A 52,777-nucleotide genomic window follows, 5' to 3' on the forward strand; every position below is an offset into this window, starting at 1 on the left:
CGGCGCTGTGGGCCGTCGGCGGGCTCGTCGTGCTGGTCCTGCCGTTGTCGCCGCTGCTGTGGCGCAAGCGGCTGCGGGCGGTTCGGCTGGGCGGGCATGCCCGCACCGAGGAGGGCGCGGCGGCGCATGCGCTGGCGGCCTGGCAGGAGCTGACCGACACCGCGTGGGACTTCGGGATCCTGCCGGACGAGTCGCTGACGCCGCGCCGGGCGGCGGACCGGATCGTCCGGCTCGGGCACCTCGATGCGGCGGCCGGTGCCGCGGTGCACCGGGTGGCGGACGCCCTGGAGCAGGTCCTCTACGCGCCTCGGCCGCGGCCGACGGCCGGACTCGCGGAGGATGTGCGCCGGGTGGCCGGGGCGCTGAGCGGCGCGGTCAGCCGCGGTACGCGACTGCGCGCGCTGTTCGCGCCGCGCTCGGCCGTGCGCGCGCTGTGGGCGGTGTCGGCCTGGTCGGCGGCGCTCAGGGCGCGGGTGGCGGCGGCACGGCCGACCCTGCGCAAGCCGTCCGGCCAGCAGAGCTGAGGCGGGGCCCCCGGCTGTCCAGGACAGCCGGGGTGGGCTCCCCGGAACAGCCAAACCGGTGGCCGCATGAGACATGACTGAGGGGTGACCACCCGTGACGGGTGGTCACCCCTCAGTCATGTCCGTATGGGGGCCCTGCTCTCCCTGTGGCGCCTCTAACGGCCGCCCTGCTCGTCGCGGCGGCGCTGCCAGCGCTGTTCGATACGGTCCATCAGGGACCGCTTCGACCGTGCCTGACGCCGCGTGTGCGGGGCGCCCGCGGCGGGCTGCTCACCCGGCTTGGGGGCCTTGCGCCAGCCCGTGACGGCGAGTACCGCACAGCCCAGCATGACGAGGAAGCCCACCACGCTGACCCAAATCTGCTGCGCGACCATTCCGGCCATGAGGAGCGCGATACCTACGAGGAAGCCTGCGACCGCCTGGTAGACCCGTCGCCGGGTGTACGTACGCAGCCCGTTTCCCTCAAGCGCTGTCGCGAACTTGGGATCTTCGGCGTACAGCGCTCGCTCCATCTGCTCGAGCATGCGCTGCTCGTGCTCCGAGAGCGGCACGGAGTCCTCCTCATCGTGCAGTCGCCGGGGCGACCCGGGGGGTCCCTTCAGGATAGGCAGGGAATCGCCCCCGTGAAACCCGCCCCTCTAGGCCAATTGGCCAACCGGAACCCGCCATGGCCGTCCCGGCTCGCTGAAGCTTCCATTCCCCAGCGGCCGACCCGTCATGCCGGGCGGTCTCCCTCGATCATACGGCGCGAACCCCGCGATCGGGGGGCCTGTGGCGTACTCCATCTGCTGTCGCGTCGCTGATCAGCGGTGTGGCCCTGAAGGCCGCTCAGGTCTCGTCGGCCCCGTGGGTCTCGCCGAGCACATGCAGCTGGGTGGCCACGGAGTGGAACGCCGGCAACTCGGCCGCCGCCGCCTCCAGCTTCAGCAGGGAGTCGAGCGCTCCGGGCTCGGTGTCGACGAGGACTCCGGGTACCAGGTCGGCGAAGATCCGCACGCCGTGCACGGCGCCGACCGCGAGACCCGCGCCCTCGACCAGCGCGGTCAGCTGCTCGGCGGTGAAACGCCGGGGCATCGGGTCGCCCGCGCCCCAGCGGCCGTCGGGGTCGGCGAGGGCGTGCCTGGCCTCCGTGAAGTGTCCGGCCAGGGCGCGGGCCAGCACGGCACCGCCGAGTCCGGCCGCGAGCAGGCTGAGCACGCCCGCGGGGCGCAGGGCGGCCACCGCGTTGCGGACGCCCTCGGCCGGGTCGTCGGCGTACTCCAGGACGCCGTGGCACAGCACGACGTCGAAGCCGCCGCGCGCCACGACGTCGAAGAGGCCGTGGATGTCGCCCTGGACGCCCCGGACCCGGTCGGCGACCCCGGTCTCGCCGGCCCGCCGCTCCAGCGCGAACAGCGCGTTGGGGCTCGGGTCGACCACGGTGACGCGGTGCCCGAGGCGGGCCACGGGCACCGCGAACTTGCCGCTGCCGCCTCCGGTGTCGAGGACGTCCAGCGAGTCCCGCCCCGTGGCCTTGACCCGGCGGTCGAGGGCGTCCTGAAGGACCTCCCAGACCACGGCGGTACGGAGGGAGGCGCGGGGGCGCATCGGGTCCGACACGACAGTTGACTCCTCGGCGCGGCACCGCCTGCTGACCGGCGGCGCGAACGGGGTCCCTCCCCCGCCCGGGACGCGGGAGGAGGGAAGGCTTCAGGCGCTCTCCACCCTATTGCCTCCGGCGCCGTACCTGGTCATCGTGGGGGCGCGCGGCCTGCGCGTCCCCCGGGGCGGACCGGTCCCGGCGTCCCCCTCCCCGTGCGGGGCGGGCGCGGCCGCACGGCGCGGGGCGGTCATCCCGCGTCCGGCATGTCCCGGTCAGTGAGGTCCGTGCCGGTGGTGCGGACGGCCGGTTCGGCGGTTTCCTGACGGGGCTGCGGCAGGACCGGCTGGAGCACCAGCATCCGCTCCACGATCCGGACGAACATCGCCACGTCCCGTATCAGATCGTCGGCGTCGCGACGGCCGGCCGCATCCCGGATGCCCGCCTCGGCGCGGGCGCGGCGGGCCGCGCCGGAGGCGAACAGGGCGCTCCACTCCGTGAGTTCGGGTGCGATCTCGGGAAGCACCTCCCAGGCGCTGCGGATCCGCGCCCGGCGCCGGGCGGTCGGCTCCGGGCGGCCCCGGGCGGCGAGGACGGCGGCTGCGGTGCGCAGGGCGGCGAGATGGGCCGTCGCATAGCGCTCGTTGGGCGTTTCGAGGACGGCGGCCTCGTCGAGTCCGGCACGGGCCTGGGCGAGCAGGTCGAGGGCGGCGGGCGGGGCCGTGGCCCGGCGGAGCACGGGGTGCACATCGCTCGCCGGGCCGGTCAGTGAGGGGGCAGGGCCGGTGGCGCGGCGCCGGTGGGCGGCTGCTGCGGACGAGCTGGCCATGACGAACCTCCTGTCGTCTGTTGACGGCACACCCGCTACGAGGTGCCGTATGCGCCCATCGTGCGGTATGCCACTGACAATCCGTTCTGACCTGGTCATTTGCCTCGATCGACCGTTCGATCGCAGGCCGGTCCGGTGCGTGGCCTGCGTCCGTCGCGGTCACCGGCGCCGGGGCCGCGGTGCGCCGGTACGGCCCGGCGCTGAGCCCGTTGCTGTGAGAATCGGCGCCATGGAAAGCAGCAGTGCCGCGCGCGGCGGCAGCACCCGCCGCGAGGTCACCCGGCAGCGGCTCTTCGAGGCGGCCGTCACGCTCATCGCCGAGCAGGGCTTCTCCGCCACGACGGTGGACGAGATCGCCGAGCGCGCCGGGGTCGCGAAGGGCACGGTCTACTACAACTTCGCCAGCAAGTCGGTCCTCTTCGAGGAGTTGCTGCGGCACGGCGTGGGCGTGCTCACCGCCTCCCTGCGGGAGGCCGCCGAGCGGACGGCGCGCGAGGGCGGCGGCACGGTGGCCGCGCTGGACGCGATGATCCGCGCCGGTCTCGTCTTCATCGACCGCTACCCGGCCTTCACCCAGCTGTACGTGGCCGAGCTGTGGCGCACCAACCGCGCCTGGCAGTCCACCCTGCTGGTGGTGCGGCAGCAGGCCGTCGCGGTGGTCGAGGGGGTGCTGCGCGCGGGTGTGGCGGGCGGCGATTTCGGCGCGGAGATCGATGTGCCTCTGACGGCGGCGGCCCTGGTCGGCATGGTGCTGGTGGCGGCGCTGGACTGGAAGTCGTTCCAGCCGGAGCGGTCCCTGGACGACGTGCACGCCGCCCTGTCCCGGCTGTTGCAGGGCCGGGTGAGCGGCATGGGCTGACGGCAAAGCGCCGGTCCGCCGTGGCCGCGTCCCCCGCGGGCCACCTCGGACCGGCGCTTCCCTGTGCTCCCCCGTGTTCCCCCTGGGAACCCCCGTTGTGGTCTTCCCCCTGGGCTCCCCCGTGTCCTCACTTCCGCCGACGAGTCGGCGGAAGGAGCGGCAAAGGACGGTCGCCGTTCCGCCGCCCCGTGTCGGCGGTGCCGGTCCCTGTCCTGCTGCCGTGCCTCCACTTTCCCGTTCCCGCAGTTCGGAGCCCATCCGCGCACGTACTCAACTCACCGCCTAGGTACGCCTACTCAGCCGTCCGCGCGCAGGCACAGGACGCGGCGCCGCCCGCTGGCTACGATCACCTCCGTGTCCGTACTCCCCCTGGTGTTCACCAGCGGCTGGGCCAGCGGTTTCAACGCCTACGCCGTGGTGCTGCTGCTCGGCCTGTTCGGTGCGACCGGAGTGAGCGAGGACGTTCCGCAGACGCTGCAACGCCCCGAAGTGCTCATCGCGGCCGGCGCGCTGTTCCTGTGCGAGGCCGTCGCCGACAAGATTCCCTACGTCGACTCGGTGTGGGACGCCGTGCACACCGTCGTCCGGCCGCTCGCGGGCGCCTGGGTCGGGGCGCTGCTCGCCGGGCAGAGCGGTTCGCTCCCGGACGTGGCGGCGGGCCTGCTCGGCGGTTCGACGGCGCTCGCCAGCCATGCGGTCAAGGCCGGGACGCGGATGGCGGTCAACGCCTCGCCGGAGCCCTTCAGCAACATGATCCTGAGCACGGCCGAGGACGTCGGCGTGGGCGCCGTCGTCTCCTTCGCCGTGTTCCATCCGAAGGCGGCGGCGATCGTCGCGGCGGCGCTGCTGGCCGCCGGTGTGGCGGCGCTGTGTTTCCTGGTCTCCCGGATCCGGCGGTTCCTGCGCCGCCGGGCACGGCGCCGTGCGGAGCGCCGGCCGGCCGTCGGGGCGGCCCGGCCGCCCGACTGACCGCCCGTGGCCCCGGCTGTCAATGGCGGTCGATAAAGTCGCAGGCATGGCACGGATTGCGGTGATCGGCGCCGGGATGGGCGCGATGGCGGCCGCCGCCCGGCTGGCCGTCGCGGGCCACCGGGTGGTGGTGTACGAGCGTACGGAGACGTACGGCGGAGCGGTGCGCCGGTTCGAGCGGGACGGCTTCGGCTTCGACACCGGCCCGGGTGTGCTGCCGCTGCCCGCGGTGTGGCGCGATCTGTTCCTCAAGACCGGCAAGGAGCCACTGGAGGACCAGGTCCGGCTCACCCAGGTCGACCCGTCCTCACGGCACGTGTTCGCGGACGGCACGGAGGTGTCGTTGCCGAACGCCTCGCGCGCGGGTGTCGTCGCCGCCCTGGACGAGGCGCTGGGGTCCGGCGCCGGGCAGCGCTGGGGCGACTTCCTGGTGCGCGCCCGCGAGACCTGGGACCGCACCCGCCGGCCCCTGCTGGAGGAGCCGCTGTGGCCCAACTGGTCGGTGCTGGCCGGGCGCGAGCCCTATCCGGCGGTCCCCCACAAGCGGCTGCTGCGCACCCGGCGGGCCGGCACGCTGGCCGAGATCGGCGCGTGGGAGCTGCGGGACCCGCGGCTCGCCGCCCTGCTGGCGGGGCATGCGCTCGGGTACGGCCTGGACCCCGGGACCGCTCCGGCCGCCGCGGCCGTGCTGCCGTACATGGAGCACGCCTTCGGCGTCTGGTATGTCGGGGGCGGCATACGGGAGTTGGCGCGCGCGGTGTACGAGCGGTGCGTGCGGCGCAGGGTCGAGTTCGTCTTCGGGGCGGAGGTCACCGGGATCCTGGAGAAGGACGGCCGCGTGGCGGGCGTGGAGTGGGCCGAGGGCGGCTCGGGGGGCGGGACGGCCGCGGAGGCGGACGCGGTGATCGCCACGGGCCCCTGGCGGTTGCGCGGCCTGCTGCCCGGCCGGGAGCCGTACGGGCCGGGCGCCGTCACGCCGACCGCCGAGGGGCTGTTCCCTGGCCGGGTCGTGGTGTGCCTCGCGCTGCGCGGCGGCCGGGAGCCGGGGGCCGCGCACCGCACGGTGGTGCACTCCCCGGACGCGACGGCCGAGTTGGATCTGTTCACGGCGGAGGGGGTGCCGGAGCGGCCCACGGTCCGCGTCGACCGGCCGGACGACCCCGCCCTGCGCCCGGACGCGGCGCACGAGTCCGTGGTGGTGACGGCGACGGTGCCGTCCGCGGCCGGGTACGACTGGAGCGCGCCGGGCGCCGCCGACGCCTTCGCGGACCGGATGGTCGCCGCCGCCGAGCGGGCGGTGCCGGGGCTGCGGGAGCGCGTGCTGTGGCGCGAGGTGCGCACACCGGTGCACACCGAGCGGGAGACGGGGGCCGAGGGCGGTGCCGTGCCCCCGCCTGCGCTGGCCGCGGCCGAGGGAACCCTGCGTCCGTCCAACAGCACCGAGATACCGGGCCTGTTCGCGGTCGGCGGCTGGTCGCATCCGGGGGGCGGGCTCGCGCACGCCGGCATGTCGGGCGCGCTGGTCGCCGGGCTGATCGTGGAGGGGCCGGACTTCCGGGGCTCGCGGTGAGCGGGGCGCTCGGCTCGCGGTGAGCGAGGGTTCGGTGCGGTGAGCCGGGGCTCGGCGCGCGAGCGGGGCGCTCGGCTCGCTGGGGCCGGGGCTCGGCGTGGGTGACGGCGTCGCGGGAGCGGCCCGTCAGAAGCGGTAGTGCTCGTCGTATCCGGTGCCGGTGCCGTTGCCCTGCTGCTGCCCGTTGTTCTGGTACGGGTAGGGCTGTTCCGGCGGGAGTTGGCCGCCGTAGGTCTCGTCGGTGCGCTGCTGCGGGACCCAGACGCCGCCGGGCGGGGTCTCGCCGTAGCCGCCGGTGCCGTACTGGTCCTGGCCGTAGGGCGGTTGGCCGTACTGCTGACCGTCGTAGCCGGGATCGTACGAGGCGTCTCCGTGGCCCTGGGCGCCGACGTACGGGTCGGAGTAATTGGCGTACTGCTGCTGGCCGTTGATGTCGTAGCCGTACTGCTGCTGGCCGTAGCCCGGGTAGTCGTAGGCGTAGCCCTGGTCGGCGCCCTGGGCGGCCGTCGCATAGGTCGGGTCCTGGTGCTGGGCGGCGGCCGCGTGGGCCGCGTCGCCGTATATGCCGTAGGAGCCGGTGTCGTCGGGCAGGGGCTGCGGTTCGTAGACGGCGGTGGCCTCGGCGGCGGAGTGCTCGGCCGTGCGCGGGGCCGGCGCGAACACGTCGTCGCGTTCGTAGTCGCCGTCACGGCCGTACGGGGTGCCGTCGCCGCCGTAACCGGCGTCCTGACCGTACCCGCCGTCCGGTCCGTACCCGCCGTCCTGGCGGTAACCGTCGTCGGGCCGGCCGTGGCCGGTCCCGGCCGGCTCCGGGTCCAGGGCCTCCGGCGTGGGCTCCGGGTGGTCCGGCTGCTCGCCCCGGCGCTTGCCGCCGCCCTCGCCGCGGCGGCTGACCGCCCAGCCGTCGGTGAAGCCACGGCGGAACGACAGCGTGACGTACGTCTGGCCGACCGCGAAGGCCACCGCGCCCAGTGCGATGACGACGACGGCGGAGATCAGCACGCCGAGCACGACGCCGACGAAGCCGACGAACGCCAGCAGCCGCCAGCGCAGCCGCGCCTTGTACTGCAGCAGCACCTCGCCGAGCAACCACAGCGCGACGATGCCGAACGCGATGTAGAGGACCGTCCAGCCCATGTACGCCCCTCTCCCAGTGACCGCTACGCAGTGTGTCGTATACCGGTTGGCCGGTCTAGGCCCGCGGGGGGTGGTGCAGGCCCAGGTTCTCGTAGATCTCCAGCGTCGCCGTGGAGTTGTTGAGCGTGATGAAGTGCAGGCCGGGCACTCCCTCGGCCAGCAGCCGCGCGCAGAACTCCGTGGCGAACTCGATGCCAATGGAGCGTACCGCCGCCGGATCGTCCTTCGCTGTGAGGATCCGCTCTTTCAGCACCTCGGGGAAGCAGGCGTTGCTGAGCCGGGGCAGCCGCTCCAGCATCCGCACGCTCGTGACCGGCAGGATCTCGGGGATGACCGGGGTCTCGCAGCCGGCAGCCGCGACCCGGTCGCGCAGCCGCAGATACGACTCCGGCTCGAAGAACATCTGCGTAATGGCGTAGTCGGCGCCCGCACGGCACTTGTCGACGAAGTGTGTGACGTCCGTGTCCCAGTCACTGGAGCGCGGATGCATCTCAGGGAAGGCGGCGACACCCACGCAGAAGTCACCGGACTCCTTGATGAGCGCGACGAGTTCGGCCGCGTAGGTCAGGCCCTTGGGGTGCGGCACCCACTCGCCCATCGGGTCGCCGGGCGGGTCGCCGCGGACGGCGAGCATGTTGCGGATACCGGCGTCCGCGTACTGGCCGATGATGTTGCGCAGTTCCGCGACGGAGTGGTTGACGGCGGTGAGGTGGGCGACCGGCGTCAGCGTGGTGTCCACGACGATCTGCTGGGTCTCCTTGACCGTGGTCGCGCGGGTGGAGCCGCCGGCGCCGTAGGTCACGGACACGAAGTCGGGAGCCACCGCCTCGACCCTGCGCAGCGCGTTCCACAGGGACCGCTCACCCTTGGGCGTCTTCGGCGCGTAGAACTCGAACGAGTACGTCGTCTTGCCGGTACGCAGGATGTCACGCACAGTGCGCGCGCGGTCGGTCCTGGTGGACGCGGTTCCAAGGGCCATACCCGCAGGTTAGCCAGGGGCGGCCGGTCCCCCAACCGAGGACCGGAAATTTGCCCGATTTGCCGATTTCTTGTCCACTCCTTGGACAGCCTGGGCTCTAGGCCCGCCGCAGCCGCCCGGCGAATTCGGCCGCCGCCGCTCCCGGGTCGTCGGCCTCGGTGATCGCACGGACGACGACCACCCTGCGGGCACCGGCGTCGAGCACCTGGTCGAGGTTGCCCAGGTCGATGCCGCCGATGGCGAACCAGGGCCGGTCGGTGCCCAGGGCGGCCGTGTACCGGACCAGGTCCAGGCCGGGCGCGGGCCGGCCCGGCTTGGTGGGGGTGGGCCAGCACGGGCCGGTGCAGAAGTAGTCCACGCCGTCCTGGACGGCCGCGGCGGCGGCCTCCTCCGGGGCATGCGTGGAGCGGCCCATCAGCACGTCGGCGCCCAGGATGGCGCGGGCCGCGGGCACCGGGAGGTCACCCTGGCCCAGGTGGAGCACGTCGGCACCGGCGGCGTGGGCGACGTCCGCGCGGTCGTTGACCGCGAGCAGCTTGCCGTGCCGGGCGCAGGCGTCGGCGAACACCTCCAGGCGCGCCAGTTCCTCGGCCGCCTCCATGCCCTTGTCCCGCAGCTGCACGATGTCGACGCCGCCGGCCAGGACCGCGTCCAGGAACTCGGCGAGGTCGCCCTGGCGCGTGCGGGCGTCCGTGCACAGGTAAAGCCGCGCCCCGGCAAGCGCCACACGCGCGGCGGTGTAGCCGTCGCTCACGGAATCAGACATACGGTGCGTCCCCCTGAGTACGGTGCGATGGGTGTCGGTTGGTCCGCCGTGGCCTCGGTGCAGCTGTGGCCCACGCGGCTAACGGTGCCACAGGTATTGGCGGTGCCATGCGGGCAGACCCGAAGGAACCCACGAGCCACGCCCCGGGGGCCCGGTGGGGTTCTCGGCTGCGGGTGCGCTCTGGCCGGGGCCGTTCTCCGGCTGGACTTCGGCCGCGGGTGCTGTGACTGGGGCGGGTCCCGACGGGGGTTCTCGGCTGCGGGTGTGCTGTGGCTGGGGGGTGGTTTCCCGGAGGGGTTTCGGCCGCGGGTACGTTGTGGCCCGGGTCCGCTTCCTGGTGGGGCTTCGGCCGCGGGTTCACTCCCCCGCGGCAGCTTCGCCTGTGGGCGCGCTGCGGTCCCTGGCGGGGTCCTGGGCCGTGGGTGTGCTGTGACTGGGGCGGTGCCCGGCGGCGCCTGGGCTGTCGGTGCGCTCTGGCCGGGGGCGGACCGGGGCCATCCCCGGCCCGGCCGAGCCTACTGCTCCGTCACTGGACCAGCTCCACCTGGCCCACGGGTTCGAGTACCCACAGCCACCGACCTGGCGGCGTCTCTTGCCTTGCGGGTCCGGGGCAGACGTGTGCGCACGGCCGGCCGCGGCGCCCCCACGGCCGAAGCCCCGCCGGGGGCGGCCCCGGCCCACGGCACACCCGCGGCACGAGCCCCACCGGAGACCACCCCCGGCCACGGCGCAGCCGCGGCCCCGCAGGGAAGCGGCTGCGCCGGGGAGCGGGTCCGGGCGCAGTGGGCCCGCGGTTGAAGCCCCGCAGGGGGTCGTGGGGTCAGACGGCGAGGGCCTGGGCTCGGCGTTTCACCTCCGTGCCGCGGTTCTCGCTGAGGGCCTGCGCCGGGGTGCCGGGCAGGGTGGGGTCGGGGGTGAACAGCCACTCCAGCATCTCTTCGACCGTGAAGCCGTCGTCCCGCAGCAGCGTCAGGGTCCCGGACAGGCCCTTGACGACCTTGTCCCCGTCGATGAAGGCGGCGGGAACGTGCAGCGCGCGGTTCTCGCCACGGCGTACGGCGATGAGCTGGCCCTCCTTGACCAGCTGCCGCACACGTGTCACCTCGACGCCGAGCTGTTCGGCGATGTCGGGCAGGGTGAGCCAGGCGGGGACGAGAGCATCGATCTTTGCGTCAATCTCGGTCACGGAACCAGCCTGCCATCTGGGACTGACAGTCGGAAGCCGGGACGGTCCGACCTGGGGTGTCCGCGCGTCACGCGGTGGCCTCCTTGAGGGGCCGCGCCGGGTCCGCGAGCAGCTCCGGAGCCATCGGCGTGCCCGCCTCGATCAGCCGCCGCCCCTGCGCCAGGTCACGCGGACGGCCCACGGCCAGCAGAGCGACCAGCCGGTTCGCACGCAGCCAGCAGACGGTCCAGGCGGGCCCCGTGGGGTCCCCGCGCCACAGCAGCGTGTCGGCCGCGGGGTGATGGCCGACGTACTGCACGAAGCGGCCGAACTGCTCGGACCAGAAGTACGGCACCGGGTCGTAGACCGCCGGGGCCTCGCCGATGATGTTCGCGGCGACCGTGCGCGGCCCCTGGAGGGCGTTGTCCCAGTGGTGCACGAGCAGCCGCTCGCCGTAGCGGGCGGAGGGGAAGGAGGCGCAGTCGCCGACCGCGTACACGTCCGGCGCGGAGGTGCGCAGGTACGCGTCGGCCACGACCTCCCGGTGGGCGCCCAGTTCGATGCCGGAGCCGGCCAGCCACCCGGTGGCGGGGCGCGCGCCGATGCCGACGACCACGGCGCCCGCGGGCAGCCGCGAGCCGTCGGCGAGCAGCACCGCGCCGGGCTCGACGCTCGCCACGCGCGCGTTGGTGCGCAGTTCGGTGCCGCTGTCCGCGTACCAGCCGGTCATCGGCGCCGCGACCTCGGCCGGGAGGGCGCCCGCGAGCGGGCGGTCGGCGGCCTCGACCACCGTGACCGCGCAGCCCGCCTCGCGGGCCGCCGTGGCGAACTCGGCGCCGATCCAGCCCGCGCCGACGACCACGATGTCGTGCTGCCGGGCGAGCACGGGCCGCAGCCGTTGGGCGTCGTCCAGGGTGCGCAGCAGATGCACACCGGGGACACCCTCGGCGCCGGGCAGCCGCATCGGTTCGGCGCCGGTGGCGAGGACCAGGACGTCGTACGGCACGGGTCCGGCGGCGGTGTCCAGCTCGTGCTCGCCGGGGCGTACGCCGGTCGCCTCGCGGCCCAGTCGGAGATCGATACCGAGTGCCGTGAAGTCGACCTCGAAGGCGGAGCCCTCGGCCTTGCCGAGCAGTACGGCCTTGGACAGCGGCGGCCGGTCGTAGGGCCGGTGGGGTTCGGCGCCGACCAGGGTGATCGTGCCCCGGTGGCCCTGTTCCCGCAGGGCGACCGCGGTCTGCACCCCGGCCATGCCCGCGCCGACGACGACCACGCGCCGCCCCGGTGCCGGGCTGGGTTGCTGCGTCTGCTGGCTCACGTGATCACCATAGTCACCTGACAATTTGTCAGTCAGGGGGCGTGCTGGGTGACCTGTTGCACAACAGGATCACCGGTGACCGCCGGGGTCCGCGCGACCTGCTCGACGACGCTCGTCCCGCTGCCGGCCTGCGATTCCCACTCCCACGTCTCCGTGAGCCGCACCCGGCCGTCGGGCAGCTCGCCGACGGTCGACACGCAGTGCCCACAGGACGTGCCGCCGTCGTGCTTGAGCTGGACGTACCGGAAGTCCAGCCGGTCGCCGCGGCGGGTGCCGACGAGATACCCGCGCACGATGTCACCGCCGGCGTACTCGGCCCAGATCTCGCCGTCCTTCTCGTGGTACGTGAACCGGGTGCCGGTACCCACCTGACCTGGGGCCTGGTCCGTGACGGGGGCGAGGACGAGACCGTCGAGCGAGCGGGCCATGAACGGAGGCTCCCTTACTGAGGCGGGCGGTGGCGGGCTAGGGTGGCCACCGTACAAGCACTCGCGGGAGCCCGGACGCACCGGGCTGAGAGGGAGGCTGGCGGCCTCCGACCGTACGAACCTGATCCGGGTCATGCCGGCGAAGGGAGGGGCTGGACGCCCATGTCGTCACGTACGTCGGACGTTCTCGTCATCGGGGGCGGAATCATCGGCCTGGTCACGGCCTGGCGGGCCGCGCAGCGCGGGTTCACCACGGCCGTCGTGGACCCCGAGCCGGGCGGCGGGGCCGCGCAGGTCGCGGCCGGGATGCTGGCCGCGGTCACCGAACTGCACCACGGCGAGCAGACGCTGCTCGGCCTGAACCTGGCCTCGGCCCGCCGCTACCCGGACTTCACGGCAGAGCTGACCGAGCTGACCGGCCTGGACCTCGGCTACCGCCGGTGCGGCACCCTCGCCGTCGCGCTGGACGCCGACGACCGGGCGTACCTGCGCGATCTGCACGCGTTGCAGCAGCGCTCCGGGCTGGAGTCCGAGTGGCTGTCCGGCCGGGAGTGCCGCCGCCTGGAGCCGATGCTCGCGCCCGGCGTGCGGGGCGGGCTGCGGGTGGACGCCGACCACCAGATCGACCCGCGCCGGCTGGCCGCCGCGCTGCTCGCGGCGTGCGAACGGGCGGGCGTGGTCCTGCACCGGGCGTGGGCGGAGCGCTGCACGGTGCGCCGGGACCGGGCCGTCGGGGTGACCACCGGGGACGGCACGGAACTGGGCGCGGATCGGGTGGTGCTCGCGGCCGGCAGCCTGAGCGGACGGCTGGCGGGCCTGCCGCGGGACGTGCTGCCGCCGGTGCGGCCGGTGAAGGGGCAGGTGCTGCGGCTGACCGTGCCGAAGCGGTACGCGCCGTTCCTGAGCCGCACCGTGCGGGCCGTGGTGCGCGGCAGCCAGGTGTACCTGGTGCCGCGGGAGAACGGCGAACTGGTCGTCGGGGCGACCAGCGAGGAGCTGGGCTGGGACACGACGGTGACCGCGGGCGGCGTGTACGAGCTACTGCGGGACGCGCACGAGCTGGTGCCGGGGATCACCGAGCTGCCGCTGACCGAGACCCGGGCCGGGCTGCGGCCCGGATCGCCGGACAACGCGCCGCTGCTCGGCCCGACCGCGCTCGACGGGCTGTTCGCGGCCACCGGGCACCATCGCAACGGCGTGCTGCTCACCCCGGTCACCGGGGACGTCATGGCGCACGCCCTGGCCACCGGGGACCTCCCCGAGGTGGCCCGTCCTTTCACGCCCGAGCGCTTCGGCGCCGCCGCCCGCACGGAGCAGCCCGCATGATCATCTCTGTCAACGGGGAGCGCCGGGAGTTCGCGCCCGGCACGGCCCTCGACACCGTCGTCCAGACCCTCACCAGCGCGCCCGGCGGGGTGGCCGCGGCCCTCAACGAAACCGTCGTCCCGCGCGCCCAGTGGCCGTCCACCGCCCTCAGCGAGGGCGACCGCGTCGAAGTCCTCACCGCCGTCCAAGGAGGCTGAGCCATGGCCGACGATCCCTTCGTCCTCGGCGGTACGTCCTTCACGTCCCGGCTGATCATGGGTACGGGCGGTGCGCCCAGCCTCGATGTGCTGGAGCGTGCGCTGGTCGCCTCCGGCACGGAGCTGACGACCGTGGCGATGCGGCGGGTCGACCCCGGTGTGCACGGCTCCGTGCTGTCGGTGCTGCAGCGGCTCGGCATCCGGGTGCTGCCGAACACCGCGGGCTGCTTCACCGCGGGCGAGGCGGTGCTGACCGCGCGGCTGGCCCGGGAAGCGCTCGGCAGCGATCTGGTGAAGCTGGAGGTGATCGCCGACGAGCGGACGCTGCTGCCGGATCCGATCGAGTTGCTGGACGCGGCGGAGACCCTGGTCGACGACGGGTTCACGGTGCTGCCGTACACGAACGACGACCCCGTGCTGGCGCGGAAGCTGGAGGACGTGGGGTGCGCGGCGGTGATGCCGCTCGGCTCGCCGATCGGTTCGGGGCTCGGGATCCGCAACCCGCACAACTTCCAGCTGATCGTGGAGCACGCGCGTGTGCCGGTGATTCTGGACGCGGGAGCCGGTACGGCGTCCGATGTGGCGCTGGCGATGGAACTCGGGTGCGCGGGGGTGATGCTGGCGTCGGCCGTCACCCGGGCGCAGCAACCGGAGCGGATGGCTGCCGCCATGCGGCACGCGGTGGACGCGGGGCGGCTGGCGCGGCTGGCGGGGCGGATTCCGCGGCGGCATTTCGCCACGGCGTCGTCTCCTGCGGAGGGCTTGGCCGTGCTCGACCCGGAGCGGCCTGCGTTCTGAGCGTGGGGCGGGCGCCGGTCCTTGTGGGGGTGCGGGAGCGTCGGCGGGTGCGGGTGGGTGGGGGTGCGGGTGGGTGTTCTCCCACCCGCGCACCGCCCGTTTGCTGTCGGCCGAGTGGTGGACGTTTCCTGTGGGGGCCGAGCGCCGTCGGCGGGTGCGGGTGGGGGGTGGCGGGTCCGGCCGAGTGGTTGGCGTCTCGGGTGGGGGCCGAGCGCCGTCAGCGGGTGCGGGTGGGGGGTGGCGGGTCCGGCCGAGTGGTTGGCGTCTCGGGTGGGGGCCGAGCGCCGTCAGCGGGTGCGGGTGGGGGTGGGGTGCGTCACAGGTTGGTTGTAGTCGTGCTGTTGCGACGGTGGAACCAGGGGCGCTGTCGGTCCCGGATCGTAAACTCACCAGCGTGGATACGACCCTTCAGGACCCTCTCGTCGGGCAGGTGCTCGACGGACGTTATCGCGTCGAGGCGCGGATCGCGGTCGGCGGGATGGCCACGGTCTACCGGGCCCTGGACACCCGCCTCGACCGCATCCTCGCCCTCAAGGTGATGCATCCGGCGCTGGCGGCCGACGGGTCGTTCGTGGAGCGGTTCATCCGGGAGGCGAAGTCGGTCGCCCGGCTCGCCCACCCCAACGTCGTCCAGGTGTTCGACCAGGGCGCGGACGGGTCGTATGTCTACCTGGCCATGGAGTACGTCGCCGGCTGCACCCTGCGCGACGTGCTGCGGGAGCGGGGCGCGCTCCAGCCGCGGGCCGCGCTGGACATCCTGGAGCCGGTGCTGGCCGCGCTCGGCGCCGCACACCGCGCCGGGTTCGTGCACCGGGACATGAAGCCCGAGAACGTGCTCATAGGCGACGACGGGCGGGTCAAGGTCGCGGACTTCGGCCTTGTGCGGTCGGTGGACACGGTGACCAGTACGACGGGGGCCGTGCTGGGGACCGTGGCGTATCTCGCGCCGGAGCAGATCGAGAACGGCACCGCGGACCCCCGTGTCGACGTGTACGCGTGCGGCGTGGTCCTGTACGAGATGCTGACCGGGGCAAAGCCGCATGAGGGTGACTCCCCGGCGGTGGTGCTCTACAAGCACCTCCACGAGGACGTGCCGCCGCCCTCGGCCGCCGTGCCGGGGCTGCCGTACGAGCTGGACGAGCTGGTCGCCTCGGCCACCGCCCGCACGGCGGCGGTCCGGCCGCATGACGCCGTGGCGCTGCTGGCCCAGGTGCGGGAGTGCCGCGCGGCGCTCAGCGACGAGCAGCTGGACGCGGTGCCGCCCCAGGCGCTCACCGCGGAGCACGACATCGCCGAGGACCGTACGAGCGTGATTCCGCGTTCGCTGACGGTGCCCCGGCTGCTGCCCGTCAACGAGGACGACGATCCCGGCGCGGGCGACAACCGGACGGCCCGGTTCGAGTCCCCGGCCGTGCCGCCTCGGCGGCGGTCCGTACGGCCCGGGCGGGGACTGGTCACGCTGGTCGTCGCCGTGCTGGTGGTCTTCGGCGTCGGGGCCGGCGTCTGGTACATCAACTCCGGGCAGTTCACGAAGGTGCCGCCGCTGCTGTCGAAGACCGAGGCGCAGGCGCGGGAACGGCTCAAGGAGGCCGGGCTCGACGTCAAGCGGGTCGAGCACGCCTACAGCGACACGGTGCGGCGCGGCACGGTCATCAGTACCGACCCGGAGGCCGGCGCCCGCATCCGCAACAACGACTCGGTGACGCTGACCGTCTCCGACGGCCCGGAGACCGTGAAGGTGCCCGATCTGGCGGGCCGCGGGCTGGCCGACGCGAAGGCGCTGCTCAGGAAGGGCGGGCTGGAGCCCGGCATGGTCACGCGCGCGTTCAGCGACAGCGTGCCGAAGGACGCGGTGATCGGCACCGATCCGGCGGCCGGCACCGAGCGGCACGCGGGGTCGGCGATCGCGCTCACCGTCAGCAAGGGCAGCCCGATCGACGTGCCGGACGTCACCGGTGAGGACCTGGACAGCGCGCGGACGGAGCTGGAGGACGCCGGGCTCAAGGTGGAGGTCTCCGCGGAGCAGGTGAACTCCGAGTTCGACAAGGGCGAGGTCGCCCGGCAGACCCCGGCCGGCGACAGCGAGGCGGCCGAGGGCGACACGGTGCGGCTGACGCTGTCCAAGGGCCCGGAGATGGTCGAGGTGCCGAACGTGGTCGGGGCCAGTGTCGGTGACGCGAAGAAGCTGCTGGAGGGCTCCGGCTTCAAGGTCTCGGAGGACCGCGGGCTGCTGGGTCTGTTCGGCGACACGGTGAAGAAGCAGTCGGTCGACGCGGGTGAGACGGCCCCGAAGGGCTCCACGATAACGATCACCATCCGCTGACTCCCGAGCGGACTGCCTGCCGCAGCCGTACGGCGATCGGGCGTGCCCCCGCGTCCGCCGGGCTGCCATGGCCGGATTCGGGGCCCGCCGACGTCGCCGTTCGGCAGCGGGGGCCCGCAACCGGTGTCGCGGCCTTCTCGCACCCGCCCTGACCCGGGCGCCGCAGAGCCGGGCCGCCCCGCCCCTCCGCCCCAGGGGCGTGGGGGTGTTTTTCGTGGGGGCGGTTGGCGTGGCAGGGTGAACGGGTGATGAGTCAGCAGTCCGGTTCCGTCGTGCCGCCCGGTCCCTCCCGTAACCCGATCGGCGGTCATGTGCCCGTGGCCGGCGGGCTGCACTCCGTGGGCCTGGCGTACGCCCGTGCGCTGAAGGCGGAGACCGTGCAGGTCTTCGTCGCCAATCCGCGCGGCTGGGCCACCCCGGCCGGGAACCCCCGGCAGGACGAGGAGTTCCGCGCGGCCTGTGCGGAGGACTCGATCCCGGCGTATGTGCACGCCCCGTACCTGATCAACTTCGGCTCGCACACCGAGGCGACCGTGCAGAGGTCGGTGGAGTCGCTGCGGCACTCGCTGCGCCGGGGGCGGGAGATCGGCGCGCTGGGCGTGGTCGTGCACACGGGAAGCGCGACCGGCGGGCGGGCCCGGGAGGTCGCGCTGAAGCAGGTGCGCACGCACCTGCTGCCGCTGCTGGACGAGCTGACCCATGACGACGATCCGTTCCTGCTGCTGGAGTCGACCGCCGGGCAGGGTGCCTCGCTGTGCTCGCGCACCTGGGACTTCGGGCCGTACTTCGAGGCGCTGGACGCCCATCCGAGACTGGGCGTGTGCCTGGACACCTGCCATGTCTTCGCCGCCGGGCACGACCTGACCGGCCCGAGCGGCATGCACCAGACCCTGGACCTGCTGGTGGACACGGTGGGCGAGGGCCGGCTGAAGCTGATCCACGCCAATGACTCCAAGGACGTGGTGGGCGCCCACAAGGACCGGCACGCGAACATCGGCGCCGGGCACATCGGCGAGGATCCGTTCCGGGCGCTGATGACGCATCCGGCGACGGCCGGTGTGCCGCTGGTGATCGAGACGCCCGGCGGCAGGGAGGGACACGCGGCGGACGTGGCACGGCTGAAGGGCCTGCGGTCTCCCGGCTGAGCATCGGGCGGAATACCCCCGCGGGGTATACGGTTTCCCCTACTCGTCGTACGCGGAACCATCACTCGACACCGGGGGCACCCATGGACCACGAGGCACACCTTCACACCCACCACGGCGACCACGGCCACGGGCACGCCGACGCGCCCGCGGCCGACTGGGCGATGGCCGTCCAGGCCACCCTGCACTGCCTCACCGGCTGCGCCATCGGCGAGGTGCTGGGCATGGTGATCGGCACCGCGCTCGGCTGGGGCAACCTGCCGACCATGGTCCTGGCGATCGTGCTGGCGTTCTTCTTCGGCTACTCGCTGACCCTGCGCGGGGTGCTGAAGGCCGGCGTCGGCCTGCGCACCGCCGTACGGGTGGCGCTGGCCGCGGACACCCTGTCGATCGCCGTGATGGAGCTGATCGACAACGGCGTGATCGCGCTGTGGCCGGACGCGATGGACGCGCACCTCGGCGACCCGCTGTTCTGGTCCTCGCTGGCGATCTCGCTCGCCGCGGCCTTCGTGATCACCACCCCGGTCAACAAGTGGACGATCGGGCGGGGCAAGGGGCACGCGGTGGTGCACCAGTACCACCACTGAGGCGCGGGTCAGAGTTCCGGGCCGTCTCCGGGCCGCTCCTGGTAGGAGTAGCGCTGCTCCTGCCAGGGGTCGCCGATGTTGTGGTAGCCGCGTTCCTCCCAGAAGCCGCGGCGGTCGGCGGTCATGTACTCGACCCCACGGACCCACTTAGGGCCCTTCCAGGCATACAGATGGGGGACCACGAGCCGGACCGGGAAGCCGTGCTCGGCGGTGAGCAGTTCGCCGTCCTTGTGCGTGGCGAAGATGGCGCGCTCGGCGGCGAAGTCGTACAGGCGGAGGTTCGAGCTGAAGCCGTACTCGGCCCAGACCATCACATGGGTGACATTCGGCGCGGGCGGAGCGATCTCCAGGATGGTGCTCGCGGGGACGCCGCCCCACTCGGACCCGAGCATGCTGAACTTGGTCACGCAGTGCAGGTCGGCCACCACGGTGGTGTACGGCAGGGCCGTGAACTCGTCGTGGTTCCAGCAGCGCTTGTCGCCGTCGGCGGTGGCGCCGAAGACCCTGAACTCCCAGCGCTCGGGCCGGAACTTCGGCACCGGCCCGTAGTGCGTGACCGGCCAGCCGCGCTGCAGCCGCTGCCCCGGCGGAAGCTCGGACCCTACACCTTCTCCCGACACTCCAGACCTGCGCTCCACCGGATGACCCATGTCTCCATCCTGACAGACCCGGAGCGGTGCACCTGACCAGCGATCCCCAATGGGACAAAAAAGACGATGCATGCGCTTAACGGCTAAGTACACACTTACTGGACGATCTTCCGAACCGGTGCAATCATGCCGCCGCAACCTCCCGCCATCCCCCGTCCGGAAGGAGCCTCTGCGATGCAGGGCGACCCCGAGGTCATCGAGTTCCTCAACGAGCAGCTCACCGGCGAGCTCACCGCGATCAACCAGTACTTCCTGCACGCGAAGATGCAGGAGAACTTCGGCTGGTACAAGCTCGCCGAGTACACGCGGCGCGAGTCGTTCGACGAGATGCGGCACGCCGAGGTGCTGACCGACCGGATCCTGTTCCTGGAGGGGCTGCCGAACTACCAGCGGCTGTTCCATGTGCGGGTGGGGCAGACCGTCAGGGAGATGTTCGAGGCGGACCGGCAGATCGAGGTGGAGGCGATCGACCGGCTCAGGCGCGGGATCAAGGTGATGCGCGACAAGGGTGACATCACGTCCGCGAACATCTTCGAGTCGATCCTGGCGGACGAGGAGCACCACATCGACTACCTGGACACCCAGCTGGAACTGGTGGACAAGCTCGGCGAAGCGCTCTACATCTCGCAGCTCATCAAACAACCGAAGGACTGAGCGAAGCACCCCGGAGGGGCGACAGAGCCGAGTGCCTACGCCGCTTCGATGCGGGCCGGTGCGGGCACGCCCCGCTCGGCCGGTTCACGCCGCGGGCACGCGCCGCGCCCCAGCAGGGCCTGGATCCGGCGCACGCACGAGCCGCAGTCGGTGCCCGCCTTGCAGGCGGAGGCGATCTGGCGGGGGGTGCGGACACCGTCCCCCGCGTGCTCCTTCACCTGCTGCTCGGTGATGCCGAAGCAACTGCAGACGTACACGCGGTTCACCTCCCACCGGGATCGGTCATGTGCGCCATCCCGTGATTCGGTGAGGCAAACCTAACCTTACCCATGGCGCAGGGCCCGGAAAAGCGCGAGGGGCGCGGATCGCATGTGATCCGCGCCCCACCTCACATCCCGGGGATGTGCCCGTGCGTCACTGGTCCCGGTACATCTCGGCGACGAGGAAGGCCAGGTCGAGGGACTGGCTGCGGTTCAGGCGCGGGTCGCAGGCCGTCTCGTAGCGCTGGTGCAGATCGTCGACGAAGATCTCGTCGCCGCCGCCCACGCACTCGGTGACGTCGTCACCGGTCAGCTCCACGTGGATGCCGCCCGGATGCGTCCCCAGCGACTTGTGGACCTCGAAGAAGCCCTTGACCTCGTCCAGCACGTCGTCGAAACGGCGCGTCTTGTGCCCCGAGGCCGCCTCGAACGTGTTGCCGTGCATCGGGTCGGTCACCCATGCCACCGCCGCACCCGACGACGTGACCTTCTCCACCAGCTCCGGCAGCCGGTCACGGATCTTGTCCGCGCCCATCCGCACGATGAACGTCAGCCGGCCCGGCTCCCGCTCCGGGTCCAGCCGGTCGACGTAGCGCAGCGCCTCCTCCGCCGTCGTGTTCGGGCCCAGCTTGATCCCCAGCGGGTTGCTGATCCGCGAGGCGAACTCGACATGCGCATGATCCAGCTGCCGGGTGCGCTCGCCGATCCACACCATGTGCGCCGACACGTCGTACAGCCGCCCCGTGCGGGAGTCCACCCGGGTCAGCGCCGACTCGTAGTCCAGCAGCAGCGCCTCGTGCGAGGAGAAGAACTCGACCGTCTTGAACTCCTCCGGCTCCGCACCGCACGCCCGCATGAAGTTCAGCGCGTTGTCGATCTCCCGGGCCAGCTGCTCGTAGCGCTGCCCCGACGGGGACGACTTCACGAAGTCCTGGTTCCAGGCATGCACCTGCCGCAGATCCGCGTACCCGCCGGTGGTGAACGCGCGCACCAGGTTCAGCGTCGACGCGGAGGCGTGGTACATCCGCTTCAGCCGCTCCGGGTCCGGGATCCGGCTGGCCTCGGTGAAGTCGAAACCGTTGACCGAATCACCCCGGTACACCGGCAGCGTGATCCCGTCACGCGTCTCGGTCGGCTTGGAACGCGGCTTGGAGTACTGGCCCGCGATCCGGCCCACCTTCACCACCGGCACCGACGCCGCGTACGTCAGTACGGCGCCCATCTGCAGCAGCGTCTTCAGCTTGTTGCGGATGTGATCGGCGGACACCGCGTCGAATGCCTCCGCGCAGTCGCCGCCCTGGAGCAGGAACGCCTCACCCCGGGCGACGGCCGCCATCCGGGCGCGCAGCTGGTCGCACTCGCCCGCGAAGACGAGCGGCGGATACGACTCCAGCTCCGCGATCACTGCGCGCAGCGCCTCGGCGTCGGGGTACTCGGGCTGCTGCGCCGCGGGCAGGTCTCGCCAGGTGTTGCCAGCGCTCGCGCTGGTCTTAGCGTTCACGGTCACCTCGTAAACATTACGGGGTCGTGTCGCCATGTTTTCCTCCGGCTCGACTGGTGAGACGGACCGACTGGCCCGTGGACGACGAGGCGGTGCGGTAGGGTTCCCGGCATGTTCGCGCATTCGACCCGCACCTGGTGGTGGACCGCTCCTTCGGCGGCCCACTGACTGCGCGTACGCACGACTTCGCGAAGGCCGCCCGAGGGGCGGCCTTCGGCGTTTCACGGGGCCGTCCTCTCCATCGACATCCATCGACCTCCATCGACCTCCATCGACCCGCCCGGCGCGACCGGCGGCCGAGACCATCGAGACCACGGAGAAGGACGACGCACCCATGGACCTGCTGGATCTGCTGCACGACCCCCGCCCCTTCGCGCTGCTGCGCCGCCGCACGCCCGGCCGCGCCGAGGACACCGTGGAACTGCTCGTCGGGCCGGTGCGCGCCTGCGACCGGCTCGCCGACCTGCCCGACGAGGGACTGGCCCTCGTGCCCTTCCGGCAGATCCGGGAGCGCGGCTTCGACGTCCGCGACGACGGGACGCCGCTGCTCGTGCTCACCCCCGAGGAGACGTGCGAGATCCCGCTCGCCGAGGCGCTGGAGCACCTGCCCGCCCACGCCGTGCACGTCACCGGCGGGGGCTTCGACGTCGACGACGAGGAGTACGCCGGGATCGTCGGCCGGGTGCTGCGCGAGGAGATCGGGGCCGGCGAGGGAGCCAACTTCGTCATCCGGCGGACCTACGAGGGCGAGATCCCGGACTTCGCACGAGCCGACGCTTTCGCCCTGTTCCGGCGGCTCCTGGAGGGCGAACGGGGCGCGTACTGGACGTTCCTCGTGCACACCGGCGGGCGGACCCTGGTCGGCGCCAGCCCCGAGGTGCATGTGCGGATGTCCGGCGGCACGGTCGTGATGAACCCGATCAGCGGCACCTACCGCTACCCGGAGGGCGGTCCGACCCCTGAGCATCTGCTCGGCTTCCTCGCCGACGGCAAGGAGATCGAGGAACTGTCGATGGTCGTCGACGAGGAACTGAAGATGATGTGCACCGTCGGCGACATGGGCGGGGTGGTCGTCGGCCCCCGGCTCAAGGAGATGGCGCATCTCGCCCACACCGAGTACGAACTGCGCGGGAAGTCGTCCCTCGACGTGCGGGACGTGCTGCGGGAGACCATGTTCGCGGCCACCGTGACCGGGTCCCCCGTGCAGAACGCCTGCCGGGTGATCGAACGGCACGAGGCCGGCGGGCGCGGGTACTACGGCGCCGCGCTGGCCCTGCTCGGCCGGGACTCCGGAGGCGCGCAGACCCTGGACTCGCCCATCCTCATCCGCACCGCCGACATCGACGCGGCCGGCCGGCTGCGGGTCCCGGTCGGCGCGACGCTGGTACGGGGTTCCGACCCGGCCGGGGAGGTGGCGGAGACGCACGCCAAGGCGGCGGGCGTGCTGGCGGCCCTCGGCGTGCGTCCGGCCCGGCCGCGTGCGGAGGCGGCGCTGCCCCGGCTGGCCGACGACCCGCGCGTACGGGCGGCGCTGGACGGACGCCGGGCCTCGCTCGCGCCGTTCTGGCTGCGGATGCAGGAGCACCCGGCGGCCCGCAGCGGGCATGCCCTGGTGGTGGACGGCGAGGACACCTTCACCGCGATGCTGGCGCATGTGCTGCGCTCCGGCGGTCTCGACGTGACCGTACGGCGGTTCGACGAGCCGGGGCTGCGGGCGGCCGTGCTCGGGCATGCGGGGCCGGTGGTGCTCGGGCCCGGGCCCGGCGACCCCTCGGACCTGACCGACCCCAAGATGCGGGCGCTGCGCGGGCTGACCGCCGAGGTGATCGGCACGCACCGGCACGGGGTGCTCGGGGTGTGCCTCGGGCACGAGCTGATCGCGGCCGAGCTGGGGCTCGCGATCGTCCGCAAGGCGGTGCCCCGCCAGGGGGCGCAGGTCGCGATCGATCTGTTCGGGCGCCGGGAGACCGTCGGCTTCTACAACAGCTTCGTGGCGCGCTGCGACGAGGACGCCTACCGGGAGCTGGGCGCGCACGGCGTCGAGGTGAGCCGGGCGGCCGACGGTGACGTGCACGCGGTGCGGGGGCCCGGGTTCGCGGGGGTCCAGTTCCATCCCGAGTCGGTCCTGACGCTGAACGGGGCGGCGATCGTACGGGAGCTGATGGCCCATCTGAGCGGGCCCCTTGCGGGGGGCGGTTCGGGAGGTTCTGGTGGCTTTTCGGGTGCGGATCGTAGGCGCTAGGTTTTTTTGGGGACCTCTCGTGGTTCTTCGGGTGCGGGTATGTGGGGGTTGATCGCGCAGTTCCCCGCGCCCCTGGCGGGGCGGTCGCTCTTGTTGTGTTTCGGGTGCGGGTGCGTGGAGGTTGAGCGCGCAGTTCCCTGCGCCCCTGGTGGGGCGGTCGCTCTTGTTGTGTTTCGGGTGCGGGTGCGTGGGGGCTGAGCGCGCAGTTCCCCGCGCCCCTGGTGGGGCGGTCGCTCTTGTTGTGTTTCGGGTGCGGGTGCGTGGGGGCTGAGCGCGCAGTTCCCCGCGCCCCTGGCGGGGCGGTCGCTCTTGTTGTGTTTCGGGTGCGGGTGCGTGGGGGCTGAGCGCGCAGTTCCCCGCGCCCCTGGTGGGGCGCGGGGTGGGGTGAGGGGTCAGCCGAAGAAGACGCCTGCTTCCTTGTACAGGGTCGGGTTCACCGTCTTGAGTTTGGCCGTGGCCTCGGAGATCGGGACGCGGACGATGTCGGTGCCGCGCAGCGCGACCATCCTGCCGAAGTCGCCGTCGCGGACGGCGTCGATGGCGTGCAGGCCGAAGCGGGTGGCGAGCCAGCGGTCGAACGCGCTCGGCGTGCCACCGCGCTGCACATGGCCGAGGACCGTGGTGCGGGCCTCCTTGCCGGTCCGCTTCTCGATCTCCTTGGCCAGCCACTCACCGACGCCGGAGAGCCGCACATGCCCGAAGGAGTCCAGCGATTCGTCCTTGAGTACCATCTCGCCGTCCTTGGGCGTGGCACCCTCGGCGACGACCACGATCGGGGCGTACGACGCACGGAAACGGGACGTCACCCAGCCGCACACCTGGTCGACGTCGAAGCGCTGTTCGGGGATGAGGATGACGTTGGCGCCGCCGGCGAGCCCGGAGTGCAGGGCGATCCAGCCGGCGTGACGGCCCATCACCTCGACGACCAGGACGCGCATGTGCGACTCGGCGGTGGTGTGCAGCCGGTCGATCGCCTCGGTGGCGATGCCGACGGCGGTGTCGAAGCCGAAGGTGTAGTCGGTGGCGGAGAGGTCGTTGTCGATGGTCTTCGGGACGCCGACGCACGGCAGGCCGTACTCGTCGGACAGCCGCGCGGCCACGCCCAGCGTGTCCTCGCCGCCGATCGCGATCAGTGCCTCGACCTCCTGCTTGGCGAGGTTGTCCTTGATGCGGCGGATGCCGCCCTCGACCTTGAGCGGATTGGTGCGTGAGGAGCCGAGGATGGTGCCGCCGCGGGGCAGGATGCCGCGCACAGCGGGGATGTCGAGGCGGACGGCGTCTCCTTCGAGGGGGCCCCGCCAGCCGTCCCGGAAGCCGACGAAGTCATAGCCGTACTCCTGCACGCCCTTGCGGACGATGCCCCGGATGACGGCGTTGAGCCCGGGGCAGTCGCCGCCTCCGGTCAGTACTCCGACCCGCATGGAAATGTCCCTTCGCCGCGGTTGCCTGGTGAAGGAAGACGCTAATAGTGATCCAGGTCACTCCGTGATGGGTGGGAAGGTCAATTCCACCGAATTGAGGCCCAGTTGATCATTCCGGGCCCGCGCATATCCACTCGAAAGAGTGGACATCGGGACATGTCCCTCACGCGTCGTCGAGGCCGCGCTCGATCGCGTACCGCACCAGCTCGACCCGGTTGTGCAACTGGAGCTTGCCGAGGGTGTTCTGCACATGGTTCTGCACGGTGCGGTGGGAGATGACGAGGCGTTCGGCGATCTGCTTGTAGCTCAGGCCCTTGGCGACCAGGCGCAGCACCTCCGTCTCGCGGTCGGTCAGCCGTGGCGCCTTCGGCTCGTCGGCGTCCGGGGCCGGCCCCGGCTCGGCGGCCAGCCGGCGGTACTCGCCGAGGACCAGTCCGGCGAGGCCGGGCGTGAACACCGGGTCGCCGACGGCGGTCCTGCGCACCGCGTCCAGCAGTTCCTCCGTGGACGCCGACTTGAGCAGATAGCCGGTCGCGCCGGACTTCACGGCCTCCAGGACGTCCGCGTGCTCACCGCTCGCCGACAGCACCAGGACGCGCAGCCGCGGATCGGCGCCGACCAGTTCCTTGCACACCTGGACCCCCGGTTTCGCCGGCAGGTTGAGGTCCAGGACCAGCACGTCCGGACCGGTCGCCAGGGCGCGGCGCACCGCCTGCTCGCCGTCCCCTGCGGTGGCGACCACCTCGAAGCCGGACTCGGACAGGTCCCGGGCGACCGCGTCGCGCCACATGGGGTGGTCGTCGACCACCATGACCTTGATCGGGTCCTGCTGCTCGCTCATCGCTTCTCCGCCTTCCCCCACGCCTGCGCGGCGTCCTTCGGAACCTTCAGTTCGACCTCGGTGCCCTGCCCGGGCACCGAGATCAGTTCGGCGCTGCCGCCCAGGTCGCGCAGCCGCCCGCGGATCGACAGGGCCACCCCGAGCCGCCCCTCGCCCTCGGCCTGGGCGAGCCGCCCCTCGGGGATGCCGGGCCCGTCGTCCCGTACGGTCACGACGATCTCGCCGGGCTCGTCCTCGACCAGGATCCAGGCCCGGGCGCCCTCCCCCGCGTGCCGGCGGACGTTGTCCAGGGCGGCGCCGACGGCCGCGGCCAGCTCCCGCGCGGCGGCCGGCGGCAGCGGCACCGGCGCGCCGGGCTCGGCCAGGCTGACCCGGGCGCCGGCGTACGGGGCGAGCAGCGCGCGCAGGTCGACGGGTCCTGCGGGGTCGTCCGGCTCCGCCACGGCCGCTACGACCGTGTCCCCGGCCGTGTCCTGCGACCTCCGCGCGAGCGGCACCAGCCCCCCGGAGACCAGCGTGCGCAGTGCCACCTCCTGCTCGCCGGCCAGCCGGCCCAGCTCGGCCGCCTCCCCGCCGATGACCGCGCCGCGCCGCTGCACCATCGCCAGCACCTGGAGCACGCTGTCGTGGATGTCCCGGGCCAGCCGCTCCCGTTCCCTGGTCGCGGCCTCGATCTCCAGGGCGCGGGCGAGGGTGCGCTCGGAGGCGCGGGCGACCTCGACGACGTAGCCGATGGCGATGGAGGCGACCCACACGAGGATCACGTTGTGCACGGTGTCGCGGGCCGGGCTGCCCCGCTCGACCAGGTTGGCGGCGGCGACGGCCGTGGAGGCGAACCCCGCCCAGCGCCAGCCGCCCTTGACGGCGAAGGCCAGCACCGAGCCCGCGGTCCAGATCGAGGGCAGTGTCGGGCCGCCGTCCACGACCCGCTCGTGGGCGTCGGCGACCGGCGTGAGGAGGATGCCGACGAGCGCGATGGTCAGGTCGGCGGCGAGGAACCGCCTGGTGCAGCTCGCCGCGTTGCGCACCTTGGGCAGGGTGGCGAGGGTCCACACGGACAGGACGCCGTAGTAGGCGAGGGCGAGCCAGGGCCGCGCGAACCGGTCGTAGGCGGTGGCGAACAGACCGATGGCGTACAGCATCGTCAGGACGCGGTAGGCGGCGAGCGCGCGCCACAGCGGCTGCTCGACCGACATCCTCATGACCCGTTCGCGTCCGGGCATCTCCCCCACCCCCCGGCCCGGCCGTCCCGCCGGGGCCTGCGTCCGGCGCCCCTACGCCGTTTCCTTCCGGTCCTTCTGGTTCTTCTGGTCCTTCTGGTCGCGCTGGTCCTGCTTGGCCGCCTTCGCGGCCTCCGCGATCTGCCGCTTGGCGGCCGTCGCGTAGATGTCGACGTACTCCTGGCCGGACAGCTTCATGATCTCGTACATGACCTCGTCGGTCAGCGCGCGCAGCACGAAGCGGTCGTGCTCCAGGCCCTGGTAGCGGCCGAAGTCCAGGGGCCTGCCGATGCGGATGCCGGGCCGCATCAGCTTGGGGACGACCTTCCCGGGCGGCTGGATCTTCTCCGTGTCGATCATCGCGACCGGGATGACCGGCGCGCCGGAGGCGAGCGCCACCCGGGCAAGGCCGCCGGGCTTGCCCCGGTACAGGCGGCCGTCGGGCGAACGCGTGCCCTCCGGGTAGATCCCGAACAGCTCGCCGCGCTCCAGCACCTCCAGGCCGCTCCTGACCGCCGCCTCACCCGCGCCGCGCCCGCCGGAGCGGTCCACGGGGAGCTGCCCGACGCCCTTGAAGAACGCCGCCGTCAACCGGCCCTTGACCCCGGGGGTGGTGAAGTACTCGGCCTTGGCGATGAAGGTGACCTTGCGGTCGAGGACCGCGGGCAGGAAGAACGAGTCCGAGAAGGACAGGTGATTGCTCGCCAGTATGGCGGGGCCCACGGCCGGAATGTTCTCCAGGCCCTCCACCCAGGGTCTGAAGGCGACCTTCAGCGGCCCCCCGATGGCGACCTTCATCGTCCCGTACAACAACCGCGTGCCTCCCGTGTCCGTCGTTCAGACCTTAACCCGCGGGACCGCCAATGGACCCGACGGCCCTGGTCGGTGTCAGTGCGGTCGCGTACGGTGAAGCAGAACCCGCAGTCGTTCACGTCCCTCTCAGGAACAGGAGACACACGTGCCGGTTCTGCCCGGAGCCGAGCCGTACCGCCACGAGGGCGGGGAGGTGGGTGTCCTCCTCTGCCACGGCTTCACCGGCTCGCCCCAGTCGCTGCGCCCCTGGGCGGCGCACCACGCCGCGCACGGCCTGACCGTGTCGCTGCCCCTGCTGCCCGGACACGGCACGCGCTGGCAGGACATGCAGCTCACCACCTGGCAGGACTGGTACGCGGAGGTGGACCGCGAGCTGCGGCTGCTGCGCTCGCACTGCCGGCTGGTGTGCGTGGCGGGCCTGTCGATGGGCGGGGCGCTGGCCCTGCGGCTCGCGGCCCGGCACGGGGACGCGGTGGCGGGCGTCGTGGCCGTCAACCCGGTGAACAGGATGCACGGCCCGGCGACGCGCGCCCTTCCGGTGGCCCGGCACCTGGTGCCCTCGGTGCGGGGAATCACCGACGACATCGCAAAGCCGGGCGTCACGGAAGGGGGGTACGACCGGGTGCCGCTGCACGCGGCGAACTCCCTGCGGACCTTCCTGCGTCTGGTCGACGGCGAACTGCCGCAGGTCACCCAGCCGCTGCTGCTCCTGCGCAGCCGGCGGGACCATGTGGTCTCGCCCGCCGACCCGGTCCGGGTACTGAGCCGGGTGTCCTCGACGGACGTGACGGAGGTCGTGCTGGAACAGAGTTACCACGTCGCGACGTTGGACCACGACGCGGACCGGATCTTCGAGGAGAGCCTCGCCTTCATCGGCCGGCTCGCATCCAGTGTCGGCAAGGAAGGGACGGCCGCAGTTGGCTGAGCACGAGTCCGACCGCGAGGACCGCGAGCCGGACGAGAAGGGCGTGCCCTTCGACGAGGACGCCGCCTGGGCGGCCATCGTCGCCGGGTACGGCGAGGAGCCGCCGGACCCGCCGGGCGCCAAGCCGTTCAAGTCGGTCGAGGACCTGGCGCTGCTCGAAGCGGACACGAACGACGGCGACGACGGTGCCGCCGGCAAGGGCGACACCGGCAAGGACAGCGGCGAGAGTGCCGGTGCGAAGGGGCCCGCCAAGCCGCTCGGCAGCTCCGTGTCCTTCGCGCCCGGTGTCGGCCCGCGCGACTACACGCCGTCGGAGGCGTCCGACGACGACTTCGACGAGGACGACGAGGGCCACTTCGTGCCGCCCGAGCCGCCGCCGCTGCCCGCCGCCGACACGACCGCCAAGTTCGCCTGGCTCGGCGTGGTGGGCGGCCCGCTCCTGCTCCTGCTGGCGGTGCTGCTCGGCTGGGACATGACGTGGTGGCTGGCGACGCTGGGCATCGGCGGCTTCCTCGGCGGCTTCATCACCCTGGTAACCCGCATGCGCACGGACGACGACGAACCCGACGACCCGGGCCGCGGCGCAGTGGTCTGACCCCAGTCCCCCGCCGCCCCAAAAGGGGCGCGGGGAACTGCGCGCCCAGCCACAACAAACCCGCACTGGACCACGGCCCACACCACAACGCACCCAAGGGGCGCGGGGAACTGCGCGACCGGCCAAAACGAACCCGCACCCGACCACCAAACCCCAGCCACACCAGGGGCGCGGGGAACTGCGCGACCGGCCAAAACGAACCCGCACCTGACCGACCACCCCAGCCCACCCAGACCTACACGGCGGCCGGAACTCGCAGAGCGCCAAGCACCGGCAGGTGATCCGTAGCCGCCCGCAGATCCCCCTCCGTCACCCCGGGCACCCCCAGCGGCACCCCGCAGCCCAGCACCTCGACCCCCTTGGTCGCGAAGATCGCATCGATCCGCTGGTGCGGATCGAGGGGCGTAGAGGTGTACTCGCCGCCCCAGGGCGCCACGACCCGGCAGTCCCGCAGCCCCTCGGCCAGCCGCCGGAAGGTACGGCCGTCGGGCCGCTCGTTGAGGTCGCCGCCCGCGACCGCGTGTTCCACACCCATCGCGGCCAGCCGGTCCAGCAGCATCCCGCCCTGCTCGTAGCGTTCGTCCGACCGCAGGCTCAAATGGCAGCTCAGCACGCCGAGCCGGGCGCCGCCGAACCGTACGACCGCGGTGGAGAAGCCGCGCCGGTGCAGTCCGGGGGTGAGCGGGAGCAGCACGTCCTCGGTCCGTTCGACGGTCGCCCGCAGGGTGCACAGGATGGCCGGTCCCGCCGCCGTGCCGCCCCCGGAGAGGATCACCTGTCCCGAGGCGGCCGCGAGCCGGGCGAGCTTCTTGCGCCAGCGGAAGAACCGGGGGGCCTCCTGGAGGAGGACCAGGTCGGGGGCGCAGGCGCTGATCACCCGGGCGAGGGCGGCGGTGTCGTCCCGCATCGAGCGGATGTTGTAGCTCAGGACCCGGATGATCGCGGAACCGTCGGGTTCGGTCCGGGACATGGGCAGTGGCGGCGGTGTCGGCATGTGGATCAATCTAACGGTGGCGCGCTCCGGGACACCCACCAGCCCGGGGGCGGGGTTCCGTGCGGTCCGCCGGCTGTCCGCGGCTCGCCGTGCGGTCCCCCGCGCCCCTCACCTGGGCGTCACATGATCGGGTCGGGTTCCCGGGCCAGGTCGGCCGCTCCGACCAGGCCCGCCTCGTTGCCCAGTTGGGCGGCGATGACCTCGGCGACCGGCCGCCAGTTGCCGCCGACCAGCCAGCGCCGGTAGGACTTGCGGATCGGGTCCAGGACCAGTTCGCCCTCGTCGGACAGGCCGCCGCCGACGATGAACGCGGACGGGTCGAACAGGGAGGCCAGGTCGGCGAGTCCGGCGCCGGCCCAGCGGGCCAGTTCGCGGTAGGAGTCGACGGCGACCGGGTCGCCCTGGCGGGCGGCCATGGAGATGTGCTTGCCCTCGATGCCGTCGGGGGTGCCGTCGCCGAGGCCGAGCAGTGTCTCGGCGTTCTCGGGGGTGGCGTTGGCGCGCTGCTTGGCGTATCTGACCAGGGCGCGGCCCGATGCGTACTGCTCCCAGCAGCCCTGGGAGCCGCAGCCGCACAGCAGGCCGTCGGGGACCATCCGGATGTGGCCGAACTCGGCGGCCACGCCGAAGTGTCCGCGGCGCAGCTTGTTGCCGATGATGATGCCGCCGCCGAGGCCGGTGCCGAGCGTGATGCAGATGACGTTGCGGTGGCCCTTGCCCGCGCCGAACTTGTACTCGCCCCACGCGGCCGCGTTGGCGTCGTTCTCCACGACGACCGGGAGGCCGACGCGGGCCTCGACCTTCTCCTTCAGCGGCTCCTGGCGCCAGTCGATGTTGGGCGCGAAGTAGACGGTGGAGCGCTGCCGGTTCACATATCCGGCCGCACCGATGCCCACGCCGACGATCTCGTGCCCGGCGCGCGCGCCCTCCACGGCCGAGGCGATGGCGTCCACGATGCCCTCGGGCGTGCCCGGGGTCGGCACCTTGTGGGTCGAGAGGATGTTGCCTTCCTCGTCGACCACGCCGGCCGCGATCTTCGTGCCGCCGATGTCGACGCCGATGGTGAGTCCCATGAATCCCTCAGTTTCGGTCGAGCCCCGCTACGGCCAACCGTACCCGAGGGGGCTGTCAGTCCAAGTCGATGTGTTCGCCGGGGCCGGTGCCCTCGCCCCGGTCATCGCGGTCGCCGCGGCCCTTCGGGGCGTCCTCGGGGGTCGTCCAGCGGCGTTCCTGGGACTGGACGGCCGAGCGGTAGGCGGCGAGCAGTTCGTTTCCGGCCGCGGCCAGGTGGTCGAAGACGTCCGGGTTGCGCTCTATCACGGGTTCGACGGCCGCCTTGGCCTGCTGCACGACCTGGCGCACCACCTGTTGTGCGGCGGGTCCGGCGACCGCCCCGAGGAGCGGGGTCTGCAGGCCGGACAGCCGGTCGGCCACGGCGTCGACGAACTTGCGCAGTTCCTCGGCGGCGGAGCCGGGGGGCGGGCCGTACTCGGCTCGGCGGCGGGCCTTCTCCGCGGCGAGGTCTTCGGCGCAGGCCGTGGCCCAGGCGTCGGCGTCGGTCGCCCGTGTCTCGTCGGCCGGCTGCGGTCCCAGGGCGTCCGGTGTGGGGCGCTCTTCGCTCATGACGGACTCCTGACTGCGGTTCGTCCTTACGACGTTACCCGAACGGGTGCGCGTGGTTCACCGCTCGCGGGGCCACAGCTGCGGGTCCGGTGCGAAGCGGATGCGCAGGGTGCCGTCCCGCAGCGCGGCCCCGGCGACGGTGCAGCGGCGCAGGGCGGACGGGAGCGGCACGATCCGGCGGAACGGGCCCGCGGTGACGACGAGTTCGTCGCCGCGCCGGACCAGGTCGAGGTCGTCGCGTATCGCGCCGGGCAGCGGGATGTGCCAGACGAGCACGCCGTCCTCGGCGATCCGGTCGGTGACGGGCCACTCGACGGGTTCGGGGGCGGCGTCGACGCCCGGTACGGCGAGCGCGGCGAGGTCGTCGGCGCCCCGCGGGTCATGGCCGAGGTGGGCGACCGGGCGGACGTCATACGCCTGCCCCCAGTCGGCGAGGGCCTTGCGCTGCTGGGCGAGCAGCCCGGCCGGCCAGGTCTCAGGACCGGTCTCGGGCAGCACCCGGTTGGCGACCAGGGCGTCGGTGCGCAGGCCGCGCAGGGCGAGGCCGAGGACGGTGGTGTGCACGGCGTCGGCGCCGGCCGGGCCGGGTTCGGCGACGAGCCGCACGGTGGTGGTGCGGTCCCGCACGACGGCCTCCACGGCGGCGAGTTCGGCGTCCCAGCGTGCCGCCGTCTCGTACAGCCACTCGGCGGGCATCGGGACGCCCGCGAGGCGGCCGAGGACGGGTCGCAGGGCGCGGGCCGCCTGGCGCTCGGGCGGCAGCAGTCGGCGCAGGTAGCGGCGCAGTTCCTCGGGGAGTGCGAGCAGGTCGAGGGCGCGCGGAGCGGGCGGCAGGTCGACGACGAGCAGGTCGTGGCGCTCGGCGAGGGCGGCATCGCGCAGGGCACGCAGGAGGGACAGCTCTTCGGCGCCGGGGAGCGGGGTGACCTCCTCGGCGTCGAGGCGGGCGGCGCCGAGCAGGTCGAGGAAGCCCGCGGCGCGGCTCTGGAACGCGGTGAGGTCGTCGCGGAACCGGGCGGCGGGGTCGGGGCGCCAGGCGGTGAGGCCGGGTGCGGCACCGCGGGGCTCGGGCCCCGTCGGCGTGCCCAGCGCGGTGCCGAGGGTGTCCGTGCGGTCGGCGCTGAGGACGAGGGTCCGGGTGCCGGTGCCCGCGGCGCGCAGGGCGGTGGCGGCGGCGACGGTCGTACGGCCCGAGCCGCCCGGACCCGTGATCAGGATGGTGCGCATGGGGGTGAACGCTACCCGCGCGTGCCGGCCCGGCACGCTGTCGCTACTTCTCCCCGGACTCTACTCGCTTCTTCAGTCCCGCGAGGGCCCGATCGATGATGACCTTCTCCGCCTTGCGCTTGATCATGCCGAGCATCGGGATCTTGACGTCCACGGTGAGCCGGTAGGTCACCTCGGTGGCGCCGGGGCCGGCCGGTTCGAGGAGGTAGGAGCCGTCGAGGGAGCGGAGCATCTGGGACTTCACCAGGGTCCAGGAGACCTCCCGGTCGCCGGTCCAGGTGTAGGCGAGGGTCTGGTCGTCCTTGATCGCGCCGGCGTCCATGACGAGGCGGACCTGTTCGGCGCGGCCCCGGTCGTCGGACTTGAGGACCTCCGCCTCCTTCACCTCACCGGTCCAGTCGGGATAGCGGGCGAAGTCGGCGATCACCTCCATGACGTCGGCGGGTGCCGCCTCGATGGTGATGCTTGAGCTGGTGTGTTCCGCCATCGCCGTGGCTCCTCCGGGTGCGGGCCGGTGCAGACCGGTACAGAGAGGTCGTCGTGCGCACGTGTGTGCAGCGTGAAGGCTACCGCGCACGCGACCACCGGTTTCACCCCGTCCGCGCGCCCCTCACCATTCGAGCGCCCACGGCCTGCCCGTGCCGGCGAAGTGCCCGACGTTGACGCATTCGGTGGCGCCGATCCGCATCCGCCGCACGAGCGGCTGATGGACGTGGCCGAACAGCGCGTAGCGGGGCCGGGTGCGGCGGATGGCGTCGAGCAGCGCCCGGCTGCCCCGCTCGAACCGGCGGGCCACCGTGTCGTACACGAGTTCCGGCACCTCGGGCGGGATGTGCGTGCACAGCACGTCGACCTCGCCGACCGCCTCGATCTTCGCCGCGAAGGCGTCGTCGTCGATCTCGTACGGCGTCCGCATCGGGGTGCGCAGCCCGCCGCCGACGAAGCCGAAGGTCCGGCCGCCGATCTCCACCCGTTCCCCGTCCAGGACCGTGGTGCCGGGCCCGGCGTACTCCGCCCACAGAGGCGGCATGTCGACATTGCCGTAGGTCGCGTACGTCGGCGTGGGAAAGGCGGCGAACAGCTCGGCGTACTGGCGGCGCACGGCCTTCTCGATGACGGTGGCCCGGTCGGCGCCGACGCCCGCCCACAGCCGGGCCCCGAACGCGCGCGCCTCCTCGAAGCGGCGCGCGGTGCGCAGCTCGACGATGCGGTGGGCGTTCTCCACGCCGAACAGATCGGGGAAGATCCCGCGCGAGTGATCGGCGTAGTCGAGGAAGAGCACGAGGTCACCGAGGCAGATCAGGGCGTCCGCGCCGTCGCCTGCCCGGGCCAGGTCACGGGCGTTGCCGTGCACGTCGCTGACCACATGGACGCGGGTCCTTCGGTTACCGGCGGGTGTGGGGGCCATGGCGATCAAGGGTAAGCCTGTGCGGCATACGTGAACAGTGGCGGCCGGGCCTGCGGCTACTGGCCCGTCAGGAAAACCGTGGACTACTGTGCGCGAAGGAACACCAACCTGTGTGACGCAGCGAACAACTCGCCGGGCCCCCTGTCGAAGAAGCCATACCGGCGGGTAACGTCCGGGCAGTCCAGTCGTGCTCTGGATTTCAGCCAACGGGCCGAAGGGCTCCTGGTGGGCGTCCGAGCACCTGCCCGAGCCTTGGACCGCACCGTCGCAGCACACGATGTCGTGGCGCCGGCGCCCTATGAGGAGCAGCAGTCTTGCGCGAGTTCAGCCTTCCGGCTTTGTACGAGGTCCCTGCGGACGGCAATCTGACCGACATCGTCCGCAGAAACGCCGCGCAGCATCCCGATGTCGCCGTCATCGCCCGCAAGACCGACGCGGGCTGGCAGGACGTGACGGCCGAGGCGTTCCTGACCGAGGTACGCACCGCCGCCAAGGGGCTCATCGCGTCCGGTGTCCAGCCCGGCGACCGGGTCGGCCTGATGTCCCGCACCCGCTACGAGTGGACCCTCCTCGACTTCGCGATCTGGAGCGCGGGCGCGGTCACCGTACCGGTGTACGAGACGAGTTCACCGGAACAGGTGCAGTGGATCCTGTCCGACTCGGGCGCCACCGCCTGCGTCGTGGAGCAGGACGGCCACGCCGCCACCGTGGAGGCGGTGCGCGAGCGGCTGCCCGCGCTCAAGCACGTCTGGCAGATCGACGCCGGGGGCGTGGCGGAGCTGGGCCGGCTGGGCCGGGACCTCACCGACGCGACGGTGGAGGAGCGCAGTTCGCTCGCCAAGGCCGACGACACGGCGACCATCATCTACACGTCCGGCACGACCGGCCGGCCCAAGGGTTGTGTGCTCACCCACCGGGCGTTCTTCGCCGAGTGCGGCAACATCGTCGAGCGGCTGCGCCCGCTGTTCCGCACCGGCGAGTGCTCGGTCCTGCTGTTCCTGCCGCTCGCGCACGTCTTCGGGCGGCTGGTGCAGATCGCGCCGATGATGGCGCCGATCAAGCTGGGCAACCTCCCGGACGTCAAGCACCTCACCGAGGAACTGGCCGCGTTCCGCCCCACACTGATCCTCGGCGTGCCCCGGGTCTTCGAGAAGGTCTACAACGCGGCGCGCGCCAAGGCGCAGGCGGACGGCAAGGGGAAGATCTTCGACAAGGCGGCGGACACCGCGATCGCCTACAGCAAGGCGCTGGACACCCCGTCGGGCCCGTCCCTCGGGCTGCGGATCAAGCACCGGGTCTTCGACAGGCTGGTCTACGGCAAGCTGCGCGCGGTGCTCGGCGGGCGCGGCGAGTACGCGATCTCCGGCGGCGCCCCGCTCGGCGAGCGCCTCGGCCACTTCTTCCGCGGCATCGGCTTCACGGTCCTGGAGGGCTACGGCCTGACCGAGTCCTGCGCGGCGACCGCGTTCAACCCCTGGGACCGGCAGAAGATCGGCACGGTCGGCCAGCCGCTGCCGGGTTCCGTGATCCGGATCGCCGACGACGGCGAGGTGCTGCTGCACGGCGACCACCTGTTCAAGGAGTACTGGAACAACGAGGCCGCGACCGCGGAGGCGCTGGCCGACGGCTGGTTCCACACCGGGGATGTCGGCACCCTCGACGAGGACGGCTATCTGAGGATCACCGGGCGCAAGAAGGAGATCATCGTCACCGCGGGCGGCAAGAACGTCGCACCGGCCGTGATCGAGGACCGTGTCCGGGCGCATGCGCTGGTCGCGGAGTGCATCGTGGTCGGCGACGGGCGGCCGTTCGTCGCCGCGCTGATCACTCTCGACGAGGAGTTCCTGGGGCGGTGGGCCGCGGAGCACGGGAAGCCCTCCGGGGCCACGGCGGCGTCGCTGCGGGAGGATCCGGAGCTGCTGGCGGCGATCCAGGGAGCGGTGGATGACGGGAACGCGGTGGTGTCCAAGGCGGAGTCCGTGCGGAAGTTCCGGGTGCTCGGGGGGCAGTTCACGGAGGAGTCGGGGCATCTGACGCCGTCGCTCAAGCTGAAGCGGAACGCTGTCGCTAAGGACTTCGCGGCTGATATCGAGGCGCTGTATCAGAAATAGGGTGCGCCTGTTGAAGGGGCTGGCTCAGCTGTGTTTGCGGGTGCGGGTTTGGTGTGGCTTTTCGCGCAGTTCCCCGCGCCCCTGTCGGGGCGGTGGCTTAGCTGCGATTGCGGGTGCGGGTTCGTTGTGGTTTTTTGCGCAGTTCCCCGCGCCCCTATCGGGGCGGTGGCTTAGCTGCGATTGCGGGTGCGGGTTCGTTGTGGCTTTTTGCGCAGTTCCCCGCGCCCCTATCGGGGCGGTGGCTTAGCTGCGATTGCGGGTGCGGGTTCGTTGTGGCTTTTCGCGCAGTTCCCCGCGCCCCTATCGGGGTGGTTTAGCTGCGGGTGCGGGTGCGGGTTTGGTGTGGTTTCTCGCGCAGTTCCCCGCGCCCCTGTCGGGGCGGGTGTGCTACAGGAGGGTTTTCAGGGTTTCTGCTTGTTGGGGCCAGCGCCAGGATTGTTCGATCCAGTGGCGGCCTCGGTCGCCCATGCGGCGGCGTAGGGCGGGGTCCGCGAGGAGGGTGGTGATCCGGTCGGCGGCCTCGTTCGGGTCGCCGCCGCGGACCACCCATCCGGTCTCCCCGTCGAGCACCGCGTCGGGCGCGCCGCCCGAGTCCCCGGCGACGACCGGCAGCCCGGTCGCGGACGCCTCCAGGTAGACGATCCCGAGCCCTTCCACGTCGAGCCCGCCCCGCCGGGTCCGGCAGGGCATCGCGAAGACGTCCCCGGCGCCGTAGTGCGCGGGCAGTTCGGACCAGGGCACGGCGCCCGTGAAGCGCACCGAGGCCGCCACCCCGACCTCCCGCGCGAGCCTGCGCAGATCCCCCTCGTACGGTCCGCCCCCGACGATCAGCAGCACCGCGTCGGGCTGCTCGGCGAGGATCCGGGGCAGCGCCCTGATCAGCGTGTCCTGGCCCTTGCGCGGCACCAGCCGCGAGACGCACACCACGACCGGCCGGTCGGCGAGCCCGAGCCGTTCCCGCACCTGCGCGCCGCCGGAGCCCGGGTGGAAGGTCTTCTCGTCGACGCCGGGGGGCAGCCGCACCATCCGCCCGGCCGCCGCCGGGGTCAGCGCGGCGGCGATCCGGGCGCGGGTGTACCCGCCGAGGTAGGTGATCGTGTCGGTGGACTCGCCGATCCGGCGCAGCAGTTGGCGGGCGGCGGGCAGCTGGGCCCAGCCGGCCTCGTGCCCGTGGGTGGTGGCCACCAGCCGCTCGGCGCCCGCCTTCCGCAGGGCGGGCGCCATCAGAGCGAGCGGCGCCGCCGCCCCGAACCACACCGAGGTGCAGCCGTGCTCCCGCAGCAGCCCGGCCGCGCGCCGCGTCACGGCGGGCGTCGGCAGCAGCATCGTCGTGCGTTCGCGTACGACGGTGAAGGGCTGCTCGGCGTCGAAGGCGGCCGTGGCCTCGGCGCCCTCCCGGCCGCGCTTCCAGGTGGAGGCGTACACGACGAGCCGGTCGGGGTCGAGGCGGAGCGCCATGTTGTGCAGGAACGCCTGGATGCCGCCCGGCCGGGGCGGGAAGTCGTTGGTGACGATCAGGGTCTTGTGCATCATCGCCCAACCTATCCAACGCGCCCGCCGACCGGCGCCGGTGCGGGGTCCCGGGCGGGCCGGGACCCCGCGGTCAGGACGCGCCGCGCCGCCGCCCGAGCCGGGACCTCGTCCACATGGCGAGGCCCACCAGGGCCGCCACCGCGGCACCGCCGAGGACGGCGACCGCCAGGCCCACCAGCATCAGGACGAGCAGCCCCATGGCGCTTCCTTCATCGTCGAACGGACTTCTTCGTGCCCGGCGCCGTCACCGGTAGCGGGCGGCGCGCCGACGCCGGTCCGGCCGGGCCGCGTCCACCAGCACCCCGGCGCCCCGGCCGGGGGTCTCGTCCCAGCCGCGGATCTTCGCCGCCACCCGCGCCAGCTTCGGGTCACCGGGGCGTACGCCGAGATAGAACAGGCCCTCGTAGGGGCGGCGGTCGTCACCGCCCCAGCGCACGACGCCCTCGGTGTCGGCGAGGATATCCCGGATGATCAGCTCCTGGGCGGCCGTGAAGCCGCCGCGCGCGCCGGGCGGGTAGGAACCGGGACGGATCACCACGGCCGTGCCGGACGCCCGGTTGGACTCGGGCAGACCGGTGTCGCGGATCTCGGACGGCGCCACCCAGCCCTGGACCGGGTGGGGTTCGCCGTGCAGTCCGAGGGTGTCGACCTCGTAGTGGAAGCGCCGGATCACATGGACCAGCAGCGTCTCGGGATCGCCCGAGTGCACCGCGACGCCGAGGCCGGTGCCGGGCACCGGCCTGGTCACGATGGTTCCGTCCGCGTCCGCGGCCTTCTGCATCTCCCAGCGGTTGGCGGAGGGCCGGCCGGTGAGCAGGCGGCGCTGCCGCGCGCGGAAGCGTTCCAGCGCCCGCTTGATGTGCTCGCCGTCCGGCACGGGCGGGGTGTCCGCCGCCAGCGCGGGGCCGGCGAACGCGCCGCCCGCGGCGGAGGCGGCGGCGAGGCCCGCGGCAAGGCCGGCGGTGCGGACCATGAGGCCGCGGCGGGAAACTCCGGTGGGTCTCAACTGGTTGTTCCTCTCTGCGGGGTGCGTGCCGTACCGGTCAGGACTCGCGCAGGATGCGGTTGTACTTCTCGAAGATCTGGTAGAGCGGCACGCGCAGCCGCGCGTCGGCCTCCGCCTGGTCCCCGAACCCCTGGTAGCGGCGCAGGAGTTCGTAGGTCTCGGCGTCGGTGTAGTCGAGGGCGGGGCGGCGGATCGGGGTCTCGGCGTGGTCGCCGGGCTTTCCGTCGGATCCCCAGATGTGCATGTGCGGGACGGTGCTCAGGTTGAACACGTTGTCCTGGTTGAGCCGCGTCCACATGCTGAAGATGTCGGACTCTTTCGCGGTGTCGAGGATCGAGTCGTCGAGGATCCCGGCGCGCACGGAGTTGTTGCGGGCGAGGATGCCGGTGCGGCCGGAGATCTTCCCGATGCCGGTGCTGCTGTCGCTCACGTCCCGGACCACCGGCAGGTCCTTGCCCCAGTCGGGGATGGCCGCCGTGTGGTACCAGACCACGGACGCGTCCTCGGCCAGGTCCTTGTAGCTGTAGTGGCAGAACTCCCAGAAGGCGGAGGTCTGGATGAGCGCCTTGCGCATCCGGTAGCGGCGGGCCGAGGAGGTGAGCACGGCGTCGTGGGAGACGATCGTCTCCAGGCACTCCTGCCGGGTGTAGATGTACAGCGCGCTGTCGCCCCGGCCGATCGACTCCATGTAGTCGCCGATCTCCCTCAGCATGGCGTCCCAGTAGGACAGGCTGAAGCCGACGTCGAGCGTCTGCGAGGGGGTCGGGTGGAAGTCGCCCTGTCCGGTGTCGCGGCCGGAGGCGATGTTGTTGTCGATCTCGATGAGCCCGTCGCCCGATCCCACCGAGATGGTCTTGATCTGGTCGAAGGCCCAGTTCTCGGGCATCGGGTAGCCGAGGTTGCCGGAGAACCCGGTGGACATGTCGGACACGAAGGACGCGCTGGCGTATCCCGCGGCGGACACCCGGGAGCAGATGTTGCGCGGCCCGTAGACCCCGATGGAGAAGGGGCTGCCGAGCGCGGTCATCCGGTTCCGCACGGCCTGGAAGTACGGGAGGATGTACGCGCTCACCTCGTCGTCCACGGCGTCGTAGTCGACGGCGAAGTAGATGCGGGTGCCGTCCTTGAAGCCGAACCCGTCGGCTGCGGCGACGGCGATCAGGCAGTCGGTGTTGCCCTGGTCCGGGCTGTAGTAGTCGGCCGAGCGCGCGTAGGTCTGGTAGATGGGGAAGCAGCGCAGGCCGTACTGCTTGATGGTGTCCAGCTCGCCCGGCTGGATCGCCTTCTCCGGCAGCGAGGTCGTGCTCGGGTTGTACAGATAGCGGCCCACGTATTTGTACCCGGCGTTCTTCAGTGCCTGCGCCCGGGCCGGAGTGATCTTCGTGACGCCGTCGCAGGCGGTGCCCTTGCGGTCCGGGTCGCCGGTGGACACCAGCAGCGACGCCCAGGTCTGGAAGTCGCCGACGCCGCTGACCGGGAGCTTGACGAAGTCCTGGAAGCGGCCGACCGCGTCCGCGACGGTGGCCGTAAAGTTGCCGAACGGCACGCTCCAGGCGTTGAGGATCATGGCGCCGGTGAACAGCAGCGCCCAGGTGCCGGTGGTGCCGACGCCGACGGTGTGGTTCTTCAGGCCGCTCTGGGTGCCGGGCCCGAAGACGCCGTTGGCGACGCCGTCGGCCATGCCCAGCTCGTACTGGATGGCGTAGAGCAGGGACTTGGCGACGTCGCGGGAGTGGTGGCCGTCGCAGGGGATGATGTAGAAGTCCTGCCGGTTGACGTAACGGCCGTTCATCCACTGCTGGATCTCGCGGACGCTGTCGGAGCCGTTGTTGACGCTGACGTACGCGTCCATGTTGAGCAGGCCCTTGAACACCTTGGGCTCGATGCCGCCGCCGGGGAAGGCACCGCTGACGCCCATGTTGGCCTTCAGCGACGACACGGACGAGGCGACCCGGTCGCTGTAGAGGCCGTCGATGCCGCCGCCGTCGTAGCCCTTGCAGTACAGGGCGGACTGGATGATGCGGCAGAAGTCGGCCGACGGCACCGTCGACGCGTTCACCACGGGGTACTTGGACTTGAGTGTCGAGAGCGTGGTGGGCCCGAAGCTGTTCGACAGGGCGGTGATGCCGAGTTCGTACTGCAGGGCCCTGGTGAGGGCGTACATGGTGTTCCAGCCGGTGCGTCCGTCCTCGGTGACGGTCATGCCGATCCGGCTGCCGTAGACCTGGTTGACGAACTTCTGGGCTCTGAGCACCATCTCGTCGGCCACGGGGCTCCTCCTTCGGAGTGGGACTGGCGGGCAGGCGGGGCGGCGCCCCCCGGCGGACGACCGCGCGGGGTTCCGTCGGCGGGCGCCGGCTCTCAGGACGAGCGCTTGATCGAGGCGTTCTCGTTCTTCAGGGTGGAGTTGAGGTTGCCGGTGGAGCGCGGGCCGAAGCTCTGCGAGGCGCCCGCGTAACCGGAGTTGTAGTAGACGGTGTTGGTGGCGGACGCCTCGCCGCTGGCCGCCGCGGCGGCGTTGTTCTTGACCTCCTGGCCCTCGCCGTTGCCGATGCACCAGGAGACGGCCAGGTTGGTGTTGATGTGGGTGCCCGGCGCGATGAACACGTAGCGCACGAGGGTGGCGCCGTTGGGGCTGTAGCCGTAGAGGTCGGAGATGCTCTTGTTGGACAGGAAACAGGAGGACGTCCAGGTGTTCACGCCGGAGTTGTAGAACAGCGCGAAGCAGTTCTCGTTGCTGACGCTGCACGCGTCGCCCTCGTAGCTCGTCGCCGCCTGGGCGGGCACATGGGTGAGCAGGGCGGCGGACATCGCCAGACCGGCTCCCACGGCAAGTCGGGTGATCTTCTTCACGGTGGACTCCCTGTGCATCGTGGTGGACTGCCTACCGAGAAGCCGCCCGGGTGGCGTTCCTGACGGCTTCCTCGGTGGTCTTCTTGGCCTCTTGGAGCGCCAGTTGGTTCTTCTCGATCAGCTCGTCCTGGATCCGGGTCTCCTCCTTGAACCAGACCTGGACGAGGTCCGTGGACTTCTTGCACTCCACGTCCGCGACGGCGATGTCGGTCTCCGCGCGGGAGGGCGTGGGCGCGCTCAGCGAGTCGGCCAGCTTCGCCGCGTCCAGCGGGGTGGGCGAGGTGTAGCCCTTGCGCCGCATGCACGCGGACCACGCCTGGACGACCTCGCGCACCTTCGGGTTGGCCTTGGAGGCGTCGAAGCCCTCGTTGTTCAGACGGGAGGCGAGGCTGCCGTCCAGCTCGCCGATCCGCCGGACGGACTCGCCGAGGCAGCCGCCCTCGGGTACGCCGGCGACGGCGGCGCCCTTCGCGTTGCGGCCGGTCAGCGCCGCGTTGGCGGCGGACGCCACCTCGTAGGCCGGCGGTTCGCCGCTGTCGTGGGCGAGGTGGTAGCCGTGAGTCCGCGCCTGAGCGAGGTCGGCGATGCCGTAGCGGCGGACCATGTTGGCGTCGTCGGCGCTGGGCGGCGGGTAGCGGCCCGGCTCCGGCGGGTCGTAGTCGAACCCGAGCCGCTTCATGCACGCGCGCTGCACGGACTGCTGCGCGCGCAGCACGGTGACCTGCTGGTCGTAGGTGACCAGGTAGGACTGGATCGGCAGGGCGAGTCCCGCGGTCAGTCCGCTGGTCGCCTGGGGGCTGGGCCAGTTGCCGCTGCCGTCGCCCTTGCCCGCGGCGCCGGCAGCGGCCGCCGTGCCGCCGTCGTCCTGGGTGCAGCCCGTGGCGAGCGCCGCGCACAGGAGGGCCGCGACGAACACGGGACCGCGACGGGCCGAGCGGCCCCGGGACATCACCATGACTGCTCTGTCTCTCTTGATCTCTCTCGGTGTCTCTTGCTCGCACGAGGAAAGTGCCGCGGACCGTGCCACGGCAGGGCACGCCGACGGGGCGGCCCGATTCGGGCCGCGGGCACCGGAACAGAAGCGGATCCAAGCGGATCCAAGCGGGCGCAGTCGCCCGGCCAGGGCTCACCCTCGGAATGGGTCCCTTGGATTCCCAGCGAAATTCATGCGCGTCTCCCCCTTCTCGGCACGCCGTGGGCGGCCAGCCTCGATGAATCTAAGCCGTCCCCCGGACCACGAAAAGAGTTGATCAACGACAAACGGGCGGGTCGCGGCAGCGAGGTGACGGAGGGTTGTGCGCCGGACCCACATGCGCCCGCACGAGTGGATCACCATGGTTCGCCGCATTGTCCGTGGGTTCCTCCCCAGTTGACGGAGGTTCAACTCGGCCAGTTGACCCGCCCTTGGGGAATTGGTCCGAACCTGCTCGGCGCACTAGCCATGACCGCGTCAACCGCACGTGGGCCGGGGAAAGTTGACAAATCGTCACCTCGATCGGGCCCCGGCCGACCATGGGTCGACTTTCGGCCACGACGGACATCGCACGGCCACAACCGCCCGGATCGGCGACTCACGGAGAGTGATCACCCGCCTTGTGTGACATCGCTCACACACAGCCCGGGGCGCGACGCGACCACGCCGTACGACGGCATTGACGGACCGCACACAGCGCGACGCGTCATCATGGCCCCCGCGGGACGAGCCACGACGAAGAGGGGCCAAGTGAACATGGCGGGCGCGAGGTGGCACCTGGCCGGGCTGCTGGGGGCCTGGGGGCTGACCCGGCTGATGCTGCTGCTCTTCGTCTTCCGGGTGCTGGTCTTCCCCGGCGCGGACGTCACCACCGATGTGTCGGTGATCTACCACGGCTGGTACGAGGTACTGCGCCACGGGACGTTCCCGCTGGACGACGTGACCTGGCAGTACCCGCCCGCCGCCGCGCTCGCCGTGCTCGCGCCGGGCGCCCTGCCCTTCCTCGCCTACCCCACCGCCTTCTTTCTGCTGGCCCTGCTCGCCGACCTGACGGTCCTCGCCCTGCTCGGACACGCGGGCCGGCGCCCCGGCAAGTCGCCGCGCGGCGCCTGGGTGTGGGTGGCGGGCCTGCCGCTGCTCGGCCCGACGGCCTACGCCCGCTACGACGTGATGGTGACCGCGGTGGCCGTGGCCGCGCTGTTCGCGGGGGCCCGCCGGCCCCGGGTGATGGGGGCGCTGGCCGGCTTCGGGGCAATGGTCAAGGTGTGGCCCGCGCTGCTCCTGGTCGGGGCCGTGCGGCTGCGCGCCTGGGGCGCCGCCGCGGCCACCGCGGCGGGGGTGGCGGTGCTGTTCGCGGTCGCCATGCCCGGCGCCTTCGCCTTCCTCGCCTTCCAGCGCGACCGGGGCACCGAGGTGGAGTCGCTGGGCGCCCTGGTCTTCCATGTGGCCCGGCACTTCGGCTGGCGGGGCGAGGTGCTGCTGAACTACGGCTCGGTGGAGTTCCTTGGCCCCTACGTCGGCCTGGTGAGCGCCGCCGCGCTGACGCTCACCTGCGCCGCGTTCGGCTGGCTGCTGCTGTGGCGGCTGGCGGCCACCGGGTTCAGGCCGCACACGCCCGCGGACGCGGCGTTCACGGCGGTGCTGATGTTCACCACGACGAGCCGGGTGATCAGCCCGCAGTACCTGGTCTGGCTGATCGGCCTGGCCGCGGTCTGCGTGTCCTTCCGCGGCACCCGGATGGGCCGGCCCGCGCTGCTGGTCCTCGCGGCCGCCGTGGTGACCGTCCTGGAGTTCCCGATCGGCTTCTCGCACGTCGTGGCCGGCGACTGGTACGGCACGGGGCTGCTGTTCCTGCGCAACGGCCTGCTGGTCGGCGCCGCGCTGCTCGCCGCCGGCCGGCTGTGGCGCTCCACGGTCCCCGCGACCCGCGCAGCCACCCTGCCGACCCCCACCCCCCACACCAAGAAAACCCCCCTCTCCCCCTGACACCACCGAAGCCCCCGGCATACGCGAGCGGCGGCCGGAGCCCCGGCGACGTACCGAGGGGGCGCGGGGAACTGCGCGACAAGCCACGACAGGCCCGCACCCAACAAACGACCCGCACCGCACCGAAGGGGCGCGGGGAACTGCGCAAAGAGCAACGACGACCCGCACCCGAAGAACGACCCGCACACCCCCAAGGGGCGCGGGGAACTGCGCAACAAACCACAACGAACCCGCACCCAACAAACGACCCGCACCGCACCGAAGGGGCGCGGGGAACTGCGCGAAGAGCGACGACGACCCGCACCCGAAGAACGACCCGCACCCCCCAAGGGGCGCAAACCACAACGGTGCCGCACCCGACAAACGACCCGCACCGCTCAGGTGAGGCTCGTTCGCAGGTAGGCGCGCCAGCGGTCGGTGAAGTCCCGGAGGCTTGTCCCGAGCACGCGGCGCAGCGCGTCCTCGACGGCCCCCGCCCGCCGCCCGTGCGCGCCGACGGCGCGGTAGAACGCGTCGAGCCGGTCCTCGCCCCAGCGTTCGGCGATCATCCGGCAGGCCAGCCAGCCGCCCTCGTACGCCTGGGCGAGCCGCGCGGGGTCGCCGGTGAAGCCGAAGTCCCCGTCGGCGGGCAGGTCCGCCGGGACCCGCCCAGCGCGGACGGCGCGGGACAGCTCCGGCGCCGCCTGCGCCGGTGTGCGGCCCGTGCCGAGGTAGCCGATCCAGTCCGCGTACCCCTCGGACAGCCACAGCGGGGTGGCCGGGGTGGTGTGCGCGCGGGTGGCCACGTGGGTGGTCTCGTGGGTGAGTACCACCTGTTTGCCGGCGTCGCCGAGGAGGGCGTACGCCTCCGGGTTGACCACGATCCGGTCCGCGGGGGCCCGGGCCGGGCCGCCCGCCTCGCCGGTGGTGACCGCGGCGATCCCCCGGTACGAGGAGGCCGGCGAGCCGAGCAGGCCGGCCATCGCGTCCAGGGTCCGCGGTACGAGCACGACGACCTGCCGGGTCCAGTCCGTGCCCCAGGCCCCGGACACGGCCGGAACCGCGCGGTCGGCGAGCCGGGCGTAGGCGTTCAGCTCCCGCTCGGACTGCCCGACCCCGAGCACCAGGCTGTGCGCGCCCCTGGCGGCCGACACGGCGCCCTGGTCCCACAGTTGCTGTCCGGCCTTCTGAGCGGGCCGGTCGGAGGCGACGTACCAGCGTCCGTCGGCGGTGCGGCCGAGGGCGAGGGTGCGCTCGGTGGTGACGGGGGCCCGGTCGTAGCCCCGGACCCGGTAGCTCAGCAGGGCCGCGGCGGTGACGGTGGCGCCGGTGTGCCGCAGGCCGGTCACCCGGTAGGCCCAGGACGCGAGCGGCACCGCGCGCAGGTTGGCGTAGGTGCCGCGGGCGCCCGTCGCGGCGTACGCCGTCTCGTCGTGCCGCAGCAGGGCCGCGGCGCGCCGGTCGAGCACCTGCTGCACCTCGGCTCGCGCCGGGTCGGCCGCCGTCCGGCCGCCGCAGCCGGCCGGCGTGACGAGCAGCAGACACAGCGCGACGGCTCCCGAGCGCCACCTCCGTCTGCGATCAGCCATCTGCCCGATCGTACGGCCCGTGGCGCCCGATCAGACCCGGGTGACCGAGGAGACGGGCATCATCCCCACCGGGTCGTAGCGCACCGGGGCGCCGGGGTGGGGCGCGTGGATCACCTGGCCGTTGCCCATGTACATGGCCACATGGCCGGCATCCGAGCGGTAGACGACCAGATCACCGGGCCGCATCTGCGAGAACGGCACCTGCCGGCCGGCGTACCGCTGCTCCTGCGAGGTGCGCGGCAGCTGCACCCCGGCCTGCGCGTACGCCCACTGCGTCAGGCCCGAACAGTCGAAGCCGGCGGGCCCGTTGGCGCCCCAGACGTAGGGGCGTCCGAGGGCGGAGCGGGCGGCGGCGACGGCCGCGGCGGCGCGGGCGTTCGGGGCGCCGATGTCCCGCAGCTCGGGCAGGCCGGCCCCGCCGTCGCGGGAGGCCCGCCCATAGCCGGCGCGCTGCGCGTACGGCAGGGAGTTGAGCAGTTCGCGTGCCTTGGCCAGCTTGCGCTCCACGGTCTGCTTGTGCGCGGCGACGGCCCTGCGGCTCTTCTCCAACTGGGCCAGCTTCCCGGCCGTCGCGGCCCGCTCCTGGGCGAGTTCCCGCATGGCCGACTGGAGTTCCCGTAACCGGCCGGCCTGGCGGGTGCCGATCCGGTCGATGGTGGTGGCCTTGTCGAGGTAGTCGCCCGGGTCGGCGGAGAAGAGCAGCGCGACCGTCGGGTCGATGCCGCCGGAGCGGTACTGGGCGCCGGCCAGCGATCCCAGTTCCTCCCGCATGGCGTTGATGTGCTGCTGCTGGCGGGCGATGTGGTCCTGCGCCTCGCGGACCTGTGTGCGCAGCTTCCCGGCCTGTTCGCCGGCCTTGTTGTAGGCCTCGGTCGCTTTCTCCGCCTCCCCGTAGAGGCGGTCCACCTCGGCGGGGCCGTCGCCGTGCGGCGCGGCGCTCGCCGGTACGGCGCCGAGGGCGGCTGCGGCCGCGGACAGGACGCACAGGACGGTGGCGCCCCGGTCGAACCCGGATGGTGCAAGGCGGCGATGGGACCCCACGGAAGGCCGCACTCCTTCACCTCGTGACCGCTCGCTCGCCTGTGGGGCCGGGCCGGCGGGCGGGAGCGGTCACGCTCGGCCGTGCGGCCTGCGCGCCCTCGTCCCGCGGCACCGGCCCGTCCCGTCGGCGCACGCGCGGCCGGCGGACGGTTGCCGTTCCCCGGAGCCGGGACGGGATGTCCCGGCCGTGGGGGAAACGCGGCAGACAGTAGCCGCGCGGGCGCCCGTCGGCCAAAGCCTTCCGGCGGTCGCACAACGTGACACCCCGCCGCTGACGCAGGTCAACGGCGGGGCGAGGGGTCAGTTCCGGTTGTCGGGATTCGCCCGTTCGGGCGCTATGGAACCGGGGCCGGCTACGGCGTACGGCTCAGATGCGGACGCCGAACTGGAACGGCATGTTGTTGATCGACTCGTAGCGGACGACCGTGCCGGTGCGCGGGGCGTGCAGCACCTGGCCGTTGCCCGCGTACAGGCCGACGTGGTGCAGGTCGCCGTAGAAGAGCACCAGGTCGCCGACCTTGAGGTCGCTCTGGCTGTAGATGCGCTGGCCGGCACTGGCCTGGGCCTGCGAGGTGCGGGGTATGCCGACGCCGGCCTGCGCGTAGGCCCAGGAGGTCAGGCCCGAGCAGTCGAAGGAGGACGGGCCGGTGGCGCCGTAGACGTACGGCGAGCCGATCTTGGACTGGGCGGCGGAGAAGGCGGCGGCGGCCCGGCCCGAGGCGGAGGTGGTGTTGCCGAGGTCGACGCGTTCGGAGGCGGAGCGGTTGGCCCGTGCCTCCTTGGCGGCGAGGTCCGCCTTCTCCTTCGCCGTCAGGGTGTTGAGCAGCCGCTGCGCCTCGGCGAGCTTGCCCTGGACTTCCTTCTTCTTCTTGCCCAGTTCGGTGCGGGTGGCGGCGAGGTCCTTGAGCTTGTCGGTCGCCTCGGCCCGGTCCTGCGCGAGTTCCCGCTGCTTGTCCTGGATCTTCTTCAGGGCCTCGACCTGCTGGCCGCTCAACTGGTCGAGCGTGGACGCCTTGTCGAGGTAGTCGTCCGGGTCGGAGGAAAGGAAGAGCTGGACGGAGGGGTCTATGCCACCCGAGCGGTACTGTGCGCTGGCCATGGTGCCCAGGCCGTCGCGCAGCTTGTTCAGGTCTTCCTGACCGCGGGCGACGTTGTCCTGGATGGTGGAGATCTCCTTCTGGAGCTTCTCCTGCTTCTCCTTGGCCCCGTTGAACTTCTCGGTGGCCTGCTCCGCCTGTTCGTAGAGCTTGTCGACCTTGGCCTTGACCTCGTCCTTGCTCAGCTTCTCACTGGGTGCCGCGTTGGCGGCCTGAGAGCTCAGGGCTACGGCAGCGGCGGCTGCGGTGGTCAGCACGGTCACGCGCGTGCGGCTCGGCTGCTTGGGTCGACGATGGGACGCCACGGAGACGGGCTCCTTCTTTTGAGTGATCACCCGTGTGGAGGTTCGAGCTGACCCTAGTGACCCAGTTGTGATCAGTTCAAATCCTCAGGAGAAAAAATCGTTCACTCCCTGCATTCTTTGCCCACAACTCACATGCTGTGATGCCCACTTGACGCTACGTTGAGCGACACTTCCGCCAATTCGGGCATTAAGAACGTACGTTGACGTTCAGGACAATCGCCTGAGGAGCATTGCAGAAGCGACAGGACGGGCACCCGCACGGGCGACACCGTCGGCCACCTCACGATCGGTCGAGGCGACGATGACCGGCCGGCCCGGCGGCTCGGCCCGCACCAGCTGCCGGATCAGCTCGTCGGCCGTGACACCCGGCTTGGAGAACAGCACCCGCACCCCGCGCGGCGGGGCCAGCAGCACCGGCGCGGCCAGCTCGGCGCCGTCGAAGACACACGTCACCTCGGCGCCGGTCTGCGCGGCGAGCTGCGAGAGCTGGCCGAGCAGCCGCAGCCGCTGCTTCTCCAGCGGCATCTGCGGATAGCCGGTCTTGGTGACGTTGTAGCCGTCGACCACCAGATGGGCCTGCGGAAGGGCGAGCAACTGGTCCAGGACCGCCGGGTCGTGTTCGGACAGCGCACGCGCGGCGATGTCCTTCGGGGTCATCCGGCCCGGCTCCACCGCGTCCACGGTCTCGGCGGGCCGCACGGACACCGGCGGCAGCGCCAGCTCACGGCGCAGCCCCTGGGCCGCCTCCAGCACGGTGTCGAGCAGCAGCCGCACCCGCATGTCCTCGACGCTGCGCCCCTCACGGGCCGCCCTGCGGCTGGCCTCCAGGGCGGTCTCCACCTCCCCGAGACGGGCCTTGAGCCGCCGGGACTCGCTCTCGGCGGCCGAGACCTGCGCCTGCCCCTCGGCACGCACCGCCTCGATCTCGCCCTGGGCCTTGCGCAGGGCGGCGTCGCCCCGCTTCACATCGCTGAGGGCGGCGCGGAGTTTGCGGTGAAGCGATTCAGCTTCCCGCTTGGCCGAATCCAGCTCGGCACGCAGCCGTTCGGTCTCGGCGCGGGTGTGGTCGCGGACCCGGTCAAGCTCCGCGCGCAGCCGCTCCAGCTCGGCCCGGCTCTCCTCGTCGGCGCGCTCGGCGTCCGCCCGCTGGACCTCCTCGCCGGCCGCGGCCACCAGCTTCACCCAGCCGGCCGGACGCAGAACATAGGCCGCGGCCGCCACGTCGAGCGGGTCCGCGGCCGGGGGCGGCGAGCCGGAGTCCAGGGCGCCGGAGAGTTCCGGCTGCGCCTCTCTGAGCTTCTCCCCGATGCGCTGCCGGAACAGCGTGTCGGTCTCCAGGGCAGCGGCCATCGCGTTGCCCGCGAACTTCGCCCGGCGATTCGGGGCGAACCGCGCATACTGCCGCAACTGGGCGGGCAGTTCACCGATCGTCAGACCGCCGAAGCCGTCCGACACGATCTGCACGACCCGGCGGCGCACGCCGTCGGGCAGCGGACGGTCAAGCACCTCGGCGGTGCCGTCGCCCGGCCCCCCGCCTTGGGTCTCCGCCATCCGTCACACCCCAATACCCGTGCGGGGCCGCCTCCTGCGCTCAGGAGTCGGCTCCCGGCCTGTCCACCAGTTCCACCTGGTCCACCGCGTTGCACCAGCGGCAGCGCACCGACTCGATGGTCTCACTGACCACCTCGCGCTCCTCGACCTTGGGCTCGCCGGCGAGGTCGAGATGGACGTACTCGACGACCTTCGAGGCGCGGGTCACGTCGAAACGGGTGAGGTTGCCGCAGAGGGTGCAGCGCCATCGCGTCGTGGCGGTCGGCAGGGGAACCGGCATCGTGTCTGTTCGCTTCCTTCCAGTGTCCGTGACGCGCCGTCTGCCCGGCGCGTGTGGCTCGTAACCCTACGGCCTGGCGGGTACTCGTCGCCCGTTCGTCCGCGGCGGCGAGGCGATCTGTGCTACTGAGTGCCGTTACGTCATGCTCTGTGTTCATGATCAGCAACTGGAGCGGGACGGCCGGGCGGACCTTCAGGGCGGTCCGCGGCTCGTCGGCGCCGATGACGCACGTCCTGATCGCCCTGTGCTGCCTGATCTTCCTGATCGGGCCCGCGTCCGGGTTCAATCCGGCGTACGGCACCGGTGACGGGCTGCTGGCCGCGCAGCGGGCGTACTTCCGGCGCTGGGGCGTCGTGCCCGCGAACCTGTTCGACGGCCCGGCCGGGGAGGCGCTGACCCCCGCCACGGCGCTGTTCGTGCACGGCAGCTGGGTGCATCTGCTCGGCAACATGCTGTTCCTCTACGTCTTCGGGGTGATGACCGAGGAACGGATGGGCCGCGTGCGGTTCACCCTGTTCTACGTCGGCTGCGGCTATCTGGCGCTGATCGGCTACGCCGCCGCCAACGCCGCCTCCCAGCAGTCCCTGGTCGGCGCCTCCGGGGCGATCTCCGCGGTCCTCGGGGCGTTCCTGTTCCTGTTCCCCGGCGCTCGTGTCACCAGTCTCCTCCCCTTCCTGTTCTTCCTCCCGCTGCGCTTTCCCGCCTGGGTCGTGCTGCCCTTCTGGGCGGGGCTGCAGTGGGTGGCGGCGCGGCAGGCCACCCAAGGGCCCGGGGTGGCGTATCTGGCCCATCTGGTGGGCTTCTCGCTGGGCTTCGTCTTCGCATGGGTGCGGTTCGGGCGTCGGGCTAGAGTGAAGGCCGCCCCAGCTCCGGCTCCCGAGGGAGAAAACCAGCCGTGATCACCGCGATCGTGCTCATCAAGACCAGCGTGGACCGGATTCCCGAGATCGCCGAGCAGATCGCTGCGCTGGACAATGTCAGCGAGGTCTTCTCCGTGACCGGTACCTACGATCTGATCGCCATGGTCCGGGTCGGGCGGCACGAGGAGCTGGCCGAGGTCATTCCCGGTCGCATCAGCAAGATCCGGGGGGTGGAGGGCACGGACACGCATGTGGCCTTCCGGACGTACTCCCAGCATGACCTGGAGGCGGCGTTCGCTATCGGGCTGGACAACTAGACGCTCCGCGGGTGCCGTCCGGCGGTTGCGGGGGCGGTTGCCGGTCGTCGGCTGCGGCGCCGTCGTGGCTGGGCGCGCCGTTCCCCGCGCGCCCCTCCGGGGACATCTGCCGGACGTCGGCTGCGGCGCCGTCGTGGCTTGTCGCGCCGTTCCCCGCGCCCCCTGCGGGGACGACTGCCCGTCCTCGACCGCGGCGCCATCGTGGCTTGTCGCGCCGTTCCCCGCGCCCCCTCCGGGGACGACTGCCCGTCCTCGACCGCGGCGCCATCGTGGCTTGTCGCGCCGTTCCCCGCGCCCCCTGCGGGGGCAACCGCCGTCCCTCGACCGCGGCGCCATCGTGGCTTGTCGCGCCGTTCCCCGCGCCCCCTCCGGGGGCAACCGCCGTCCCTCGACCGCGGCGCCATCGTGGCTTGTCGCGCCGTT

General features: G+C 72.3%; 52 protein-coding genes and 1 riboswitch (1 of these 53 running past the window's edge). Of the genes, 19 read left to right on the forward strand and 33 right to left on the reverse strand.

Going from position 1 to position 52,777, the window contains the following annotated elements; translation table 11 throughout:
* Positions 1–524, forward strand: partial view of a DUF3488 and DUF4129 domain-containing transglutaminase family protein gene (locus ACIRFL_RS11035; protein ID WP_404026454.1) — the final stretch only. 1,861 nt of this gene lie to the left of the window's left edge; only the last 524 of its 2,385 coding nucleotides appear in the window; its start codon lies beyond the left edge, outside the window; it ends in the stop codon at positions 522–524.
* Between the two features lie 155 nt (positions 525–679).
* Here the strand turns inward: ACIRFL_RS11035 and ACIRFL_RS11040 are convergent, their stop codons facing one another.
* The 3 genes from ACIRFL_RS11040 to ACIRFL_RS11050 form a co-directional block, all read right to left on the reverse strand.
* A complete protein-coding gene (locus ACIRFL_RS11040) occupies positions 680–1,075 on the reverse strand; it encodes a DUF3040 domain-containing protein (RefSeq protein WP_404026457.1) in 396 nt (131 codons plus the stop codon).
* A 277-nt stretch (positions 1,076–1,352) separates the two neighbouring features.
* Positions 1,353–2,123: a methyltransferase gene (locus ACIRFL_RS11045; protein WP_404026459.1), complete on the reverse strand. Its 771-nt coding sequence runs from the start codon at positions 2,121–2,123 to the stop codon at positions 1,353–1,355.
* Between the two features lie 230 nt (positions 2,124–2,353).
* On the reverse strand, positions 2,354–2,932 hold the full coding sequence (locus ACIRFL_RS11050) for an SAV_6107 family HEPN domain-containing protein (RefSeq protein WP_404026462.1): 579 nt from the start codon (positions 2,930–2,932) through the stop codon (positions 2,354–2,356).
* 229 nt (positions 2,933–3,161) lie between these two features.
* Here ACIRFL_RS11050 and ACIRFL_RS11055 point away from each other — a divergent pair, with 229 nt between their 5' ends.
* The 3 genes from ACIRFL_RS11055 to ACIRFL_RS11065 all read left to right on the forward strand — a co-directional run bounded on the left by ACIRFL_RS11055 (position 3,162) and on the right by ACIRFL_RS11065 (position 6,330).
* Positions 3,162–3,791 carry a TetR/AcrR family transcriptional regulator gene (locus ACIRFL_RS11055; RefSeq protein ID WP_404026465.1) on the forward strand — a complete coding sequence of 210 codons (630 nt, stop codon included), beginning with the start codon at positions 3,162–3,164 and terminating at the stop codon, positions 3,789–3,791.
* 354 nt (positions 3,792–4,145) lie between these two features.
* Positions 4,146–4,760 carry a DUF4126 domain-containing protein gene (locus ACIRFL_RS11060; RefSeq protein ID WP_404026468.1) on the forward strand — a complete coding sequence of 205 codons (615 nt, stop codon included), beginning with the start codon at positions 4,146–4,148 and terminating at the stop codon, positions 4,758–4,760.
* A gap of 46 nt (positions 4,761–4,806) precedes the next feature.
* Complete coding sequence (locus tag ACIRFL_RS11065; protein WP_404026470.1) at positions 4,807–6,330, forward strand: phytoene desaturase family protein; 1,524 nt, start codon at positions 4,807–4,809, stop codon at positions 6,328–6,330.
* A gap of 126 nt (positions 6,331–6,456) precedes the next feature.
* Here ACIRFL_RS11065 and ACIRFL_RS11070 read toward each other — a convergent pair whose 3' ends face one another.
* The 6 genes from ACIRFL_RS11070 to ACIRFL_RS11095 form a co-directional block, all read right to left on the reverse strand.
* Positions 6,457–7,467, reverse strand: coding sequence for a hypothetical protein (locus ACIRFL_RS11070; RefSeq protein ID WP_404026473.1), 1,011 nt, complete (start codon positions 7,465–7,467; stop codon positions 6,457–6,459).
* Positions 7,468–7,522: 55 nt separating this feature from the next.
* Entirely contained in the window at positions 7,523–8,446 is a 924-nt protein-coding gene (gene metF, locus ACIRFL_RS11075; RefSeq protein ID WP_404026476.1) for a methylenetetrahydrofolate reductase [NAD(P)H], read from the reverse strand.
* 97 nt (positions 8,447–8,543) lie between these two features.
* Positions 8,544–9,212, reverse strand: coding sequence for a thiamine phosphate synthase (thiE, locus tag ACIRFL_RS11080; protein ID WP_404026479.1), 669 nt, complete (start codon positions 9,210–9,212; stop codon positions 8,544–8,546).
* 820 nt (positions 9,213–10,032) lie between these two features.
* The gene (locus ACIRFL_RS11085) at positions 10,033–10,398 is read right to left on the reverse strand and encodes an Rv2175c family DNA-binding protein (RefSeq protein WP_351728252.1); all 366 of its coding nucleotides are present in this window, start codon (positions 10,396–10,398) and stop codon (positions 10,033–10,035) included.
* A 67-nt stretch (positions 10,399–10,465) separates the two neighbouring features.
* Positions 10,466–11,695, reverse strand: a complete 1,230-nt coding sequence (locus ACIRFL_RS11090; RefSeq protein ID WP_404026482.1) for an NAD(P)/FAD-dependent oxidoreductase — start codon at positions 11,693–11,695, stop codon at positions 10,466–10,468.
* Positions 11,696–11,727: 32 nt separating this feature from the next.
* Positions 11,728–12,123: a hypothetical protein gene (locus ACIRFL_RS11095; protein WP_404026484.1), complete on the reverse strand. Its 396-nt coding sequence runs from the start codon at positions 12,121–12,123 to the stop codon at positions 11,728–11,730.
* 53 nt (positions 12,124–12,176) lie between these two features.
* A riboswitch (TPP riboswitch) is annotated at positions 12,177–12,288 on the forward strand.
* On the opposite strand from ACIRFL_RS11095, the gene thiO reads away from it, so the two are divergent.
* The 6 genes from thiO to ACIRFL_RS11125 all read left to right on the forward strand — a co-directional run bounded on the left by thiO (position 12,286) and on the right by ACIRFL_RS11125 (position 18,499).
* A complete protein-coding gene (gene thiO / locus ACIRFL_RS11100; RefSeq protein ID WP_404026486.1) occupies positions 12,286–13,449 on the forward strand; it encodes a glycine oxidase ThiO in 1,164 nt (387 codons plus the stop codon). It overlaps the preceding riboswitch by 3 nt.
* Positions 13,446–13,646: a sulfur carrier protein ThiS gene (gene thiS / locus ACIRFL_RS11105; protein WP_404026487.1), complete on the forward strand. Its 201-nt coding sequence runs from the start codon at positions 13,446–13,448 to the stop codon at positions 13,644–13,646. Before thiO ends, thiS begins: the two co-directional genes overlap by 4 nt.
* A 3-nt stretch (positions 13,647–13,649) precedes the next feature.
* The gene (locus ACIRFL_RS11110) at positions 13,650–14,444 is read left to right on the forward strand and encodes a thiazole synthase (RefSeq protein WP_404026490.1); all 795 of its coding nucleotides are present in this window, start codon (positions 13,650–13,652) and stop codon (positions 14,442–14,444) included.
* A gap of 394 nt (positions 14,445–14,838) precedes the next feature.
* Positions 14,839–16,767, forward strand: coding sequence for a Stk1 family PASTA domain-containing Ser/Thr kinase (gene pknB, locus ACIRFL_RS11115; RefSeq protein ID WP_404026492.1), 1,929 nt, complete (start codon positions 14,839–14,841; stop codon positions 16,765–16,767).
* A 248-nt stretch (positions 16,768–17,015) separates the two neighbouring features.
* Positions 17,016–17,912 (forward strand): deoxyribonuclease IV, encoded by an 897-nt coding sequence (locus ACIRFL_RS11120; RefSeq protein ID WP_404026494.1) that lies wholly within the window; start codon positions 17,016–17,018, stop codon positions 17,910–17,912.
* 83 nt (positions 17,913–17,995) lie between these two features.
* Entirely contained in the window at positions 17,996–18,499 is a 504-nt protein-coding gene (locus ACIRFL_RS11125) for a DUF4396 domain-containing protein (protein WP_404026496.1), read from the forward strand.
* Positions 18,500–18,507: 8 nt separating this feature from the next.
* Here the strand turns inward: ACIRFL_RS11125 and ACIRFL_RS11130 are convergent, their stop codons facing one another.
* A complete protein-coding gene (locus ACIRFL_RS11130; RefSeq protein WP_404026499.1) occupies positions 18,508–19,149 on the reverse strand; it encodes a sulfite oxidase-like oxidoreductase in 642 nt (213 codons plus the stop codon).
* A gap of 174 nt (positions 19,150–19,323) precedes the next feature.
* On the opposite strand from ACIRFL_RS11130, the gene bfr reads away from it, so the two are divergent.
* Positions 19,324–19,803 carry a bacterioferritin gene (bfr, locus tag ACIRFL_RS11135; RefSeq protein WP_404026502.1) on the forward strand — a complete coding sequence of 160 codons (480 nt, stop codon included), beginning with the start codon at positions 19,324–19,326 and terminating at the stop codon, positions 19,801–19,803.
* 35 nt (positions 19,804–19,838) lie between these two features.
* On the opposite strand, the gene ACIRFL_RS11140 is transcribed toward bfr, so the two are convergent.
* Both ACIRFL_RS11140 and ACIRFL_RS11145 read right to left on the reverse strand, forming a co-directional pair.
* Positions 19,839–20,069 carry a bacterioferritin-associated ferredoxin gene (locus ACIRFL_RS11140; protein WP_404026505.1) on the reverse strand — a complete coding sequence of 77 codons (231 nt, stop codon included), beginning with the start codon at positions 20,067–20,069 and terminating at the stop codon, positions 19,839–19,841.
* A 148-nt stretch (positions 20,070–20,217) separates the two neighbouring features.
* Positions 20,218–21,570, reverse strand: coding sequence for a class II 3-deoxy-7-phosphoheptulonate synthase (locus ACIRFL_RS11145; RefSeq protein WP_404026507.1), 1,353 nt, complete (start codon positions 21,568–21,570; stop codon positions 20,218–20,220).
* Positions 21,571–21,675: 105 nt separating this feature from the next.
* On the opposite strand from ACIRFL_RS11145, the gene ACIRFL_RS11150 reads away from it, so the two are divergent.
* Positions 21,676–21,732, forward strand: coding sequence for a trp operon leader peptide (locus tag ACIRFL_RS11150; RefSeq protein ID WP_121888102.1), 57 nt, complete (start codon positions 21,676–21,678; stop codon positions 21,730–21,732).
* A gap of 166 nt (positions 21,733–21,898) precedes the next feature.
* The gene (locus ACIRFL_RS11155; RefSeq protein ID WP_404026510.1) at positions 21,899–23,806 is read left to right on the forward strand and encodes an anthranilate synthase family protein; all 1,908 of its coding nucleotides are present in this window, start codon (positions 21,899–21,901) and stop codon (positions 23,804–23,806) included.
* A gap of 392 nt (positions 23,807–24,198) precedes the next feature.
* Here ACIRFL_RS11155 and ACIRFL_RS11160 read toward each other — a convergent pair whose 3' ends face one another.
* The 4 genes from ACIRFL_RS11160 to ACIRFL_RS11175 form a co-directional block, all read right to left on the reverse strand.
* A complete protein-coding gene (locus ACIRFL_RS11160) occupies positions 24,199–25,227 on the reverse strand; it encodes a 6-phosphofructokinase (protein ID WP_404026512.1) in 1,029 nt (342 codons plus the stop codon).
* 163 nt (positions 25,228–25,390) lie between these two features.
* Positions 25,391–26,068, reverse strand: coding sequence for a response regulator (locus ACIRFL_RS11165; RefSeq protein ID WP_404026513.1), 678 nt, complete (start codon positions 26,066–26,068; stop codon positions 25,391–25,393).
* Positions 26,065–27,291, reverse strand: coding sequence for a MacS family sensor histidine kinase (gene macS, locus ACIRFL_RS11170; RefSeq protein WP_404026516.1), 1,227 nt, complete (start codon positions 27,289–27,291; stop codon positions 26,065–26,067). The genes ACIRFL_RS11165 and macS overlap by 4 nt, the downstream gene beginning before the upstream one ends.
* A 51-nt stretch (positions 27,292–27,342) precedes the next feature.
* The gene (locus tag ACIRFL_RS11175; protein WP_404026519.1) at positions 27,343–28,086 is read right to left on the reverse strand and encodes a lysophospholipid acyltransferase family protein; all 744 of its coding nucleotides are present in this window, start codon (positions 28,084–28,086) and stop codon (positions 27,343–27,345) included.
* A 160-nt stretch (positions 28,087–28,246) separates the two neighbouring features.
* Between ACIRFL_RS11175 and ACIRFL_RS11180 the strand changes: the two genes are divergently transcribed.
* Positions 28,247–29,026: an alpha/beta hydrolase gene (locus tag ACIRFL_RS11180; RefSeq protein ID WP_404026521.1), complete on the forward strand. Its 780-nt coding sequence runs from the start codon at positions 28,247–28,249 to the stop codon at positions 29,024–29,026.
* Positions 29,019–29,621, forward strand: coding sequence for a hypothetical protein (locus ACIRFL_RS11185; RefSeq protein ID WP_404026522.1), 603 nt, complete (start codon positions 29,019–29,021; stop codon positions 29,619–29,621). Before ACIRFL_RS11180 ends, ACIRFL_RS11185 begins: the two co-directional genes overlap by 8 nt.
* A 235-nt stretch (positions 29,622–29,856) precedes the next feature.
* Here ACIRFL_RS11185 and ACIRFL_RS11190 read toward each other — a convergent pair whose 3' ends face one another.
* The 6 genes from ACIRFL_RS11190 to ACIRFL_RS11215 form a co-directional block, all read right to left on the reverse strand.
* A complete protein-coding gene (locus ACIRFL_RS11190) occupies positions 29,857–30,615 on the reverse strand; it encodes an endonuclease/exonuclease/phosphatase family protein (RefSeq protein WP_404026523.1) in 759 nt (252 codons plus the stop codon).
* Between the two features lie 119 nt (positions 30,616–30,734).
* Complete coding sequence (locus ACIRFL_RS11195) at positions 30,735–31,688, reverse strand: ROK family glucokinase (RefSeq protein WP_404026525.1); 954 nt, start codon at positions 31,686–31,688, stop codon at positions 30,735–30,737.
* Positions 31,689–31,743: 55 nt separating this feature from the next.
* The gene (locus ACIRFL_RS11200; protein WP_404026528.1) at positions 31,744–32,238 is read right to left on the reverse strand and encodes a DUF5304 domain-containing protein; all 495 of its coding nucleotides are present in this window, start codon (positions 32,236–32,238) and stop codon (positions 31,744–31,746) included.
* Positions 32,239–32,295: 57 nt separating this feature from the next.
* Positions 32,296–33,465, reverse strand: a complete 1,170-nt coding sequence (locus ACIRFL_RS11205; RefSeq protein WP_404026531.1) for an ArsA family ATPase — start codon at positions 33,463–33,465, stop codon at positions 32,296–32,298.
* A gap of 43 nt (positions 33,466–33,508) precedes the next feature.
* Positions 33,509–33,952 (reverse strand): SRPBCC family protein, encoded by a 444-nt coding sequence (locus tag ACIRFL_RS11210; protein WP_404026533.1) that lies wholly within the window; start codon positions 33,950–33,952, stop codon positions 33,509–33,511.
* Positions 33,953–34,075: 123 nt separating this feature from the next.
* Positions 34,076–34,873: a metallophosphoesterase gene (locus tag ACIRFL_RS11215; RefSeq protein WP_404026536.1), complete on the reverse strand. Its 798-nt coding sequence runs from the start codon at positions 34,871–34,873 to the stop codon at positions 34,076–34,078.
* Between the two features lie 314 nt (positions 34,874–35,187).
* Here ACIRFL_RS11215 and ACIRFL_RS11220 point away from each other — a divergent pair, with 314 nt between their 5' ends.
* Positions 35,188–36,984 (forward strand): AMP-dependent synthetase/ligase, encoded by a 1,797-nt coding sequence (locus ACIRFL_RS11220; RefSeq protein WP_404026538.1) that lies wholly within the window; start codon positions 35,188–35,190, stop codon positions 36,982–36,984.
* A gap of 387 nt (positions 36,985–37,371) precedes the next feature.
* Here the strand turns inward: ACIRFL_RS11220 and ACIRFL_RS11225 are convergent, their stop codons facing one another.
* From ACIRFL_RS11225 to ACIRFL_RS11250, 6 genes are all read right to left on the reverse strand, one after another.
* Positions 37,372–38,514: a glycosyltransferase family 4 protein gene (locus tag ACIRFL_RS11225; RefSeq protein ID WP_404026597.1), complete on the reverse strand. Its 1,143-nt coding sequence runs from the start codon at positions 38,512–38,514 to the stop codon at positions 37,372–37,374.
* A gap of 73 nt (positions 38,515–38,587) precedes the next feature.
* Positions 38,588–38,716 carry a hypothetical protein gene (locus tag ACIRFL_RS11230; RefSeq protein ID WP_404026540.1) on the reverse strand — a complete coding sequence of 43 codons (129 nt, stop codon included), beginning with the start codon at positions 38,714–38,716 and terminating at the stop codon, positions 38,588–38,590.
* Positions 38,717–38,761: 45 nt separating this feature from the next.
* Positions 38,762–39,490 carry a hypothetical protein gene (locus tag ACIRFL_RS11235; RefSeq protein ID WP_404026598.1) on the reverse strand — a complete coding sequence of 243 codons (729 nt, stop codon included), beginning with the start codon at positions 39,488–39,490 and terminating at the stop codon, positions 38,762–38,764.
* Positions 39,491–39,560: 70 nt separating this feature from the next.
* Positions 39,561–41,792 carry a glycoside hydrolase domain-containing protein gene (locus ACIRFL_RS11240; RefSeq protein ID WP_404026542.1) on the reverse strand — a complete coding sequence of 744 codons (2,232 nt, stop codon included), beginning with the start codon at positions 41,790–41,792 and terminating at the stop codon, positions 39,561–39,563.
* 92 nt (positions 41,793–41,884) lie between these two features.
* Entirely contained in the window at positions 41,885–42,376 is a 492-nt protein-coding gene (locus tag ACIRFL_RS11245; RefSeq protein ID WP_404026544.1) for a hypothetical protein, read from the reverse strand.
* 31 nt (positions 42,377–42,407) lie between these two features.
* Complete coding sequence (locus ACIRFL_RS11250; protein ID WP_404026547.1) at positions 42,408–43,331, reverse strand: hypothetical protein; 924 nt, start codon at positions 43,329–43,331, stop codon at positions 42,408–42,410.
* A gap of 774 nt (positions 43,332–44,105) precedes the next feature.
* Here ACIRFL_RS11250 and ACIRFL_RS11255 point away from each other — a divergent pair.
* Positions 44,106–45,335, forward strand: coding sequence for a glycosyltransferase 87 family protein (locus ACIRFL_RS11255; RefSeq protein ID WP_404026549.1), 1,230 nt, complete (start codon positions 44,106–44,108; stop codon positions 45,333–45,335).
* Positions 45,336–45,712: 377 nt separating this feature from the next.
* On the opposite strand, the gene ACIRFL_RS11260 is transcribed toward ACIRFL_RS11255, so the two are convergent.
* The 5 genes from ACIRFL_RS11260 to ACIRFL_RS11280 form a co-directional block, all read right to left on the reverse strand.
* Complete coding sequence (locus ACIRFL_RS11260; protein ID WP_404026551.1) at positions 45,713–46,903, reverse strand: hypothetical protein; 1,191 nt, start codon at positions 46,901–46,903, stop codon at positions 45,713–45,715.
* Positions 46,904–46,933: 30 nt separating this feature from the next.
* Entirely contained in the window at positions 46,934–47,944 is a 1,011-nt protein-coding gene (locus ACIRFL_RS11265; protein WP_404026553.1) for an NlpC/P60 family protein, read from the reverse strand.
* A 367-nt stretch (positions 47,945–48,311) separates the two neighbouring features.
* Entirely contained in the window at positions 48,312–49,346 is a 1,035-nt protein-coding gene (locus ACIRFL_RS11270) for an NlpC/P60 family protein (RefSeq protein ID WP_404026556.1), read from the reverse strand.
* Between the two features lie 207 nt (positions 49,347–49,553).
* Positions 49,554–50,897, reverse strand: a complete 1,344-nt coding sequence (locus ACIRFL_RS11275) for an NYN domain-containing protein (protein ID WP_404026559.1) — start codon at positions 50,895–50,897, stop codon at positions 49,554–49,556.
* A 40-nt stretch (positions 50,898–50,937) separates the two neighbouring features.
* Positions 50,938–51,177, reverse strand: coding sequence for a hypothetical protein (locus ACIRFL_RS11280; protein WP_376536688.1), 240 nt, complete (start codon positions 51,175–51,177; stop codon positions 50,938–50,940).
* Between the two features lie 155 nt (positions 51,178–51,332).
* Here ACIRFL_RS11280 and ACIRFL_RS11285 point away from each other — a divergent pair, with 155 nt between their 5' ends.
* Both ACIRFL_RS11285 and ACIRFL_RS11290 read left to right on the forward strand, forming a co-directional pair.
* Positions 51,333–52,076 carry a rhomboid family intramembrane serine protease gene (locus ACIRFL_RS11285; protein ID WP_404026561.1) on the forward strand — a complete coding sequence of 248 codons (744 nt, stop codon included), beginning with the start codon at positions 51,333–51,335 and terminating at the stop codon, positions 52,074–52,076.
* Positions 52,073–52,354 (forward strand): Lrp/AsnC family transcriptional regulator, encoded by a 282-nt coding sequence (locus ACIRFL_RS11290; RefSeq protein WP_404026563.1) that lies wholly within the window; start codon positions 52,073–52,075, stop codon positions 52,352–52,354. The genes ACIRFL_RS11285 and ACIRFL_RS11290 overlap by 4 nt, the downstream gene beginning before the upstream one ends.
* The last annotated feature ends 423 nt before the right edge of the window (positions 52,355–52,777 follow it).

Origin of the sequence: Streptomyces sp. NPDC102462, assembly GCF_044765425.1 — a bacterium.
In the GTDB taxonomy this organism is placed as follows: domain Bacteria; phylum Actinomycetota; class Actinomycetes; order Streptomycetales; family Streptomycetaceae; genus Streptomyces.

Excerpts from the sequence above, each read along its gene's own strand:
- ACIRFL_RS11050 (WP_404026462.1), bottom strand. The coding sequence starts at position 2,932 with ATGGCCAGCTCGTCCGCAGCAGCCGCCCACCGGCGCCGCGCCACCGGC.
- ACIRFL_RS11055 (WP_404026465.1), top strand. The coding sequence starts at position 3,162 with ATGGAAAGCAGCAGTGCCGCGCGCGGCGGCAGCACCCGCCGCGAGGTC.
- ACIRFL_RS11065 (WP_404026470.1), top strand. The coding sequence starts at position 4,807 with ATGGCACGGATTGCGGTGATCGGCGCCGGGATGGGCGCGATGGCGGCC.
- ACIRFL_RS11070 (WP_404026473.1), bottom strand. The coding sequence starts at position 7,467 with ATGGGCTGGACGGTCCTCTACATCGCGTTCGGCATCGTCGCGCTGTGG.
- metF (WP_404026476.1), bottom strand. The coding sequence starts at position 8,446 with ATGGCCCTTGGAACCGCGTCCACCAGGACCGACCGCGCGCGCACTGTG.
- thiE (WP_404026479.1), bottom strand. The coding sequence starts at position 9,212 with ATGTCTGATTCCGTGAGCGACGGCTACACCGCCGCGCGTGTGGCGCTT.
- ACIRFL_RS11095 (WP_404026484.1), bottom strand. The coding sequence starts at position 12,123 with ATGGCCCGCTCGCTCGACGGTCTCGTCCTCGCCCCCGTCACGGACCAG.
- thiO (WP_404026486.1), top strand. The coding sequence starts at position 12,286 with ATGTCGTCACGTACGTCGGACGTTCTCGTCATCGGGGGCGGAATCATC.
- thiS (WP_404026487.1), top strand. The coding sequence starts at position 13,446 with ATGATCATCTCTGTCAACGGGGAGCGCCGGGAGTTCGCGCCCGGCACG.
- ACIRFL_RS11110 (WP_404026490.1), top strand. The coding sequence starts at position 13,650 with ATGGCCGACGATCCCTTCGTCCTCGGCGGTACGTCCTTCACGTCCCGG.
- ACIRFL_RS11120 (WP_404026494.1), top strand. The coding sequence starts at position 17,016 with ATGAGTCAGCAGTCCGGTTCCGTCGTGCCGCCCGGTCCCTCCCGTAAC.
- ACIRFL_RS11125 (WP_404026496.1), top strand. The coding sequence starts at position 17,996 with ATGGACCACGAGGCACACCTTCACACCCACCACGGCGACCACGGCCAC.
- ACIRFL_RS11130 (WP_404026499.1), bottom strand. The coding sequence starts at position 19,149 with ATGGGTCATCCGGTGGAGCGCAGGTCTGGAGTGTCGGGAGAAGGTGTA.
- bfr (WP_404026502.1), top strand. The coding sequence starts at position 19,324 with ATGCAGGGCGACCCCGAGGTCATCGAGTTCCTCAACGAGCAGCTCACC.
- ACIRFL_RS11155 (WP_404026510.1), top strand. The coding sequence starts at position 21,899 with ATGGACCTGCTGGATCTGCTGCACGACCCCCGCCCCTTCGCGCTGCTG.
- ACIRFL_RS11160 (WP_404026512.1), bottom strand. The coding sequence starts at position 25,227 with ATGCGGGTCGGAGTACTGACCGGAGGCGGCGACTGCCCCGGGCTCAAC.
- ACIRFL_RS11165 (WP_404026513.1), bottom strand. The coding sequence starts at position 26,068 with ATGAGCGAGCAGCAGGACCCGATCAAGGTCATGGTGGTCGACGACCAC.
- macS (WP_404026516.1), bottom strand. The coding sequence starts at position 27,291 with ATGCCCGGACGCGAACGGGTCATGAGGATGTCGGTCGAGCAGCCGCTG.
- ACIRFL_RS11175 (WP_404026519.1), bottom strand. The coding sequence starts at position 28,086 with ATGAAGGTCGCCATCGGGGGGCCGCTGAAGGTCGCCTTCAGACCCTGG.
- ACIRFL_RS11190 (WP_404026523.1), bottom strand. The coding sequence starts at position 30,615 with ATGCCGACACCGCCGCCACTGCCCATGTCCCGGACCGAACCCGACGGT.
- ACIRFL_RS11195 (WP_404026525.1), bottom strand. The coding sequence starts at position 31,688 with ATGGGACTCACCATCGGCGTCGACATCGGCGGCACGAAGATCGCGGCC.
- ACIRFL_RS11200 (WP_404026528.1), bottom strand. The coding sequence starts at position 32,238 with ATGAGCGAAGAGCGCCCCACACCGGACGCCCTGGGACCGCAGCCGGCC.
- ACIRFL_RS11205 (WP_404026531.1), bottom strand. The coding sequence starts at position 33,465 with ATGCGCACCATCCTGATCACGGGTCCGGGCGGCTCGGGCCGTACGACC.
- ACIRFL_RS11210 (WP_404026533.1), bottom strand. The coding sequence starts at position 33,952 with ATGGCGGAACACACCAGCTCAAGCATCACCATCGAGGCGGCACCCGCC.
- ACIRFL_RS11215 (WP_404026536.1), bottom strand. The coding sequence starts at position 34,873 with ATGGCCCCCACACCCGCCGGTAACCGAAGGACCCGCGTCCATGTGGTC.
- ACIRFL_RS11225 (WP_404026597.1), bottom strand. The coding sequence starts at position 38,514 with ATGCACAAGACCCTGATCGTCACCAACGACTTCCCGCCCCGGCCGGGC.
- ACIRFL_RS11230 (WP_404026540.1), bottom strand. The coding sequence starts at position 38,716 with ATGGGGCTGCTCGTCCTGATGCTGGTGGGCCTGGCGGTCGCCGTCCTC.
- ACIRFL_RS11235 (WP_404026598.1), bottom strand. The coding sequence starts at position 39,490 with ATGGTCCGCACCGCCGGCCTTGCCGCGGGCCTCGCCGCCGCCTCCGCC.
- ACIRFL_RS11250 (WP_404026547.1), bottom strand. The coding sequence starts at position 43,331 with ATGGTGATGTCCCGGGGCCGCTCGGCCCGTCGCGGTCCCGTGTTCGTC.
- ACIRFL_RS11255 (WP_404026549.1), top strand. The coding sequence starts at position 44,106 with ATGGCGGGCGCGAGGTGGCACCTGGCCGGGCTGCTGGGGGCCTGGGGG.
- ACIRFL_RS11260 (WP_404026551.1), bottom strand. The coding sequence starts at position 46,903 with ATGGCTGATCGCAGACGGAGGTGGCGCTCGGGAGCCGTCGCGCTGTGT.
- ACIRFL_RS11275 (WP_404026559.1), bottom strand. The coding sequence starts at position 50,897 with ATGGCGGAGACCCAAGGCGGGGGGCCGGGCGACGGCACCGCCGAGGTG.
- ACIRFL_RS11280 (WP_376536688.1), bottom strand. The coding sequence starts at position 51,177 with ATGCCGGTTCCCCTGCCGACCGCCACGACGCGATGGCGCTGCACCCTC.
- ACIRFL_RS11285 (WP_404026561.1), top strand. The coding sequence starts at position 51,333 with ATGATCAGCAACTGGAGCGGGACGGCCGGGCGGACCTTCAGGGCGGTC.